The following is a 50,744-nucleotide window of genomic DNA, read 5'->3' as shown; positions in this document are numbered from 1 at the left end:
CGGAAGTTAAGCTCTTCAGCGCCGATGGTAGTTGGGGGTTTCCCCCTGTGAGAGTAGGACGTCGCCGGTCTCAAAGTAAAGTCATTGCCTTCGGGCAATGGCTTTTTTTATGTTTATATTAGATTTTAACCGAAGGTTATATTGAAAGCAGACATAAAAATGTAAATGGCTTGGCGCTGGGGTGTCCATTTTTGAGGGAGTTTGATTTTAGATTGCTTGGCGCTTTGGGGAGGCATCCACACAGCGTCGAAGCGGTATTAACAGGATTTATTGTTACTCTTACCTATCTATAGTCGTATATAATAGAAGGAAGAAAAGGGAGTGGAAATTGTATTGAAAAGTTCTGAACGTCCACTTGTTGAGGCAATAACCAAATTTAAAGATGCAAATCCGATTTCATTTCACGTGCCGGGACACAAGCATGGAATGCTTTCTGGATTACCTTCCGAACTGCAGGGAGCACTCCAATATGACTTCACTGAATTAAAGGGACTTGATGATCTCCATGAACCGAATGGTGTTATTGAAAAGGCGCAGCAGAAGCTTGCTTCGTTGTACGGTTCCGACCGTAGTTTTTTTTTGGTGAATGGCACAACCGTAGGGAATATTGCAATGGTTTATGCAACTTGCCGTGCAGGAGATACTGTTATCGTTCAGCGTAATGCGCATAAGTCGATTTTCCATGCTATTGAGTTGACGGGGGCCCGACCTGTGTTTGTATCTCCAGCTTGGGATGAAGCAACCAAGACAGCTGGCACTGTGACGTCTGCGCAAGTTAACAAGGCGCTCCAGGCGTTTCCAGAGGCAGTAGCTGTTATTCTGACTTACCCCACCTATTACGGCATAACAGGTTTGGAGCTGGAAGAAACAATCAGACTTTGTCATATGAATGGAGTACCTGTATTGGTGGACGAGGCACACGGAGCACACTTTGTCGTAGGTGAACCGTTCCCGCGTTCGGCATTGGAGATGGGAGCGGATATAGTCGTGCAATCAGCACATAAGACGTTACCGGCTATGACGATGGCCTCATTTCTACATATGCGCACTAATTATATATCTTCGGAGAAAGTTGCTTCTTATTTAGGGATGTTACAATCTAGCAGTCCCTCTTATTTATTGATGGCTTCACTTGATGATGCCCGAGCTTTCGCGGAATCCTTTAGTAAAGAAGATAAAGATAGGTTCATGGAACGGCGTGAGATTTTTATCAAACAACTCAATCTCATTCCGCGACTTCTAACGATTAAAACGGATGATCCCTTAAAACTTATTTTACGAATAGAGGGTTGTTCAGGCTTTGATCTGCAGAAGCGGCTGGAAGCGGTAGGGATATTCGGGGAACTGGCAGACCCTTATCAGGTGTTATTTGTTTTACCGCTATTGAAATCAGAAATATTTTATCCCTTTGCTGAAACTTGTAACAGCATCAAGACAGCGGTTGTGGGTCTGCCTGCAACAGAAAATACTGAGGGGATAGAAGATCTAGCCCTGTACGAAGAAGAGTTGACTTGCCTAGCTTATACGTCTGATGAAATGGCTCATATGGAAGTAGAATGGATTCCTTACAAAGAGTCAGTGAATCGTGTTGCGGCGGAGTCGATTACTCCATATCCGCCTGGTATACCCCTCTTGATCCGTGGGGAAACTGTAAGTGAAGCGCATATCCAATCACTGGACAAACTACTTCAAATGGGGGCAAAGTTCCAGGGATCCATTCAAATTGATGAAAAACAGATAATTGTGGTAAAGAATAGAGCGGAGGAATAATATGATACTGGAAGGTCAATTCATTTCGTTTGAAGGTCCTGAAGGGGCCGGTAAGACAACTGTTATTAAAGAGGTATATGAACGCTTGAAGAATGAAGGGAAACAGGTTATTTTGACACGTGAACCTGGCGGAATACGGATTGCGGAAAAAGTCCGTGAGATTATTCTGGATAACGATCATCAGGAAATGGATGCCAAAACGGAAGCGCTTCTTTATGCGGCTGCTAGAAGGCAGCATCTTGTTGAAAAAGTTGTTCCGGCACTCAGGGAAGGAACAATTGTCTTGTGCGATCGTTTTGTCGATAGCTCATTAGCCTATCAGGGGCATGCCCGCGGACTTGGAATCGATGAGGTTCTATCTATTAACGAGTTCGCTATAGGTGACACAATGCCTGACTTGACAGTGTTCTTCGATATCAATCCAGAAGCAGGACTTGCGCGAATTGCAGCAAACGAAATGCGCGAAGAGAATCGATTGGATAAAGAGAGTCTGCATTTCCATGAGCTGGTTTACGAGGGGTATCTAGAACTTATTCGGCGGTATCCCGAACGAATAAAAGTTACAGATGCTTCGCTCTCTCAAGAGCAGGTAACGGAAAATATTTGGAAAATCGTATGCGCCCAACTCATTAAAAAGTCAGATTCATGATATAATGGTTGGAAAGCGGAAAAGGGGAGATTATCGTGAAATTGATTGTAGCAGTTGTACAAGATCAGGATAGTAACCGATTATCTACGGCTTTAACCAAAGGAGACTTCCGGGCAACGAAATTAGCCAGTACGGGAGGATTTCTTAGATCTGGAAATACGACGTTCCTAATCGGGACCGACGAAACCCTTGTTCCGAAGGCACTAGAACTTATTCGGGAAAATTGCCGTTCACGCGATCAAATGGTAGCACCTGTTTCGCCAATGGGCGGAAATGCTGATTCATATATTCCATATCCAGTTGAAGTTGAAGTTGGTGGCGCGACGGTATTTGTCCTTCCAATCGAACATTTCCATCATTTTTGATGGACAGAGGTGAGCCGAAATGAAAGTCAATGGTGATTATAGAGCTGGACTTGATAAGACGCGAAATGATCCCTTGCAGACATCACAAGGCGGAACACGTTTTGGTCAGATGGTTGTTAAACAGGAACAGCGTCTTCAAGGTGAGCAAATTACTAGGCTTCTCGGAGATATTTCATCGGCCGGGGACCGAATTGCCCGTTCACGAAACTTGCGTGATATGGCCAAATTCAAAATGCTCATCAAGCGCTTTTTAAAAGAAGCCGTTGAATCTGGAATGGGGCTTAAACAGTCCCACTCATGGAATCAATTCGGTGAAGGGCGCCGATTAAAACTTGTTGAAACGATTGACGATCGATTAATTGAACTGGCAAATGATTTATTGGACGAAGAAAAAACATCCGTTGATTTATTAGCCAAAATAGGAGAAATCAAAGGGCTTCTTATTAATCTATACATGTAATCCCGTGCTTTCTATCGCTTAGAAACACGGTTTTTTTGAACACGGGGGAGGTGTGGTTAACATGACAGAAGAAGGTACTGACCGGCTGGTGCGGGAACAGAAAATAGTAATTCAACGCTTAAGTTCTTCACATAAAAATGGACGAATTGGACATGCGTACATGTTTGATGGCGAGCGTGGAACTGGGAAAGAAGCTGCAGCCATTTTTTTTGCCAAACTGCTCCTTTGTATTAACCCCGAAAAATCTGTTCCATGTGAAACATGCCATTCCTGCCGTCGTGTTTCATCCAGCAATCATCCCAACGTAACGCTCATCCGACCAGACGGACAAGATATCAAAAAAGATCAGATGTCCGATCTTGTTTTCAGTATGACGAAAAAGGGTTATGAAGCAGGCAAGAAAATATATATAATTAGTAGGGCAGATCGGATGAATGTTGCTGCAGCGAATACGCTTCTTAAGTTTCTTGAAGAACCTGAAGGGGATGTAACGGCAATTTTACTAACCGATTCGTATCAATCGATTTTGTCTACGATCCAATCGCGGTGTCAACGCGTATCTTTTTTACCACCTTCTAGAGAAATAATGATTGGTCAGCTTGTTGAAAAGGGAATTACTCCATCAATGGCGGCGACGGTTTCGATGGTAACAGCCAATCAGGAAGAAGCATTTCGGCTAGCAGGCGATGATCAATTTGCACACATACGAAAAACAGTGGTAAAATTGGTTGAAGCATCGGATCGACATGTCCATGAAGCGTTATTGTTCATCCAATCAGAATGGGTCCCTTTAATCAAAGAGAAGGAAGATACTGAAAGCGGACTCGACTTGCTTCTCTATGTATATAGAGATGTAGTCGCTTCTAAAGCAGGATTGCAGTCAACAGCGGCATTTCCTGATCAGCAAGAACTTATTAAAGGTCTTTCGATGAAGATGACATATAGCCGTTTGTCTGCTAACATGGAGGCAATATTGCGAGCCAAAAAGCAATTACACGGCAATATGAATCGCACGCTTTTAATGGAACAATTGGTGCTCAGCATGCAGGAGGGGTTACTTGTTGTATAAAGTTGTAGGAGTCCGTTTTAAAAAAGCGGGTAAAATATATTATTTCGATCCACTCGATTACGCTTTCGATGAAGGGGACTATGTCATCGTTGAAACCGCGCGAGGAATCGAATACGGTAAAGTTACAGGTAAAGTAAGAGAAGTCGGTGAAAATGATGTGGTCTTGCCACTCAAAAAAATTATTCGTCCCGCACAAACCGAGGACCTCGAAAAAGTGGAGGAAAATCTACTCGAAGCTGAGAGGGCTTTTAGCACAGGTGTAGAAAAAATCGTTGAACATAAGTTGGAAATGAAGTTAGTTGATGTCGAGTATACATTCGATCGAAACAAAATTGTCTTCTATTTTACAGCAGAAGGCCGTGTAGATTTCCGAAACCTTGTTAAAGACCTTGCTTCGATTTTCCGCACGCGTATTGAACTACGTCAGATAGGCGTACGCGATGAAGCGAAGATGCTTGGGGGTATTGGTCCTTGTGGTCGGATGCTGTGTTGTTCGACATTCCTTGGTGATTTTGAGCCGGTTTCTATAAAAATGGCTAAGGATCAGAATTTATCACTTAATCCATCGAAAATTTCAGGCTTATGTGGGCGACTTATGTGTTGCTTGAAATATGAGAATGATGATTACGAAGAGGCAAAAGCACTGATGCCGGACATTGGTACACGTGTCCAAACAGCAGAGGGACCAGGGAAAGTTGTCGGACTGAATTTACTTGAACGCCTTCTTCAAGTAAGTATGACAGACCAGGACTTGGTTCTAGAATATACATTGGAAGAGATAGTAGAGCAACAAAAAAATATAGCTCAATTGATGAAATAATGGGGTGGGATAGTTGAAAGAAAGGAACTTTCTGGATAGGGTTATGGAATTCGAGCAAGAACTCGAATCTATGCAAAAGCAATTCCGCGAATTGATTGGATTCGTCGCGCAGATGACGGAAGAGAACCATTCGCTTCAACTCGAAAACCATCATTTGCGCAAGCGGCTTGAAGAAATGGATAAACAAATGAATGAACAAACAGAAGAAATTATCAATACGCGCAAGCATCGGAAAAAACCGAATACGATAGATGTTGGCGAAGGTGTCGATAATTTGGCACGCCTGTATAACGAAGGGTTCCACGTCTGCAATGTCCATTACGGAGGTAGTCGTAAAGGGGAAGACTGTCTGTTCTGTCTCTCTTTTCTAAATAAACAAAACGTATGAAATGAGCCGATCCTATTATAATGTAGGCGTCGGCTTTTCTTTTATTCTTTGTACGCTAGGCACTTTACGGATTTTTTAAAATGGGGGAAATTATTATGGATGAATTTTTACAAGATGATGAGCGGCTTGATTATTTATTGGCTGAAAATTTACGGATAATCCAAAGCCCGTCCGTATTCTCATTTTCCCTGGACGCAGTATTGCTGGCAAGATTTGCATATGTTCCGATACGTGCTGGAAAAATTGTAGACTTATGTGCCGGTAATGGAGCAATTCCATTGTTTTTAAGTGCAAGAACAAACGCTGATATTATTGCTGTTGAATTGCAGGAGCGTTTGGCGGGAATGGCTCAAAGAAGTGTAAGATACAATGGGTTAGAAAGTAGAATTCGAATCGTTAATGACAACGTTATCGGAATCGCAGCAAAAATAGGTTCTGAAAAGTACGACACAGTGACTTGTAATCCCCCGTATTTCCCTTCAAATGAAGCCAGCGAAAGGAACTTATCCGAGCATCTGGCGATTGCCAGACATGAAATCCATTTGAAACTTGACCAAGCTATCCAATCAGCGAGTGAATTGTTAAAACAGGGGGGAAAAGCAGCATTTGTTCATCGTCCCGGGCGCTTACTCGATATAGTCACTGCAATGCGTGCCAATCGTTTGGAACCTAAGCGGATTCAATTTGTTTATCCCAAAGAGGGCAAAGAAGCGAATACATTATTAATTGAGGGGATAAAAGACGGCAAACCCGACTTGAAAATACTGCCGCCCCTCTATGTATACGGTGCTGACAATGATTACACGGAAGAAGTGAGGCGCCTCCTTTATGGAAAAAACGAGTGAGCATCTTTTCTATGTTTTAGAATGCAACGATGGCTCTTATTACGCCGGTTATACAAATGATTTAGAAAAACGGGTTCGTGTACATAATGAAGGGAAAGGCGCGAAGTATACCCGTGCAAAAAAACCTGTCCGCTGTATTTATCATGAAAGCTTTGAAACAAAACGTGAAGCAATGCAGGCGGAATATCAGTTCAAACAACTGAAAAGAGATGCCAAAGAAAATTATATTGGAAAGAGGCGTAATGTCGATGAAGTCACAAAAAAGTGCTGAGCTGGGCGGCGGAAAACTATTTTTGGTCGGGACACCAATTGGCAATCTGGAAGACATGACATATCGTGCAATTCGTATATTGAATGAAGTCGATACGATTGCAGCAGAAGATACGCGAAATACGATCAGGTTGTGTAATCACTTTGAAATTAAAACGCCTCTTATAAGCTATCATGAACATAATATAGAATTTGGTGGAGAAAAGATTTTGACACTACTGGGAGACGGAAAGTCAGTAGCACTTGTCAGTGATGCCGGTATGCCTTGTATTTCTGATCCGGGCGCGGATATTGTGTCTAAAGCGATTGGTGCAGGCTATGATGTAGTACCTGTACCAGGTGCAAATGCGGCAATCAGCGCGCTGGTGGCATCGGGGTTGGTACCGCAGCCCTTTTTGTTTTACGGTTTTTTATCGCGCCAGAAAAAAGCGCGGACGATTCAATTAGATCATTTAAAACAGCGGGAAGAAACAGTTATTTTGTATGAGGCTCCTCACAGGTTGAAGGAAAGTTTACGTGCGCTGCAAGATAGCTTTGGTGGACAACGTTCAGTTGTTCTGGCAAGGGAACTAACAAAGCGTTTTGAAGAATTTCTTCGCGGTACGCTTGAAGAGGCTGTATTATGGGCAGAATCGAATGAAATACGAGGCGAGTTCTGTATTGTCATTGAAGGCAGCGATGGAGTAATTGTTGAAGAACAACAAGCGTGGTGGCATGACTTGGATATCCATGCACATGTAACTGAATTAATAGAACAAAAAGGACTTCGTTCAAAAGAGGCAATCAGGGAAGTGGCAAATGAACGTGGATTAAGCCGTCGGGATGTTTATAAAGAGTTTCATGTCGAAATTGATTGATGTAAAAGAGTATGAAAAAATAAGAAAAAAGTCCGAAACGGATAACCGTTCTGGACAGTGATGGTTAATGATTATTTTTGTAAGCTTTCTTCAATTTCTTTGATTAGTTGTTTTGCGCCTTCTGGGCTCAAAATCAATTTTCCATCAATCAGACTTAAATTATCGTCAGACACATCGCCCGTAATGGAGCATGTCATATTCGGCATATATTTCTTCAAGATGATTTTATCTTCATCAACGTAAATTTCCAAAGCGTCTTTTTGTGCGATACCAAGTGTACGACGTAGCTCAATCGGAATAACAACTCGTCCGAGTTCATCGACCTTTCTTACAATACCAGTGGATTTCATAGCTAAACTCCTTTCAAAACAATTATTTTCGTCAAAATTCGACATAATTCGCTTGCTGTTTTCCATCATACCAAATCTTCCAATTAACGTCAATACATCTTATTAGAAACTATGAGGAAAATAGTAGTTTCTTGTAAAAAACATATTTTAGACATAAAAATATCAAAGAGATTTGTTGAATTAAAGAAATTCTTTGGATTGCTTTGGAGCGCAGAGATGCCTTCCGTCAGTCTTATGCAGCTTGTTACCTCTGAAAAGAAGCCTTCGCTCGGTTATACACCAATACATGTGCAAATATAATGAAAGCGGCTGTTGCCGGGTTATTTCATTGTGTCGATGGGATCCTTTCGATAGAATAGAGAATATATACTTACACACTGGAGGAATAGTCTTGGCTGATTTGAATAAGACATTTTATATTACAACACCTATTTATTATCCGAGTGGTAAATTCCATATTGGTACCGCTTATACAACTGTGGCTTCTGATGCGATGGCACGTTATAAACGTCTACGCGGATTTGATGTCCATTTCTTGACTGGAATGGATGAGCACGGTCAAAAGATACAGGAAAAAGCTGATGAGGCCGGATTACCGCCCCAGGAATACGTTGATGGTATCGCTGAAATAGCGAAAAAAGTCTGGAGCATTATGGACATTTCCTATGACGATTTCATTCGCACGACGGAAGAACGTCACAAAGAGGGCGTTGAAAAGATTTTTAAGACTTTTCTCGATAATGGTGACATATATAAAGGTGAGTATGAAGGATGGTATTGCCTACCTTGTGAAACGTATTTCACGGAAGGACAGCTTGAAGATGGAAATTGTCCTGACTGTGGACGTCCAGTCCAAAAAGTAAAAGAGGAATCGTACTTCTTTAATATGAAGAAATATGCAGACAGACTATTGAAGTATTACGAAGACAATCCGAAGTTTATCGAACCCGAATCTCGGAAGAATGAAATGATTAATAACTTTATTAAACCTGGCCTTGAAGACCTCTCTGTTTCCCGTATGTCGTTTGACTGGGGTATAAAAGTTCCGAAAGACCCGAAACATGTCATTTATGTGTGGGTCGATGCACTGACAAACTACATTAACGCACTCGGTTATCAGACCAAAGACGATTCATTATTTAATAAATACTGGCCGGCAGACGTCCATGTCGTCGGAAAAGACATTGTCCGTTTCCATACGATTTATTGGCCGATTTTTTGCATGGCACTTGATTTGCCTTTACCAAAAAAAGTTTTTGCACATGGCTTCATCATGATGAAAGATGGAAAAATGTCGAAATCCAAAGGGAACGTCGTCTATCCTGAAATGCTCGTTGAACGTTATGGACTGGATGCGACACGTTATTTCTTACTTCGCGAGCTACCGTTTGGTCAAGACGGTGTATTCTCACCCGAATCTTTTGTTGAACGGACGAATTATGACCTAGCAAATGATCTCGGGAATTTATTGAACCGCTCCATATCGATGATTAATAAGTACTTTGACGGAGAAATTCCAACAGAAGATATTGTCGCGACAGAATTCGATAAGAGTTTGACGGATTTCATGACAATTACAGTCGAGAAATATGAAACTTCAATGGAGAATATGCAATTCAGTACAGTTCTTGGTGATCTGTGGGCGCTCATATCACGGACTAACAAATATATCGATGAGACCTCGCCATGGGTACTAGCGAAAAATGAAGAAGATAAAGGCCAACTGGCATCGGTAATGCTACATCTTGCCACATCGCTTCGCCACATCGCTGTATTATTGCAACCGTTCATGACGGAAGCACCGAAACAGATTATTTCACAACTGGGTCTGGATGAAGAACTGCTTGCATGGGACACACTTGGTAACTTTACTAATATCCCAACAGGAACAAAAGTTGTGGAGAAAGGTGTACCGATTTTCCCACGTCTGGATGCAGATGTTGAGGTCGTTTATATTCGCGATCAGATGGCAATCACGGCTCCCGCTGAAGCCGCCCCTATAGAAGAGGCTGTTAAAGTTGAAATTGAAGAGACAGTAGAAGCTGAGATTACAATCGATGATTTCATGAAAATCGATTTACGAGTTGCGACAGTAACCGCTTGCGAAAAAATCCCAAAAGCGGATAAACTGCTTAAATTACAACTGGACCTTGGCTATGAACAAAGGCAAGTTGTCTCAGGCATCGCGGAACATTACGAACCGGAATCACTTATTGGTGAGAAAGTAATCGTTGTTGCCAATTTGAAACCTGTAAAATTACGTGGGGAACTATCCCAGGGCATGATTTTAGCAGGAAAATCAGAAGGTACTTTAAAACTTGCAACAGTAGATCCTTCATTAGAAAACGGTGCTAAGGTTAACTAAGTTATACTTTCGCAGGTTGTTTATGAGTCAGTTAGTCCAAAGTTTTAGACTAAAAAAGAATGAATAAAAACGGCGTCCCTCTTGGAAACGCCGTTTTTCCTTTCACTGCAATAAAACCGTTTTGTAATCGTTTTGTTAAATGTGTGAGATGAAAAGCATAATTCTTTAAATTACAATAAAACCATTGTGAGGCGAAAATAGATGTATATAGATACACATGTCCATTTAAATGCAGACCAGTATGAAGAAGATGTAGATGAAGTAATTCAACGAGCCCTTGAGGCTGGTGTGGAGAAAATGGTGGTTATTGGATTTGACCGCAAAACCATATTAAGGGCAATGGAACTAACTGAACAGCATGCCTTCATCTACGCCGTCGTTGGCTGGCACCCTGTAGATGCAATCGATTGTACCGATGAGGACTTGGCGTGGATAGAATCATTAACTGCGCACCCTAAAGTGGTGGGTATTGGAGAAACAGGTCTAGATTATCATTGGGATAAATCACCGAAAGACATCCAGCAGGAAGTGTTCAGGAAGCAGATTCGGCTCGCGCAAAAAGTAAATCTTCCCATCATTATCCACAACCGGGATGCAACGGCGGATGTCATTCGTATCTTGAGAGAAGAGGAAGCGGAAAAAACGGGCGGAATCATGCATTGTTTCGGAGGAAGTGTCGAAACGGCAAGAGAATGCATCGACATGAATTTTATGATTTCGCTGGGGGGACCCGTAACTTTTAAAAACGCAAAAACACCGAAAGAAGTTGCTACCGAAATACCGCTTGAGCATTTATTAATAGAAACGGATGCGCCCTATCTCGCACCTCATCCTTACCGTGGAAAGCGGAACGAACCAGCTTGGGTGACCTTGGTTGCAGAAGAAATTGCGAGGCTGAAAAACCTTCCAGTTATAGAAGTTGCAGAAAAGACTACAAAAAATGCTTTGAAAGTATTTAACATTGATTGATTAAACGAACAGGAAGTTTTCCATCCTTTACATATGGAGAACTTCTTAAACTTGCAATGAATTAAGTCCAAATGGGTTGACACTCTGTAGACTTACCTTTATAATTTGCCGAGTACTGAAGGAGGAGTTTTTTTCATGCAAAAAAGCACGATGAAAAACCTGTTCTATAAGTCATTGAGGGGTAAACGTTTAGCTATTACCGCAGTTTCACTTGCGCTATTCGTTACTGTTATTTCACTTGTTCTCTTTGAAGGAACAAAGAAATCGATCACGTTGGACGTGGACGGAGAAGAACTTAACATCAAGACACATGCACATACAGTAGGTAACCTTTTATCCGAGCAGGATATTAAAGTTGCCAAACATGATTTAGTGGCACCCTCAGTGAATACACCAATCGAAGATGGTTTATCGGTCAGGTGGGAACAGTCGCAACAAGTCAAAATAAATGTCGACCAGGAAATCACATCCATATGGACGACTAATCATAAGGTGAAAGACGTACTAGCTGAAGCCGGTATTAAACTGACCGATTATGACGTTGTAAAACCCCAGATTCATGAACAACTTGGGGAAGATAGCAATATTGTCATTCAAAAAGCGTTTGAAGTAACGTTGAATGACGGAGGAAAAGAGAAGAAGGTCCAGTCACCTTCGACTACGGTCGCTGACTTTTTAAAGAGAGAAAACATTCAACTGAATGGAGACGATCGCCTGAACGGAAAGGCTGATGGTTACTTAAAGCCGGGTTCTATAGTGGAAATCGTACGAGTGGAAAAGGTCACCGATGTAGTGGAAGAACCGGCAAACTTTGTAGTTGAAACACGCAGCGATCCAACTTTACTGAAAGGACGGGAGAAAATCGTCCAGGCAGGAAAGAAAGGATTAGTTTCAAAAAAGTTTGAAGTAGTAAAAGAAAATGGAAAAGAAGTTTCCCGTAAGTTAGTAGATGAAAAACCGATTAAAGCATCACAAAAGAAAATTGTTGCAATCGGCTCCAAAGTAATAGTTGCAAGCGCAGCGACACCCTCATCAAAAAAGTCGTCTAACAAAACGGTTTCCCGTAACGACTCATCAGCCGGGAGCAAAGAGTTTTATGTGACGGCCACAGCATATACAGCAGGATGTAATGGTTGTTCAGGCATTACAGCTACAGGCATTAATTTACGTGCTAACCCGAACTTGAAAGTTATTGCAGTCGACCCGAGCGTTATCCCGCTCGGTTCAAAGGTATGGGTTGAAGGTTATGGACACGCGGTTGCAGGAGACACAGGTGGCGCAATCAAGGGCAAAAAGATAGATCTTCATGTTGCGACGAAAAGCGATGCTTATAAATTCGGCAGACGCCAAGTGAAAGTTAAGATTATCGATTGATATAACAATCCGCAGGACTCTAAGTAGTCCTGCGGATTATTGCGTTATGCCGAAGTATGATTGGTCACCTACATATCTGTACATACGCCTGTGTGCAGAGTAGAATTAGGGTAAGAACGCAATGGGAAAGAGGATTTTTGTGAACATTAAAGAAATTGTTGTTGTTGAGGGAAAGTCTGATACAGTTGCCTTAAAACGAGCTACAGGTGCAGATACGATTGAAACAAACGGTTCCGCAATCGATGAATTGACACTTATACGTATTCGCCATGCGCAGGAAACAAGAGGTGTCATCGTATTCACCGATCCCGACTTTCCGGGCAGAAGAATCCGCGCGATCATCGAAGAACGGATTCCGGGCGTTAAACATGCGTTTCTTGAAAAAAAGTTGACCATAGCTAAAAATGGTTCAGGTGTCGGAATTGAGCATGCAGCCGATGAGGACATCCGGTCAGCGCTGCGTTCTGTTTATACAGTGGAGGATAAGCCAATTGTTGATATCCCGTTTGCGGACTTGATGGAAGCGAGACTAATTGGTCATCCAGATGCAAAAAGGCGGCGAGAACGTTTGAGTGAATTGCTACAAATCGGCCCGGTAAATGGGAAAGGCTTAAAAAAGCGGCTTGAGATGTTCCGAATCGGTTATGAACGATTGGGAGAAACGTTGAAAGTTCTAGACAAGGAGGAGAAAGAAAATAATGAATAAAGATATAGCAACTCCGGTCAGGACGAAAGAGATTCTTGCCAAACACGGTTTTGCACTTAAGAAAAGTTTAGGGCAAAATTTCTTGATTGACCCAAATATTTTACGAAATATCATAACTCATGCAGGCCTGACGGAAAAAACAGGCGTTATTGAAATTGGCCCAGGAATAGGTGCACTGACTGAACATATTGCTAGAAGCGCGGGAAAAGTGGTGGCATTTGAAATTGACGGCCGTCTTTTACCGGTTTTGGAAGACACATTGTCACCTTATAACAACGTTACGATTGTTCACCAGGATATTCTGGAGGTCGATCTTCTACAAGTGATGAAAGAACACTTTGCCGATTACGAGGATGTCGTTGTTGTTGCAAACTTGCCTTATTATGTGACAACACCGATTATCATGAAGTTCTTGATTGGTAAAGTTCCTATCTCAGGAATGGTTATCATGATGCAGAAAGAGGTAGCGGATCGAATTACTGCTGTTCCAGGGACGAAAGCTTATGGTTCGCTGTCAATCGCTATTCAGTATTATATGGATGCGGAAGTGGCTATGATTGTGCCTAAGACAGTTTTTATGCCACAACCAAACGTGGAATCTGCCGTTTTACATTTAACAAGAAAAGAATCTGCACCCGCTGAAGTGATTGATGAAGACTTCATGTTCGTTGTATCCAGAGGTTCATTTGTCCAACGGAGAAAAACGATCCTGAATAACTTGCAATCTTCGTTGCCTGAAGGCAAATTAAAAAAAGAGCAGATATTGAAAGCGTTCGAACAAATAGGTATGGATCCAGGCAGACGAGGGGAAACACTGACAATTGCAGAATTTGCAAGTCTTTCCAATGCCTTGTACGAGGATTTCTTCATAAAGCGTAAGAAATAACGAAAAAAGAACATTTTTCACAATAAAATAAGCTTTTTCATAATAAAATGATTGACAAAGTACTTCAGCGATTGTTAAAATGGAGTTTTTAATTGACAGAACCTTTTTAAAGTGTTATGCTTATACTTAGTGAGGTGTAAGCGACGTGCCAAAAACATTAGCGGACATTAAGAAGTCATTGGATTCACATCTGGGTAAACGTTTGCATTTGAAAGCAAACGGCGGTCGGAAGAAGACGATTGAGAGAGCTGGAGTCCTGCGAGAAACATATCGTGCAGTATTCGTAGTTGAGCTTGACCAGGATGAAAATGCGTTTGAAAGAGTATCTTACAGCTATGCAGACATTTTGACCGAAGCGGTTGAAATAACAATTCTCGAGGGTGCAGATCCTACAGCATTCATAGTCAAATGATTACAGCATTTATGATTTAATACATTTTGTAAAGAAACACCTATACAGCCATTCAGAAATGAATGCCCTGTGGAGGTGTTTTTTATTTGATTTAGTCCATACTAAATTTGTCAGCCAAAAGGAGGAAAACCGAATGGCGAAAAAACGTGGTATTATGTCTGAGAGCTTAAAGGTAGAAATTGCCAAAGAGCTTGGATTTTACGATGTTGTTGAGCGGGAAGGTTGGGGTGGCATCAAATCACGTGACGCAGGTAATATGGTGAAACGAGCGATTGAAATGGCCGAAAGAGGAGTAGCACAACAGAAACAGCAGCTATGAATTACCCTTTATCCCACTAATAGGCTGACAAAAGAAGAGTTGGAACCGGGGTCGTCAAGACAACCGGGCCAACTTTTTTTGTCGCTTTTTCCGTCAAGGAGAAATGAATTACCCAATTGTTATCATTTCACAGCGCAATTATTTCACCCTATGGTAAAATAGGGAACAAAGACAAGCTGGAATGGGGGGAAGCCGGATGCTTTATGAAAAAGCACCTGCAAAAATCAACTTAACACTTGATGTATTACATAAACGGCCAGATGGTTTTCATGAAGTCGAAATGATAATGACTACGGTCGATTTAGCAGACAGGGTCTGGCTCCGTCCAATGAATAACGGTGAAATTACAATTAAAGCATCTGAACGGTACGTACCGAATGATCGTAAAAACTTTGCGTATCAGGCCGCAGAACTCTTACAAAACGAATTTGGCATTACCAGAGGCGTTGAGATTACTCTTGAAAAGAGCATTCCTGTAGCTGCTGGGCTTGCAGGCGGAAGTTCAGATGCGGCGGCTACACTGCGTGGTTTGAATAGGTTATGGAACTTGAAATTAAGCGTTGAAGAGCTTGCTTCGCTAGGGGCTCGAATTGGTTCGGATGTTTCTTTCTGTGTTCACGGAGGAACGGCACTTGCTACAGGGCGAGGCGAAATAATTGAAGTTCTGCCCGCTCCACCGAAATGTTGGGTCATTCTAGCCAAACCAGCAATTTCAGTATCAACAGGTGATATATACGGAAATCTGGACTTGACTACAATTGAACATATCAACACAGCTGGTATGGTGGACGCATTAAAAACAGGTGACTACGACAAAATGTGCAAATCAGTTGGGAATGTACTCGAAACCGTTACGATGAATCTTCATCCTCAAGTCGTCGTGTTGAAAGATCAGATGAAAAAGTTCGGTGCAGATGCGGTATTGATGAGTGGCAGTGGCCCGACCGTTTTTGGCCTTGTTAAACATGAATCGAGAGTGCCACGCATTTACAATGGGTTAAAAGGATTTTGTCCGGAAGTCTATGCAGTAAGAATGGTCGGTGGACATACATTTCTTGATTGAACACGTACAATTGTGGTAATGTACATTAAAATATTCGGGTTTAGGAGATGGTACCATGAAGTGGAAAAGAAGCGAGCGACTTGTAGATATGACTCGCCACCTCTTGGAATATCCACATGAACTAATTCCATTAACCTTCTTTTCTGAACGTTACCAAGCGGCAAAATCCTCGATTAGTGAGGATTTGACGATTGTAAAAGAAACGTTTGAAGAAAAAGGAACGGGTAAACTTATAACGGTGTCTGGGGCGGCAGGAGGAGTGAAATTCATTCCGAAAATGTCGGATTCGGCTGTTCGTGAAGTGATATCGACGCTAATGGGTGAAATTGGACATTCTGATCGATTGCTACCTGGTGGTTATTTATTCATGACAGATCTTCTTGGCAATCCACGGATTATGGACCGGGTAGGTAAGGTATTTGCTTCAGCGTTTGCTGACACAGAGATAGATGTTATTATGACGGTGGCGACGAAAGGGATTCCGATTGCCCACGCAATTGCCCGTCACTTGAATGTTCCAGTTGTTATTGTTCGCCGAGACAGCAAAGTAACCGAAGGGTCTACTGTGAGTATTAATTATGTATCGGGTTCAAACAGGCGCATTCAAACGATGGTTTTATCGAAAAGAAGTATGCAAAGCGGTCTAAAGGTCCTTATCACAGATGACTTCATGAAGGCGGGAGGTACGATACTAGGGATGAAGAGTCTGCTAGAAGAGTTCGGCTGTGAGCTGGCAGGCATCGCTGTTTTAGTAGAGTCTGATCATGCAGAAGAAGTGTTGGTCGATAATTATCTCTCCCTAGTTAAACTTCAAGCTGTAAATGAGAAGCGTCGAACAATTGAGTTAGAAGAAGGAAACTATTTTGCGGAAGGTGGAAAATGATATGAATTATGTAGCAACAGAAAAAGCGCCAAAGGCAATTGGCCCTTATGCACAAGCAGTCACAGTAAACGGAATGGTTTACACTTCTGGACAAATCCCTTTAACACCGGAAGGTCTACTCGTTGCGGAAACAATCGAAGACCAGACGCACCAAGTGTTCGCTAACTTGAAAGAAGTATTGAAAGAAGCAGGTTCATCTTTGGATAAAGTGATCAAAGCGACTGTTTTCATCAAAGACATGAATGAATTTGTTGCTGTCAACGACATTTACGCACAGCACTTCGGTACGCATACCCCGGCACGTTCAACTGTTGAGGTTGCAAGATTGCCGAAAGACGTAAAAATTGAAATTGAAGTCATTGCGCTTTTAGCAGAATGACGGAAGCGGCCCCGATTAACCGAAGCCGCTAAAAACGAACATTTCAAACCCTGCAAGTAAATCTAAATTTAATTAGGCGACATTTCGTTTGGTTTTAACGAAATGTCGCCTTTCCTATGCGGAATTTTTGCAAGGGTTCCTCTGTGAGAATCCTAGTCCGATTCTATAATAGTGGTCCCTTTCAATAGTCTGGATAACCGGATTATGTACATTTTGTCAACAGTAAAAAGGAATTCAAAGCAGGCATTCTATTCCTTGTCTTTCAAATTTTTAAAAAATTATGTTTGTAAAGAAGGAAATTGCTTACTTTTGTGGAATATAGTCCTCATGTGCTTTAAAGACAAAAGGAGTGGTAGGGAATGGAAGTAACAGATGTTAGGTTAAGAAAGGTGGAGACTGATGGAAGGATGAGGGCGATTGCATCGATTACGATTGACGATGAATTTGTCGTACATGATATTCGGGTTATCGATGGAAATGAAGGATTGTTCGTAGCTATGCCAAGCAAACGGACACCTGATGGGGAATTCCGCGATGTAGCACACCCGATTAATACGAATGCTCGCACAAAAATCCAAGATGCCGTACTTGCGGCGTACCATCTGTCTGCTGAAGAGCCAGTATTCGAGGGAGCCGGCGCATGACGTGCCCTCTTCAATAATATGCAGAACACCTATATAGTGAAATTGACTGCCCTTTTTTAATGCGGCAGTTTTTTCTTGTTTTTAGTTTTAAAAGGGGACTGAGCATAGAAAAATAATAACGATGAGCTTGTCAAGAGTAGAGAGGTTGAAAAAAACCCTGTTTTCAGCTATAGTTTATAAAGAAAACATTAAGAGAGGGATCGGCCTTCCTCACACATTTTTGGAGGCATTCAAATGACAAATACATATGCCGTCGTCCTTGCAGCAGGACAAGGTACACGGATGAAGTCAGATTTATATAAAGTACTCCACCCAGTCTGCGGAAAACCAATGGTGGAACACGTAATTGATCATATTCGGGGTCTTGGAACCGGTCGCATTGTCACTATTGTTGGGCATGGCGCGGAAATGGTCGAAGAGACACTTGGAGATAAAAGTGAATATGCATTGCAGGATGAGCAGTTGGGCACAGCACACGCTGTTCAGCAGGCGGAGAAGTTAATCGGTCATCTGGATGGCACGACGATTGTCGTGTGTGGAGATACGCCCCTAATCCGTTCTGAAACAATGGAAGCACTAATTGCCCATCACAATGAAACAGGCGCTAAAGCAACCATCTTAACGGCTTATGCAGATAACCCAACTGGCTACGGACGTATAATCCGAGGCGCAGGTGGACAGGTTCTACGGAACGTCGAACAAAAAGATGCAACGATAGAAGAGCAAAAGGTAATGGAAATCAATACAGGTACGTACTGTTTTGATAACCGTACGCTCTTTGAGACATTGAGAAAAGTGAAAAACGACAATACGCAAGGCGAATACTATCTGCCTGATGTTGTCGGAATTTTACAATCTGAGAGTGAACTTGTTTCGGCTTATGTGACGGATGACTTTAGTGAAACGCTCGGCGTCAATGATCGTGTGGTTCTGGCTAAAGCTGAACAAGTAATGCGCCAACGCATTGCTGAAAAGCATATGCGTAATGGAGTAACCATCATCAGCCCAGACAATACGTATATAAGTGCGGCTGCTGAGATTGGTCGAGATACAGTACTTCAACCGGGTACCATGATTGAAGGGAACACTGTTATCGGCAGGAAATGTATAATTGGACCGAATAGCCAGATTATAGATAGTGTAATTGGGGATGAGACTACCATCCATTCGTCAGTGGTACGATCCAGTATAGTCGGTTCAACTACAAATGTGGGGCCTTTTGCGCATATCCGTCCTGATTCTAATCTAGGTGATAATGTAAAAATTGGTAACTTTGTAGAAGTGAAAAAATCATCACTGGGTGAAGGAAGTAAAGTATCTCATTTAAGCTATATCGGGGATGCTAAAGTCGGAGCGCATGTGAATGTGGGCTGTGGTTCAATTACCGTTAATTATGACGGGAAAAACAAATACCAAACAACAATCGAAGATGACGCATTTATCGGATGTAATTCCAATTTAATCGCACCAGTAACAATTGGTAAAGGTGCATATGTAGCCGCTGGGTCGACAATCACTAAAAATGTCCCAGAAAGTTCACTTGCAATTGCGCGCGCGCGCCAGGAGAATAAAGAAGGATATACTAACAAACTAAATCATAAGTAAACAGGGGGAACATGATGGCTAATCACTATCCAAACGATAAACTAAAGATATTCTCTTTGAATTCGAACCAAAGACTTGCGGAGCAAGTTGCGGAAGTAATCGGACGACCACTAGGGAAATGTTCCGTTAAGCAATTTAGTGACGGAGAAGTCCAAATCAATATCGAAGAAAGTATCCGTGGCTGTGATGTGTTCGTCATCCAGTCAACATCGTTCCCTGTCAATGAAAACTTGATGGAACTTCTTATTATGATTGACGCATTGAAACGTGCATCTGCTCGCACAATCAATGTCGTCATGCCTTATTATGGTTATGCACGTCAGGATCGAAAAGCACGTTCACGTGAACCAATCACGGCGAAGCTTGTTGCAAACTTACTTGAAACAGCTGGTGCGCATCGCGTCATTGCAATCGATCTTCATGCGCCCCAAATCCAAGGTTTCTTCGATATTCCAATTGATCACCTTGTTGCAGAACCAATTCTTACTGAATATTTTAAAGGAAAAGGATTCAACAGTGACGAATTAGTTATAGTATCACCGGATCATGGCGGTGTAACGCGTGCGCGTAAAATGGCGGACCGGATGAAAGCTCCTATTGCAATCATCGACAAACGCCGTCCTCGTCCGAATGTAGCTGAAGTGATGAATATCGTTGGGAATGTTGAAGGGAAAACAGCCATCCTGATTGACGATATCATCGATACAGCAGGGACAATTACGATTGCGGCGAGCGCATTAATCGAAAGTGGAGCAAAAGAAGTGTATGCTTGTTGTACACACCCCGTGTTGTCGGGTCCCGCAATTGAACGAATTGACAACTCTCAAATCAAAGAATTGGTCATTACGAATTCAATCGAGCTTCCGGAAACGAAGCAGTCTCCGAAGATAAAACAACTATCTATCGCCTCACTTCTTGCGGAAGCAATTGTCCGTGTATTTGAGGAGAAGTCCGTCAGCACCTTATTTGATTAATTCGAAATGTTTCATGTCGCTTGCCACTGGGTATTTATCAATTAGCACAATTTTTTCAATCAGAAGGGTGATTAAATAAAATGAGTACAAGTATACAATCAGAAGCGAGAGTACCAGCTAAAAAGTCAGCACTAACAGAATTAAGAAAAGAAGGCTATGTTCCTTCAGTTGTCTATGGTTATAAAACTGAAGCTACACCGATTTCAGTAAAAGAACGTGACCTCTTGAAAACATTGAGTGAAGTGGGCCGTAACGGTGTAATTAAACTTAATGTTGACGGTAAGGACATCAACGTTGTTCTAAGTGAATATCAGTCTGGCGCACTAAAAGGTGAAATCCGACATGCAGACTTCCTTGCTATCAATATGACAGAAGAACTAGAAGTGGAAGTACTTGTCCATCTTGTAGGAGAATCTGCGGGCTTGAAAGCGGGCGGCGTACTTCAACAGCCAAACCGCGAAGTGAAAATCAAAGTGAAACCTTCAGATATTCCTGAAACATTCGATATCGACATTTCAGAACTTCAAATTGGTGAATCAATTACAGTCGCAGATATTCGTGCGAAATCGAAATATGAAATTCTAAATGAAGATGATCATGGACTAGTTCTAATTTCTTCTCCACGTACGGAAGCAGAAATGGAAGAGCTTGAAAGTGAAGCTTCTGAAACGGCTGAACCCGAAGTAATCGGCGAGAAAAAAGAAGAGAAGTAATATGAAAACAAGCGTACGGAAACCCGTGCGCTTATTTTCTGTCTAATCATCTATTGTTAAAGGAAGATAAAATCGATGAAAATGATAATAGGACTCGGGAATCCGGGTAAACAATATGAAAAAACGCGCCATAATGTAGGCTTCCATGTCATAGATGAGCTTTTTAGACGTCTGACGGCGCCTGTGATGCAGTCCAAGTTCGGTGGGATGTACACGGTCATACATCGTCCAGAAGGCAAAGTGATGCTCGTGAAGCCGCTTACGTATATGAATCTATCCGGGGAATGTGTTCGGCCGTTAATGGATTACTTTCAAGTCGATGTGAAAGATATCACAGTTTTGTACGATGATCTGGATATTCCGCCTGGAACCATCCGGTTGCGTCAAAAAGGCAGTGCGGGTGGTCACAATGGCATGAAGTCACTCATTGCACATCTCGGAACAGATCAGTTCAACAGAATCCGTATTGGTGTCGGTCGTCCGGTTGGCGGCATGAAGGTACCTGATTACGTACTATCGCCGTTTGGTAAGGATGAAAAACCATTGATTGAAGATATGGTGCAAAAAAGTGCATCTGCTTGTGAAGCCTGGCTGAACAAACCATTTAACGATGTGATGAACAACTTTAATGGTATGTAAGGAATAACAAAGCCCTTTCTCGCCTATACTTTGATAAAAGGGCGGGGGATTAGAATGGCGATCCGTTATACTTGCAGACATTGTGAGACCGAAATTGGCACACTTCCGTTTGAATCCGCGAAGGAGACTATTCTTCTTCTGCAGAAGTTGGACGACGGGGAAGTTGAGCATTTTCTGACGTATGAAGAGGACGGGGCATTAATGGTGCGATGCATATGCGAACAGTGTGAGCAATCGCTTCGGAGTTTCCCGGATTACTATACACTCAAGAAATGGCTTCAATAAGATGTACGCTTTGGCGCGGAATGCGTCCAAAGCTTTTTCTGTTTTCCTATTTATAAAGGGGAATTATCTACTAACTTTTGGCGGCCAAACTCGTTTTGGCCTCCATTTTGAGCGTTTACTATAATTATAGAAAGGGTGTGTAGTATTGGAAACGCTGATGAATTTAATTTCACAAGAGAAAGAGATTAACGAACTAGTGAAAGAGTTGGAGGCGGGAAATGACCGCCAGCTTATCGCTGGTTTCTCAGGCGGAGCGAAGTCGATCCTTTTCAAGGTGCTCCATCAAGCAATGGATGAGCCCGTTCTAATCGTTTCCCCCAACTTGTTGCAAGCGCAACGTACATACGAAGACCTTGTAAAGGTGTTGGGGGATTCACTCGTACACCTTTATCCCGCAGAGGAGCTAATTGCTGCGGATTTTTCTGTTTCCAGTTACGAGCTAAGGGCACAGCGCATCGATACAATCGATCATATGGCTCGTGTCGGAAAAGGAATTTACATCGCCCCCATTGCAGGCATGAAAAAACGATTGCCAGAGAAAGAACGATGGTTGGCTAGCTCCTTATCAGCGAAATTAGGGGAAGAACTTAATATCTCTGAATGGCTTGTTAGACTTGTGTCAATGGGGTATACAAGACAGCCAATGGTTACCGCGCCAGGTGAATTTGCGTTACGGGGGGGGATACTCGATCTCTACCCGTTAACTATGGAAGAGCCAGTTCGAATAGAATTATTCGATACGGACATAGACTCGATCCGTACATTTTCAGCAGAAGACCAACGTTCAACTGGGAAGTTGGAAGCTGTGTCAATCCTCCCAGCCTCTGAATTTGTCTGGATGAAAGAAGATCTTACAGCAATCGCCGATGAACTTGAAAAAGCACTTGGGGTTAGCTTGAAGAAGATGAAAGATGCAGAAGCAAAAGAGCGCTTAATGATTAATATAACAAATGATATTCAATTGATGAGAGAAGGGTCAATGCCTGAAAACATGTTGAAATATGCATCATTTTCGGGTTCCACTACCTCGCTCGAGAGTTATTTCCCGAGTAATGGAATCGTTCTGTTCGACGAGATTGGACGTATTCTTGAAGTTGTAGGGTCACTTGAAACAGAAGAAAAGGAATGGATGGTTGCTCTTCTTGAAGAAGGGAAAATTGTTCATGATGCAACATTGTCAATTTCATTTGAGGAAATGAATGCGTTGCTAAAACAAAGGAAAATGTATTTCTCTTTATTCATCCGTACCGTGCCGGGAATCGTCGTGAAGAGGACTGTTACATTTTCTTGTAAACCCATGCAACAGTTTCATGGTCAAATGAATTTATTGAAAAGTGAAATAGAACGTTGGCATCAAGGAGAGTTTAATGTATTCATTGTTGCAGACGGGGAAGAACGGATGCGAAAAGTCCAATCGATTCTTCAAGATTATGATGTGTCGTCTTCCTTTTCGGGAAAAATATCGAAATCAGGTGGAGTGCAGGTTATAGACGGTGATTTGTCTGCGGGGTTCGAGCTTCCATTCCAACGAGTTGCAGTTGTGACGGATTCTGAATTATTCAAAGGGAAATCTAAACGAAAAGCACGACCACATAAATTGACAAATGCCGAACGCATCAAAAGTTACTCGGAGATCAAACCGGGCGACCACATCGTTCATGTGCATCACGGCATTGGAAAATACTATGGTGTTGTAACGCTTGAAGTAAGTGGAATTCATAAAGATTACCTCGACATCCGATACCGTGGGGAAGATAAGCTGTTTGTTCCGGCAGACCAAATTGATCTGATTCAGAAGTATGTAGCCTCCGGCGAAAAAGAACCGAAGCTCCATAAATTGGGCGGAGCGGACTGGAAGAAAACAAAAAGTAAAGTTACGGCTGCTGTTCAAGATATCGCTGACGACTTGATAAAGCTCTATGCAAAACGGGAATCTGAAAAGGGACATGCTTTTGCGGAGGACGACGATATGCAAATGGCTTTTGAAAATGCATTCCCGTATGACGAAACGGATGACCAACTCAGATCTATCGCGGAAGTGAAGCTAGACATGGAAAGAGAACGGCCTATGGATCGTCTGCTATGCGGAGATGTAGGATATGGTAAAACGGAAGTTGCAATCCGTGCGGCATTCAAAGCTGTATCCGACGGCAAACAAGTCGCATTTCTCGTTCCCACTACGATTCTGGCACAACAGCATTACGAGACAATGAAAGAGCGCTTTTCTGGTTTCCCAGTTGAAGTTTCCCTTTTAAATCGTTTCAGAACAAAAAAAGAACAAACAGAGACATTAAAAAAATTGAAGGCCGGTACAGTTGATGTGGTTGTAGGTACGCATCGTCTTTTATCCAAAGATATCGTCTACCATGATCTTGGATTACTGGTTGTCGACGAAGAACAGCGCTTTGGTGTAACGCACAAAGAAAAACTAAAACAGTTGAAAACGCACGTCGATGTCCTGACACTAACGGCAACGCCAATTCCGCGGACACTCCATATGTCGATGCTCGGTGTTCGTGACTTGTCGGTCATTGAAACACCTCCTGCAAACCGTTTCCCAGTCCAGACCTATGTCATGGAACAAAACTTTGCACTCGTTCGTGAGGCAATTGAAAGGGAAATGAGCCGCGGTGGTCAAGTATTCTACTTGTACAATCGAGTCGAAGACATGGAACGGAAAGTGGATGAAATAAAACAGTTAGTGCCAGAAGCAAGAGTAGGTTTCGCCAATGGACAGATGGGGGAGTCTGCACTTGAGTCGGTAATATTAAGTTTCCTTGAAGGGGAATACGATGTCCTAGTGACAACTACAATCATTGAAACAGGTATCGATATTCCAAATGTCAACACACTTATCGTCCAGGATGCAGACCGTATGGGCTTGTCTCAACTTTATCAACTCCGGGGACGGGTGGGGCGGTCAAATCGTGTAGCTTACGGTTATTTCCTTTATCAGCGTGACAAGGTGCTTACAGAGGTTGCGGAAAATCGTTTACAAGCGATTAAGGAGTTTACAGAACTCGGATCTGGCTTCAAAATCGCTATGCGCGATTTATCCATTCGCGGTGCAGGCAATCTGCTAGGTTCCCAACAACACGGGTTCATCGACTCGGTCGGGTTCGATCTTTACTCTCAATTGCTTCAAGAAGCTGTCGAGGAGAAGCAGACAGGTATTATAAAAGCGGATATTCCTGATTTGGAAATAGCATTGCCGCTAAATGCATATATTCCTGACGATTATGTGCGCGATGGATTCCAGAAAATTCAAATGTATAAAATGGTAAAAGCAATCGAAAGTGAAGCTGACTATATTGAACTTGTCGACGAAATGACAGACCGGTTTGGCGATATACCACTGGAAGCTGACTTATTGCTTCGTGTAGGCCGTTTAAAAGCCTGGGGCCGTATTGCAGGTGTCGAATCAATTAAAAAGCAACAATCCCTTATTGAAGTTCGTATTTCATCGGAAGGAACCGCGAAGGCAGACGGCGCAAAACTTGTATCCGATTCTATGCCTTTTGGGCGCGCTGTTGGATTTACGATGGAAAATGGACAACTCATCATGACGGTAGATGAGCGTCATACGGGAAAACAGACTGGATTCGACGTTCTGGAAGCGATGATGAGGATACTTGAGTCATCTAAAAAGGAAACGATTGTTGCTGATTCCTTCTAAAGGACATGTTGCATATTTTGTCCATTGTTGATGCATACTACAAATGAAATGAAGTCTTTGTTCAATTTGTAGAAAGTGAGGCATCATACATGAAGGCAACAGGAATCGTTCGCAGAATTGATGATCTTGGAAGGGTAGTTATCCCTAAAGAGATCCGCAGAACATTGAGGATACGTGAAGGGGATCCACTTGAGATTTTTACCGACCGTGATGGTGAAGTGATTTTAAAGAAATATTCACCGATATCGGAACTCGGGCAATTTGCAAAAGAGTATGCGGAAACCCTTTACGAAACACTTGGAACTCCAGCACTGATTAGTGACCGTGATGAAATGATTGCCGTCTCCGGGTTATCTAAAAAAGATTATTTGAATCGCCAATTGTCCCCTGATATCGACGAAATCATGAATGGTCGTAAAGTCGTCACGGAAAAACTTGAAAAAGCCATCGAATGGGTTCCGGGACAAGTCGAACAAGTTAAATCTTATTGTATCGCACCAATTGTAGCTGCTGGGGATACAATCGGAGCTGTCTATTTACTGTCGAAGGTGCATTTTATAGGAGAAACCGAACTGAAAGCAGCGGAAACAGCTGCTCATTTTTTAGCAAAACAGATGGAACCGTAAAAACAGCCCACCAAAACCGGATTAAATCGGTTTTAGTGGGCTGTTTATATTTCCGTGGTGGGCAATAAGGACATGGCGGAGTTGAAAGTTAACGAAAGAATATCTTCTATCTGCTGTTTTTTTAGTTATTTACAAAAAGAAGCTACAAACCATGGCGGTTTGTAGCTCCTTGATGAATTAATTGATAAAAAACATCAGTTTCTTTGGTCGTTATATATGTCGGATTCCTTGATATCTATTCAGTAATATATCCAGCTCTTGACTGTGTTCGACGACAATTGGATGACTCAAACCAAAGTCTTTTGCTTTCATATACATAATTTCCCTTTTCAATTTTATTAGAACCAATAGAATCCGTTTTTTAGGAATTGTTTTTATCATTTTTAGCCCCTCCGATTTACTCATATCATCATTTCCTATTTTAAAATACAATTTTAAGTAATATCTTCATATCTTCATACCTATTTCTTTCCCATATCGTTGAACGATTAAACCTATTCTGAAAAATAAATTTGGACATTAGGAATATTTATTGAAAATCTTTACATTATTCATTCATGATATAATGTATCTATTATGAACGACAGAAAGAGGCACGAAAATGGCGCAACAATGGGATATGAAAACGTTCATGAAAGGCGCGTCGATTCTGACGATTTCTGCGATTATTGTGAAATTACTTGGTGCGGTCTACCGAATTCCGTTCCAAAATCTTGTCGGCGACAAAGGGTTCTATATTTATCAACAAGTATATCCTTTTATCGGTATTTTTATCGTTTGGACGTCTTATGGCTTTGCGGTAGCTGTATCGAAGCTGCTTGCGGGAAGTACAAGCCGCGGTGAAGCAAAAGCGTTGATGCGTGTGGCATTTACATATCTACTTTTATTATCAATAACCTTTTTTGTTCTATTAACTGTTTTCGCACCATTTTTCGCGCACTCCATGGGAGATCCCGCACTTGCTCCACTTCTGCGGGCAGGCGCGTATATCGTTCTGCTTATGCCGGCGTTAGCGGTGTTGAAGGGGTCATTTCAATCGGAGGGACAGATGGTGCCAGTTGCCGTTTCTGGTGTTGGTGAGCAGGCTTTCCGTGTAACGGTTATCCTCATTGGGACATGGATTGCGATGCGGACAGGTGCATCGCTGTATACAGCGGGTGAAGTGGCGATGTGGGGTGCAGTTATCGGAGAAAGTGCGGGCGTTGTAATTCTCGCACTCTATTTTCGTAATTCATTCAAAGGCCCGCTGGAAAGAGTCGATACATGGCGAGTGGTAAAAGAATTAACGGTTGTCAGTTTGGGGGTCAGCGCAAGTTCACTCATTCTCCTGATGTTTCAACTGGTCGATTCATTTACGATCTATAATATTCTCATGTCTAATGGTCTTGCAGAAGATACGGCGATGGTAATGAAAGGTGTCTACGACCGGGGACAACCGCTTGTGCAAATGGGGATTCTAATCGCTTCGACATTAGCGCTTGCGATTGTTCCACTAATCGCTCATCATTCGGCAAAAAAAGCGGGACAAGGGGCATTGCCATTTATCCGATTAACGTTCCGAACAGCATTCCTATTCGGATGGGCCGCCGCCGCGGGGCTTGCGCTAGTTTTACCCTATGTGAATGAAATGCTGTTTGAAACACGTGATGGTACCGCAGCACTCGTGATTTTTTCGTTTCAAATTTTTTGGCTATCTCTTATTTTACCGCTAACGGCGATGCTACAAGGTGCAGGGAAAGTGAAAGTACCGACGCTTCTACTTATTGGTGGACTGGTTATAAAAGTTTTTGCAAATCAACTGCTTGTCCCCGGATGGAATGTCATTGGCGCGGCAATTGCAGGAAATATTGGTTTCGCGGCGATTACGTTTGGGCTCTTACTTTATTTCAAAAAGGTTTGGCCGATCCGCCTTGCACAAATCCGTTTTTACGGATGGGTGATAGCGGCGACTGTCCTTATGATTGCAGTTGTCCTGCCATGGATGCTTATTGCAGACGGATTTATATTCGACAAGTTTCCAAGTAGGATAGGTGCGACAATTATCGCGCTAACTTCTGTCGCTGCAGGTGCAAGTGTTTTCCTTTTCGTTGTTATGAAATCACGTATAATGGCAGAGAAGGAATGGTTTCTGCTGCCATTTGGCAAGCGTTTTTCTACATTGCAATTACGACTTAATAAAAGAAAAGGTGAATAACATGCATCGGTTAACAATTATTGGTCTCGGTGCGGGTGACCTTGATCAATTGGCGCTCGGGACATACCGAAAGTTAAAAGAAGCAAACCGCATCGTAGCGCGTACGGATCAGCATCCTGCTGTCGCAGAATTAAGGGCAGAAGGGCTTGTTCTGACAAGCTTCGATGAAATTTATGAAAAACACGACTCGTTCGAGCAAGTATATGATGAAATCGTAGATCAGCTGCTTGCAATGTGTGAGGAACAGCCAGTTACCTATGTTGTTCCGGGACATCCGCTCGTGGCCGAACGAACAGTTCAGCTATTAGTCGAGAAAGAGCGCGAAGGTATCGTTCAGCTTGAAATTGCGGGCGGCAACAGTTTTCTTGACCCGATTTTCGCAGCGCTGCGCATTGATCCAATTGAAGGATTTCAATTGATTGATGGTACGGATATGAAACGCGATGATGTCCATATGACGCAGCATGTGCTGATTGGACAAGTGTACGATGCATTCGTGGCGTCTGAAGTGAAATTATCGTTGATGGAGAAATACGCTTATGATCACCCGGTGACGATTGTGACGGCGGCCGGTTCGACAGGCGAGAAAATTAGCACAGTCCCTCTATTTGAACTGGACCGAGTGACTGAAATTGATAATTTAACGACCATATATGTACCGCCTGTCTTCGAACGGGAAGCGCGGTTGAAAGACTGGACGACGTTTAGAGAAATCATTGCTGCACTGCGCGCTCCTGATGGTTGCCCATGGGACCGTCAACAGACGCATGCATCATTGAAACGGTACTTAATCGAAGAAGCACATGAACTGCTTGAAGCAATCGATAACGAAGATGACGAAGCAATCATTGAAGAACTTGGTGATGTATTACTTCAAGTGTTCCTTCATGCTCAAGTTGGGGAAGATGACGGTTACTTTGCGATGGAGGATATACTTCAAGCGGTCGGTTCAAAAATGATCCGTCGACACCCGCATGTTTTTGGTGATAAGAGTGTGAAGGATTCTGAAGAGGTCCTGCAAAATTGGCAGGAAATTAAGCAACAAGAAAAACCGCAGTCGGCATCTCTTTTGGCAGGGCAGAGCCGACCTTCATCTTCACTACTGACGTCTTTAAATTACCAGAAAGAAGCGGCAAGGGTCGGGTTTGATTGGCCAACAATTGATGGCGCTTTTGAAAAGTTTGAAGAGGAATGGATGGAATTCCGTAAAGAATTGGAGAGCGGAACAAAATACAGTCAAATGGATGAACTGGGTGATGTCCTGTTTACGATCGTCAACATTTCGCGCTTCCTCAAATTGTCTCCTGAAGAAGCGATGGTTCACGCGAATCAAAAGTTCAATAGACGGTTTTCATTCGTCGAAAAAGGTGTGAAAGATGGACGTGGTGAATTTGCGGACTATACACTTGACGAACTCGAAGCATTTTGGCAATTAGCAAAAGGAGGGGAAGATAATCATGAGACTCGATAAGTTTTTAAAAGTATCCCGCCTTATCAAGAGAAGGACGCTCGCGAAGCAAGTAGCTGATCAAGGTCGTATAACGATTAATGAAAAGGTTGCGAAGGCATCGTCCGTCGTGAAAGAAAGCGACGAACTGGCAATCCGTTTTGGTCAGAAAGTAGTAACGGTTAAAATCAATTTGCTGAAAGATACGACTAAAAAAGATGATGCAGCTTCAATGTACACGATTTTGAAAGAGGAGAAACTTGAAAAAGTGGAACCTGAATTCATGGATGACGAAGATTGAACGGCATGACAGGGAATATTCCTGTCATGTTTTTTTATGGTCCGGCATAAGATGGCAATGAACGTACAAGCAAAGGGGGAAGCATATAATGCAATTTCAAACTGATAGTCCTACGTACGCAATTCCATCAGGAGACCATGTCGTTACGATGCGCAACAGAAAGCGGATGGATCTCACATCGGTAAAATCAATTGACCGCTTCGATCAGGAAGAATTTCTCGTTCGTACATCTCAAGGATTGTTACAAATCCGCGGAGAGGAACTGCGCATCGTCCACCTAGATGTCGATAAAGGACTTCTTACATTGGAGGGAACGGTCAGCACGATTCAATATGATGAAGAAGAATCAGGCTCAAAAGGTTTCCTCCATAAATTGTTTGGATGAGTTTATCCGTTCAATTTCTTAGCCTGCTCGCTATGATTGGGACGGGCATTGTCGCCGGGGCATTCATGGACATGATTGGAACAGGCACCACACACGCCGGCAAGAAATCAATTATTCGAAAGCGCGCGGCCTGGATTGAAGTGTTTGGATGGATACTTGTCGGATGCGGAACGTTTTATATTCTTTATCTTGTCAGGGATGGAGCATGGCGGATGTATGACCCCTTTGCTCAGATAAGCGGACTGCTTCTTTATGCAAGTATCTTCTATAAGCCATTCCGGTTTCTTGGTAGATTAATACTGGCATTACTAATAAAGCCGCTTTGGTTTCTTGCGCGTCTGATTATTACGGTTATTCGACAAATCATCCGTTTCATTATAAAAGTCTTTGTAATACTTTTCACACCAATTGTTAAACTATACCACTTCATTTCTGGAAAACTCTTTAAAGTGAGAGTGAAATGATGTATAATTTATGGACTAACAACTTGTAAGGTGTGAAGAGAGGAAGTGTGGGACATGCAACAAAAGCAGCCGAAGAAATCGTCCGAAAGGATTGCATCGATTCAAACTGAATATGTCCGCTCCCTAAAAAAGAAAGTAGATAGGAAGAATGCGCGAAAAGTTCGTCTATACAGGAGACTAGCGGTTTTTGCTATCATTTCAGCAATTATCCTTGGCGGTCTAACGAATATGTTTTTCACTCAGAAGAAAGCTTTGGCAGAGAAAGAACTACAAAAAGAAGAAATGCTGACGCAGCTTGAAGAGGTAAATGAAGAGCAGGACATGCTGAAAAGACAACTAGTGAAATTGAATGATGATGACTATATTGCTAAGCTTGCGCGCAAAGAATACTTCTTGTCCGAAAAGAATGAGATTATTTTCGCAATACCGGAAAATGAGAAAAAAAAGGAAAAAAAAGATGAAGGAAAAGAGTAGTCTTATTGACACTCTTTTTTTATTGGCTATAATGGAAGTACGGTTCTTGCATTTGCAGGACTGATTAATATGGTTGCAAGGCTTCCAGCGTGGGGCCCGCTTAAATTTTAAGGAGGAGCATTTTTTTTATGTCAATTGAAGTAGGCAGCAAGCTAGAGGGTAAAGTAACAGGGATCACAAACTTCGGGGCATTTGTCGAGCTACCGAATGGCTCTACAGGCCTGGTCCATATAAGTGAAGTAGCGGACAATTATGTCAAGGACATCAATGATCATTTTAAAGTCGGTGACATGGTTGAAGTAAAAGTGATGAATGTCGGTGCAGATGGTAAAATCGGGTTGTCGATTAGAAAAGCGAAGCCTGAATCTGAGCAGCGTCCAGAACGTCCTCAGCGTCCGCAACGTCCGCGTCAAGGTGGTCGACCTGCTCCTGATCGTCCGGAGAACTTTGAACAAAAGATGGCAAAGTTCATGAAAGATAGCGAGGAGCGCCTCTCAACACTTAAGAGAGCGACAGAGTCGAAACGCGGTGGCCGTGGCGCAAGCAGAGGGTAACTTGCTAGCTGTTTCAATTCATGAAAAAATGTACGATAGTATAAAGAAAAACGGTGGCCAAGGGTTATTACTCTTGACCGCCGTTTTTTTTTGGATTTTAAAATGTAGTGTCTAAGAGACTGTCATAATTCTACCTAGGATAATTGCGGTAGTCTGACAAATTGTCATGGCTCGTCAATAATAGCTCCTCTTCTTGTTTGACCTAAAAATATAAGAGCAGTCCCAGCGTCGTTAGCAAACGACACTGGGACTGCTCTTTTACAACCTATCGTCTAGCAAGTTTAAATCATTTGCAGTGTGACACGATATAGCGAACTTAGACTGTTTTTTTAATCGTATGATGATTTTCGCATATAAACGACCATCTTTTGTAACTCATTTATGGCGGCAGAGGGGATCGAACCCCCGACCTCACGGGTATGAACCGTACGCTCTAGCCAGCTGAGCTACGCCGCCTTAACCTTATTTGCAAAAGAACTTGTTTCTGCTCATAAGAACAACAATATTTATAATACAATCGAACCGCGCCAGTGTCAACCTACTTCGAAGGAAAAAAGAAAAAACAGTTCGGAATGAGTCGAAACATTTTATTTTCTTCTTGTCATGAACAGACAATTTCCTGGCAAACGCCTATGTATACTCAAGGCATAGTAGACATAGGGGGAATGGGAAATGAAACTAATCGATAGCGTAATGCGTCCTGTGGGCCATCCGATTGGCATGTATCTCGAAATGATTGGGAAACGAAAAATGCATATTTTAGTTGCAAGCCTATTCTTATTTGGATCCTTTTTCTTGGCACAAGCTGTTTTGTTCGACGCGGCTGTTCCTTTTTTCTTGCCGGTTTGGGCATTGGCACGGGCGCGCTTTAGGAAGCATCTGATATGGGTATTTATCGGTGGAATGCTAGGGAGTGCTTTTCTAGGTCTTGGACAAGCTGTCATTCATCTACTGATGCTTGCTTTGTTCAACGCAGTCATTAAGTATCCATTGTTACGAAAATCGGTACCTTTCACGGTAGCCGGATGCATCATCATCGTACAGGTGATATGGCAGTTTGTTATGCATGCCGGACAACCCCCAGTCAATGTTCAACTATATATAGGTTTTGAAGCAGTTCTTGCTTTATTTATGACGTTTTTCCTTTTTGTTGCTTTCCCGCCTGCTGATCGAATCTTTTTTGGAAAGTGGACACCTGAGCGGCTTGGGGCGGCTTGCCTTATCGGAGCGATGGCTACAACTGGTATGAGTGGGATTATGTTGGGATCTGTATCGGTTTCAGGAACACTTATCCATCTTGCAATCTTACTAGCAGCACTAGTGGGGGGACTTCCATTTTCAACAACAGTCGCGATGATAATCGCTGCAATCGTTGGGATAGCAGAATTATCGTTTACCGGAATGATGGCGGTCTATGGGATGACGGGCTTTTTTGCAGGTGCATTACGACGCTTTAAAAAAATGGGTATTGCAGTGGGGGGGATTGCGGTATCACTATTCTTCCTTATGTATGATCTGACGTTGCCTCTTGATAGATCTCATTTTGTGACAATCGGCGTAGCTACTGTTCTTTTTTTGTTTTTCCCAACAAAAAAACTTGAGACAATTCGGCGTGTATTTCATCCGGAAAACACGGATGTGACTGAAAAGCGACAGAAATGGCTAGCGGAAAGACTAGATGAACAGTTATCTGACTTCCAACAGTTCTCCGAATTCATGTCGGCACTCGTTAGCGACCGGTTTTCTCCGCAGAGTAATTCGAATATGGTGCCTCAACAAGTCATACCGAAAATCTGTCAGTCTTGTTTTAGGTACTCAAAGTGTTGGGATAGTGGAGACAATGATATGGGAGGACTGATTAATGAATGGGAAATGACCTATTCCATGACGAAAAAAGCGAAGCGGCACCGCGTGGAAGAAAAAATAAAATACAAGTGTATTCGTTTTAACGGACTTGTGGCAGAACTTGAAGAAACAGCAGCTTCAAGTTTATTGACAGGGCAACTTCAACACGGACGGAAAATGCTGGCTCTCCAGTTACGGGATATGAGTACTCATCTCGATAAAATAATGAATGAAGTTAAAGAGGATTTATCTGTTTATAAACCAGCTGAAGAAGAGTTAGCAAAACGTCTGCTAGAAAAAGACATCGAATTCTTTCAGATTGATATGTTGTCAGGAGAAAGGGGAGCACGTCGCATCATCTGTTGTATCCCGGAGAAAAGATCCGACTTCGAAACAGATACTACGGTGGCAGAAAGGTTAATCCTACCTGTTCTAGAAGAAATGTATGACGAGCCTTTCCGGGTCGCAAAATCTCTCGTACTGCAAGAACCATTTCCGCATATTCAACTGACGTTCGGCTCTGCAGTTCGCTTTTCACTGGACTATGGCGTTGTCGCGACGGCGGGTGGTGAAACATTCCGAGCAGGAGATGCCTATGAAGTGTTCCCGATACATGAAGGACTAACTGCAGTCCTGTTGTCGGATGGGATGGGACAGGATTTGAATGCCTATCATGAGAGTCGAAAAGTAATCCGTCTGATGCGGGAGTGTCTTGATAGGAAAATGGATCCTGAAACGGCCATGCATACGCTTCACTATATGATGTCCCTGAACGGACTTGATGATATGTATGCAACACTAGATCTTGCTCTTATTGATTTACAGGACGGTCGTATTTGGTCTTGGAAAGCCGGGTCGATGAGTACGTATATTAAACGGGGGGAGGACTTTTTAAGGTTGGACAGCAAATCTGTGCCCGTTGGTTTTCTCCCATCCTTTTCTATTGAGGCGAAGAATGAAGAGTTAAAGTCGGGTGATATTATACTAATGTTAACGGACGGCATTTTTAACGGTGATATTCCAATTGAAAAACAAGAGGAGTCGCTGTATAACAGCCTTGAAAAATACGGAGGTTACGAATGCGACAAAATCGCCGATCGAGTTATGCATGAGATGGAGCGGAAGTTTGGTGTAATGGGTGACGACCGTACAGTGTTAGTTATGAAAATCGATCATGTATTGCCGAAGTGGTCAAGTTTTACACCGTACTCGCAAATTATTTCCCGGGAAAAGGCGATTTGAAGAATCTTTAAGGGAGTGAGGGGACCCTAAATTGAAGCCCCTTTAGAAGTTTTATGATAAAATTTGATTAAGAGTAAGTCACTATAGGAGGAAGTCGGGAAATGGATACATTGGGACAGAAAATTTTTCGTTTCGTCAAGGATTGGTTGCTAATTTCCCCGAATGACCGTATTCTTGTCGCTTGTTCAGGGGGGGTCGATTCAGTGGCGCTACTACACTTCATGGTCTCCAATCAGGAACGAATGGGTATTGAAATCGCCGCAATTCACGTAGATCATAAATTGCGTGGAGAAGAATCGGAGGCAGACGGTACCTTTGTGAAAGAATTATGTGAATCATACGGAGTACCGTTTTTTGGTGGAAGTGTTCCGGTGCCTGAAATTATAGAGAGAGACGGCGGGAATGTGCAAGCTGTCTGCCGTGATGGAAGATATGCTTTTTTTGCAGATATCATGCAAAAACATGGTTATCCTGTCTTGGCAACAGCGCACCATGCAGAAGACCAGTTGGAAACGGTATTGATGCAAGTGACAAAAGGCAGTATGCCTTCAGGTATCCCCGTTAAACGTGCAGTTGATGGGGGTCAACTTATTCGACCATTCCTTCCTGTCATGAAAGTGGATCTCTATTCATACGCTGCTGAAAACAACTTACAGTTCCGTGAAGACCCGAGTAATGAAAGTGACGCCTACCAGCGTAACCGTTTCCGTCACCGAATCATCCCCTTCCTTCAAGATGAAAACCCGGCAGTTGCGGAAAATGCAGTGAGAATGTCAGGTTGGCTTCAGCAAGATGAAGAGTTGCTTGAAATAATGGCGAAAGACCGTTTGGATGGAATTATTAAATTCACAGAAGCGGGCTTGCCTAGCGTTGATGGAAATGCTTTCTCTAACATGCATCAAGCTTTACAAAGACGGATGATTACACTACTATTGAAGTATGTTTACAATGGGGAATTTGTGCCCGTAAAATATAATTTCGCGCTCATTAACCAACTACTGCATCATCTGGCTTCACAGAATGGGAATGTCTCCATTGACCTTCCGCGCGGTTACCGATTCATTCGGGAGTATGGGGTGTTGACGTTCGTTCGAGACACAGCAAACGAGGAAATCTCTGGGCAAAAACGATTGCCGAAAGATAGTTGGATCAGTTGGGGAAATGACGTACAGCTTTATTGGACTGATGTGGATAATCCCGCAGCACAATTATTCACGGATGCAGATGATATCATGTATTTTGATCTGCCTCATTCTGCATTGCCTCTGGGAATTAGGAACAGAGAAGATGGGGATCGTATTTTGTTACCCGGAATGTCACATCCGAAACGCTTATCCAGGTTGTTTATCGATTCGAAGGTTGCTATGACTTCGCGCAACCAATTGCCGGTACTCATTACAGCACAAGGTGAAGTGTGTGCGGTTCCGGGCTTAAGATATGGAGTGGCATTTTCGAGAAAACAAACAGATCGTAGTAAATACATAGTTAGTACAAGGAAGTTATAATTGATATGTATGAAAGAGGGGGAATTCCGATGTTGGCAAAAGATATCGAGGAAATACTGATTACAGAAGATGAAATCCAAGGGAAAATCCGTGAGCTTGGTGAAGTACTTACTGAAGAGTACCAAGATAAGTTCGTTCTTGCAATTGGCGTTCTAAAAGGCGGCTTGCCTTTCATGAGTGATCTTATTAAGCGTATTGATGCTTATATTGAACTCGATTTTATGGATGTCTCCAGTTACGGCAATGCAACAGTTTCGTCCGGTGAAGTTAAAATTGTTAAGGATTTGAATACAAGTGTCGAAGGGCGCGATGTACTTATCATTGAAGACATTATCGACAGTGGGAAGACGTTAAGCTACCTCGTAGAATTGATGAAATACCGCAAAGCAAATTCTATTAAAATTGTCACACTTCTTGATAAACCGACTGGCCGGAAAGTAGATTTAAAAGCGGATTACGTTGGTTTCATCGTACCGGATGCGTTTGTAGTCGGGTATGGACTTGATTATATGGAGAAATACAGAAACTTACCTTACATTGGTGTGCTGAAAAAGGAAATTTACTCATTTTAAGAGAGTGGTAAGTATTTCTTAAATGAGTTTGCGAAAAATTCATTTAGCTAAGGCATTTCCTTTGTAGGTGAATCATACCTATGATAAGATTTACACTAGTTTTCTGTCTAATGAAATGAGGAGGCTTGGGATGAATCGAATACTTCGATACTTTCTATTATACGGACTGATATTTCTTGCGATAATGGGGATATTCAGTTCACTAAACAACACAAACCCAAAACAGAAAGAGATTCGTTACGATGAATTTATAACTGCTTTGGAAGAGGGTAAAGTGGAAACAGTAAGTTTACAGCCAGTCCAGCTCGTCCTTGAAGTGAGGGGTAAAATGGATGGGTATGAAGAAGGTGAAGAATTCGTAACAAATGTTCTGAACGATGCTGCTATACAAGATGACATCCGTTCACTTGCTACGAAAACCAATACTGAAATTGATATCTTGCCTACTCCTGTAGCAAGCGCATGGGTTTCTTTCTTTACCGGTCTTTTACCGTTCATCATCATCTTCATTCTATTCTTCTTCCTGTTAAACCAGGCGCAAGGTGGAGGTGGCGGCGGTGGCCGTGTTATGAACTTCGGCAAGAGTAAAGCGAAGCTTCATACAGACGATCGCAAAAAAGTTCGCTTCACTGATGTTGCAGGAGCGGACGAAGAGAAAGCGGAGCTTGTGGAAGTTGTAGACTTCCTGAAAGATTCGACTAAATTCGTCGAAGTCGGAGCACGCATACCTAGAGGAATCCTGTTAGTTGGACCTCCTGGTACAGGTAAAACGCTATTGGCACGTGCGGTTGCAGGCGAAGCGGGAGTTCCGTTCTTCTCAATCTCAGGTTCTGATTTTGTGGAAATGTTCGTTGGGGTCGGGGCATCACGTGTACGTGACCTTTTCGAAAATGCTAAAAAGAATGCACCATGTATTATTTTCATCGATGAAATCGATGCGGTCGGCCGTCAACGTGGCGCAGGCCTCGGCGGTGGACACGATGAACGTGAACAAACACTGAATCAGCTTCTTGTTGAAATGGATGGGTTCGGTGAGAACGAAGGGGTTATCATAGTTGCGGCGACAAACCGACCGGATATCCTTGACCCTGCACTTCTTCGTCCAGGACGTTTCGACCGTCAAATCACAGTTGGTCGCCCGGATGTAAAAGGAAGAGAAGCAGTTCTAAAAGTCCATGCGCGCAATAAGCCACTTGATGACACTGTCAACTTGAAGGCACTTGCACAACGTACACCTGGTTTCTCGGGAGCAGACCTTGAAAACCTATTGAACGAAGCAGCGCTTGTGGCTGCAAGACGTGACAAAACGAAAATCGATATGTCTGACATCGACGAAGCAACTGACCGAGTTATTGCGGGTCCTGCGAAGACGAGCCGCGTCATATCGAAAAAAGAACGTGATATTGTAGCATTCCATGAAGCGGGTCACGTTGTTGTTGGGCTAATGCTCGATGACGCTGAAATCGTTCATAAAGTAACAATTGTTCCTCGTGGTCAGGCAGGCGGCTACGCCGTTATGCTTCCAAAAGAAGACCGTTACTTCATGACGAAGCCCGAACTTCTCGATAAAATATCAGGGCTTCTGGGTGGTCGAGTTGCAGAGGAAATTGTCCTCGGTGAAGTTTCAACTGGGGCTCACAATGACTTCCAGCGTGCAACTGGCATCGCGCGTTCGATGGTAACTGAGTACGGAATGAGCGATAAGCTCGGACCGATGCAGTTTGGTCAGTCTCAAGGGCAAGTATTCCTTGGTCGTGACTTCAACTCTGAACAAAACTATTCCGAATCGATTGCATATGAAATCGACCAAGAAATGCAACGTATTATCAAAGAACAATACGCTCGTACACATGAAATTCTATCTGGACAACGCGACTTGCTTGATTTAATTGCAACGACGCTTCTAGAAGTCGAAACACTTGATGCAGAGCAAATTAATCATCTAAAAGATCATGGCACACTGCCAGATCGTCCATATGGCCGTTATGGCTTGGATAATTTAGATGATAAACCGAAAAGTATCGATGCAGTAGAAAGTGGAGATGACGTAGTCATTTCTGAATCGACTGGAGCACCTACGGATCCGTCAATCGTTGATTTACGAAAAGAATCCGATGGCGAACAACCTCTTAGGCCAATCGACGAAGAACGCAGAGATTAAAAATTATGAAAGCTGACTGTTTCTTTTGAAACAGTCAGCTTTTTTGTTGCAAACTAATGTCTTCATGTCCGAATTCTAACCGTATGCGAAGGATTAAACTTGCACCCATCCTCTATGTGGCCCTGTTCAACGTGTCGCCATTCAAGCCACTTCTGCTTTTGTTCATAGCTTGGTATGTGGTATGATATGTTGGAAAATGACGAAGTTAGCGGGGGAACCAATATGATTCTAGTGCTGGATACAGGAAATACAAATATTGTCCTTGGTGTCTATGAACAAGGAGAACTTAAACATCATTGGCGTATGGAAACTTATCGACATAAGACGGAAGATGAATATGCGATGCAAGTAAAGTCGATGTTTTCACATGTCGGACTAACTTTTGACGATGTACGTGGCATTATCATTTCATCGGTCGTCCCGCCTGTTATGTTTCCATTGGAGCAAATGTGTAGAAAATACTTCAATCAAAAACCACTAATTGTTGGACCAGGTCTCAAAACTGGATTGAATATCAAGTACGAAAATCCTCGTGAGGTTGGTGCAGACCGGATTGTCAATGCGGTTGCAGCAATACATGAATATGGAACTCCGCTGATTATTGTTGATTTTGGGACGGCAACGACCTATTGTTATGTAAATGAAAAAGGCGAGTATATGGGTGGGGCAATTGCGCCAGGTATCGGAATTTCATTGGAAGCATTGTTCGACCGGGCATCTAAATTGCCTCGTATCGAGCTCACGAAGCCAGAGCATGTTGTAGGGAAAAACACTGTAGCTGCTATGCAGGCTGGAATTGTTTATGGATATGTTGGACAAGTTGATGGTATTGTTGCCCGTATGAAAGCACAGAGTAAGGATGAACCTACCGTCATTGCTACGGGAGGGCTTGCAGATCTTATTGCAAGTGAGACGACAGTTATTGATATTGTTGACAACTTTCTAACGCTAAAGGGGCTTCATCTAATATACGAAAGAAACATGTAGAAGGAGTAGATATAGTAAATGAAAGATTACTTAGTAAAAGCACTTGCATTTGATGGGACAATCCGCGCATATGCGGTACGCTCAACGGAAACGGTGTCTGAAGTACAACGCCGCCACAGCATGTGGCCGACAGCAACGGCAGCTCTTGGGCGTTCAATGACGGCGACTGTTATGATGGGTGCCATGTCAAAAGGCGAAGATAAACTGACGATTAAAATTGATGGCAAAGGTCCAATTGGTTCAATGGTTATCGATGCAAATGCACATGGTGAAGTTCGAGGGTATGCATCGAACCCACAAACACATTTTGACTTGAATGAGATAGGTAAACTCGACGTAAAACGTGCGGTTGGAACAGAAGGGATGCTTTCGGTCGTAAAAGATTTAGGTCTTCGCGATTTCTTTACAGGACAGGTTCCGATTGTATCTGGCGAGATTGCTGAAGACTTTACGGAGTACTTTGTCGTTTCGGAGCAGGTGCCTTCTGCAGTCGGACTAGGTGTTCTCGTAAATCCTGACAATACAGTTAAAGCCTCGGGCGGTTTCATAATCCAGGTTATGCCTGGTGCATCGGAGGAAACGATTGTACAACTTGAAGAGCGTATTGCTAATGTCGAACCAATTTCATCATTAATCAACCGTGGTCTTACACCTGAGGAAATACTTTATGAAGTACTCGGTTCTGAAAATGTGGAAATTCTAGATCAGATGGATGTTTCATTCGAATGTAATTGTTCAAAAGACAGATTTGGTAATGCAATCATCGGCCTTGGAGAGCAGGAAATCAGAGAAATGATCGACGAGGATGGAAAAGCTGAAGCGCATTGCCATTTCTGTATGGAAACGTATGTGTATCCAAAAGAAGAGCTGGAAGGCTTTATCGATGAAATACAATCGAGGGCCTGAGTCTGGGACGGAAAGTTCACTGAAACGTAAACTAAAGACGAAACCACTTGTTCTCCTAATTGCAATTCTATTACTGTTTAATATCTTTTGGTTTGTAGGTTGGCTTATGCCGAACAAATCAAAGCAAACAGATGAAGTAGTGGCATCGGTTTCCGGTAAGCCAATTACAAGAGAACAGTGGATGACTGCGATGGAAAAAGAAGTGGGTCGCGAAACGCTCCTAGATCTAGTAAATGACTTGGTGATGGAAGTGGCTGCAGATCAGTATGAAATTGAAGTGTCCGATAAGGAGATTAACCTTGAAATGGCGCTTATCCGTTCCGTTGACGGCCGTTCCATTTCAGGTCAAGATGAAGAAAAGATGCGTCGAAAAATCCATTCCAATCTCATCCTTGAAAAAGTGTTAACGAAAGACATTGTGGTGAAAGACGATGCGATTAAGAAGCATTACGATGAAAATAGTTCACTTTATAATATCCAAACTTCCTATCGAACCTCTATTATTATTGTTCCGACGAAAGACGAAGCAAAACAGACAATTGATGAACTGTCAAAAGGCTCAAGCTTCGACGTACTTGCAAAAGAGCGGTCGACGGATCTTGCATCGGCAAGCCTTGGTGGGGATATCGGCTATATCAACGATTCGACAGATTCAATTGACTTGGCTATCGTTGAAGCAGTGTCCGGAGTGAAAGAAGGAACGATAAGTGATGTAATAGCTTTGAGTGACGGTACTTACTCGGTTTTGCGTGTGAATGAGGTAGTGAAGGGGCAATCTTTTAAATTTAAAGAAGTAAAAGATCATATTAGGCGTGAGCTTGCAATTGAACAACTTCCACAAGCGGTTAACCCGGAGGCGTTCTGGGAAGAGTTTGATGCGGAATGGTTTTACGGTAAATGATAGATAGCTGTCCGGAAGTCGACTTTAATCGGCATATCCGGACAGCTTTTCTTGTCTTCGGGAATAGGATAACTTCTAGATAGGAATTTCGACTTGGTTACGGCATTATGCACTATTGGTCTGTCAGAGGGTTAATCTTTAAGAGGAGTAAAAGAATATATATTGTGCGCATTCAATTGTTGACAATGTTCACATAATGGTAGTAAAATTAGTATTATAAAACATATCAAATTAGTAGGGATTGGGAGAGGGTAAAAATGACGTTAGTTGGAAACTCTATTGCAGACTTAGTTGGGAAAACACCTCTTGTTAAAATGAACAGAATGACAGGTGCAGAAGATGCGGATATTTATTTGAAACTTGAATATATGAATCCGGGATCGAGTGTCAAAGACCGTATTGCGCTTGCAATGATTGAGGCTGCTGAAAAGTCGGGTGATTTGAAAGAAGGAAGTACGATAATCGAACCGACAAGCGGAAACACAGGAATTGGGCTTGCAATGATCGCTGCGGCAAAAGGCTATAAAGCGGTTCTCGTTATGCCAGATACGATGAGTTCTGAACGACGCAATTTGCTTCGGGCTTATGGTGCAGATCTTGTACTTACGCCGGGTGCTGAAGGAATGAAGGGCGCCATTGGAAAAGCTGAAACACTAGCAAAGGAAAATGGTTGGTTTATGCCACAACAATTTAACAATGAGGCAAACCCTGAAATACATCGCTTAACAACAGGTCCTGAAATTGCCGACGCACTAGACCGTGTGGACGCATTCATTTCTGGAATTGGAACGGGCGGTACGATTACAGGAGTGGGTCTCGTCTTGAAAGAGCGTTTTTCGGAAGTGAGCATTATCGCAGTTGAACCGACAGACTCTCCCGTACTTTCAGGCGGTAAGCCGGGACCACATAAAATTCAAGGTATTGGTGCAGGATTCGTTCCAAAAGTTCTCGACACGGAAGTCTACAACGAAATTATCCAAGTGACGAACGACGAAGCGTATGAAACGGCAAGACGTGCAGCTCGAGAAGAGGGTATTCTGGGTGGCGTTTCATCAGGAGCGGCAATCTTTGCAGCTTTACAAGTTGCGAAGAAACTTGGTAAAGGGAAGGTAGTCGTTGCGATTCTTCCTTCTAATGGAGAACGTTACTTAAGTACACCACTTTATCAATTTGACGAAGAATAATTAAATGCAGCTAGAAGGTGCTAAAATGCACCTTCTTTTTTATTTCAATTTTATTGGTTTTAGATGTTCTTCGAATAAAAAAGGAATTCACGCTAATTATTATAGCGTAAAAAGGCTTTTTCCCTGTAAGATGAAGTTACTAAAGTTATCGGGAGGAAACTGGGATGCACAAACAAAAGATCGATTATACAACATTGTCGATGACGAAAGAACAATTTTTCTATGGCTATAAAGAATTGGCTCATATGCATGACACTCATGTCCTTCTTGAAAGTGGACGGGGCGGGGCATTATGTATGGCGGGAATTGACCCTCTTGTTACATTGCGGACATTGAACGAGAAAAAGTTACAACTAATTTGGCGTGATGGCACAGAGGAAGTAAGAGAAGGAGATCCCCTCGAACTACTAAATGAGTTTGTTCAGTCATATGAAATTGAATCTATTCCTGGACTGCCGGATTTTCAAGGCGGTGCAATAGGTTTCATAAGCTACGATTATGTCCGAACTTATGAAAATATTCCAGACGATACAATGGACGACTTGGATACACCCGACTTATTCTTCTGTCTGTTCGACCGCTGGGCGGTTCTTGATTGTAAGAATGAAATGGCTTATTTCATGACACTCCCAGATAGTGATTTAGAACCCTCGGAGCTAGAATTCGACTGGGTAGCCGCTGCGTTAGCGGGAATAAGCAAGCAAGTTTTCGCGCCAGGGGATGCTAAAGAGGTCTCTATTAGTGAAAAAAATCTAGCTGTTTCTGTTACGGGGCCGCAATTTGCGCAGATGGTTCGTGACGTGCAGAATTATATTTCAAGCGGGGATGTTGTTCAAGTCAATCTCTCGGTAAGGCAATCACAATTGCTGACAGCAAATCCGCTTGATATGTATGAAGCGCTACGCTCATTTAATCCATCTCCTTATATGGCTTCAATCGGGTCCTCGGAATTCTCCGTTGTCTCGGGTTCACCCGAGCTACTGCTGAAAAAGCGTGGAGATGAAATGAGTACGCGTCCAATTGGTGGTACGCGCCCTAGGGGGAAAGACGAAACTGAGGATGCTGCGCTTCATGCTGAATTATTGTCGAACAAAAAAGAGACGGGCGAACATATTATGCTTGTAGATCTGGAACGAGAAGACTTTGAACGTGTTTGTAAAACTGGAACGGTTGAAACAGATGAATTCATGGTCGTGGAAAAATATTCACACGTGATGCATCTCGTGTCGAACGTCCGAGGAAAAGCTGCAGAAGGCATATCTAATGCTGATATTGTCAAAGGTGTATTCCCAGGGGGTTCCATCACAGGTTCTCCGAAACTCCGGACAATGGAAATTATTGAAGAACTAGAACCCACGCGAAGAGGATTGTATACGGGTTCAATCGGTTGGTTTGGCTTTAATGGTGATTTTGAACTTAATATTGTCATCCGTACTGTCTATATTAAGGACGGCATTGCACATATCCAGGCAGGCGCAGGTCTTGTCGCCGATTCAGTGCCGGAAGCAGAATATGTAGAATCGTTAAATAAGGCAAAAGCGCTTTGGCAGGCAAAAGCGATGGTGGAGAAGTAAGATAGGAGGTTCGTTATGTGGTGTTGGATGAATGGTGAATTCCTGCGAGCGGACGAGTTAAAGATTTCACCCTTCGATCACGGTTTTCTGTATGGAGCTGGCTTTTTCGAAACGTTCCGAACGTATAAGGGTAATGTATTCTTGTATGATAAACATATGGATAGACTACATGCTGCACTCACAGAGTATCGGATTTCGATGCCTTACGATGAAATGGAAATTCTCGCTGCTGTAAGTAGACTGGATGAACTGAATGGCGGCAGTGATGGCTATTTCAGGCTAAATGTCTCGGCGGGAGTCCATGATATCGGTCTTGCACCTTCTTCCTATGCAGTGCCGAACGTTATTTTGTTTAGAAAAGAATTGGTTCCGACTGTTCGGGGTACGGAGAAGAGGGCAGTCTGGCTTGAGACGCCGCGTAATAATCCAGAAAGTACGGTACGTCATAAGTCGCACAACTTCCTTAACAATATAAAGGGGAGACTGGAGCTATCTTCGTTGAAAGAGATGGAAGGTCTTTTTGTAACTGCTGAAGGTTATGTTGCTGAAGGAGTTACGTCAAATGTATTCTGGTTGAAGGATGGCGTATTATTTACGCCGACTATCGAAACGGGGATTCTCCCGGGGACGACACGTGCGTTTATCATAGAAAGTGCTAAGTCTGCCGAAATCACTGTGAATGAAGGGTTTTATGGTAAAGAAGATGTGGAATCTGCTGACGAGGTATTTGTAACGAACGCTGTGCAGGAAATCGTGCCCCTATCCATGATTGAAGAAATACAGCTTCCGGGAGCGGCGGGTGGTTTTTATAAAAGGCTCCATGAATACTACTTGCGGGCGATAGATGATATGAAAGAAGGTTATCGGTAATGAAATTGATTCATGCACGTGATACATACCAGTTTGGAAATGTAAAAATGGATTTTAAAAAAGAAACGGTTATCATGGGTATTTTGAATGTGACACCCGATTCGTTTTCAGATGGCGGAAAATATGGCCGCATTGACGCTGCGCTTAAGCGTGCGGGAGAAATGCTTCGAGATGGAGCAAAAATCATTGATGTCGGTGGTGAATCAACTCGTCCAGGATATATTCCGATTTCATTGGAAGAAGAGATTGAACGAACGGTTCCGATTATCAAGGCTTTGACGAAAGAATTTGGATGCACTGTGTCGATTGATACATATAAAGCTGGCGTCGCAGAGGAAGCAATCTTGGCGGGCGCAGGGATAATCAATGACATTTGGGGAGCAAAACGCGAACCGTATATTGCAGACGTTGCAGCAAAACATAATGTGCCCATTATTCTAATGCACAATCGTGAGAAGGCGGAGTACGAAGGTAACTTTATGGATGAAGTTATCGCTGATTTGGAAGAAAGTGTAGGGATTGCAGTTGCGGCAGGTGTAACGCATGATAATATCTGGCTCGATCCGGGTATCGGGTTTGTTCGGAATGCAATTCAAAATATATGGACAATGCAAGGGCTCGAACGGATAGCTGAGATGGGGTACCCAGTACTTCTCGGAACATCGCGAAAATCGCTGATTGGAAGCGTTCTTGGCTTGCCTGTTGAGGAACGGCTTGAAGGAACAGGGGCGACTGTTTGCTACGGAATCGAACATGGCTGCCATATTGTGCGCGTGCATGACGTGAAAGAAATTGCCCGTATGGCAAAAATGATGGATGTGCTAACTGGGAAAACGGATTTCGAACAATAGGAGGAGTCCATTTTAAATGATGAAGTATGAGTGGCGAAAAGAGGATAAAGAAATCTATTTGCCAAAACAGACACCCACTATTTACGATGACATCGAAAAGTTGTATATCAAAGTACAGGGTGAAGGACATCCAGATAGTGATTTGTTCCGGTCAAACGTGGAACTTTTATATGCATTGTCTTACAGTATTCGAATGATGCCAAAGAGTCGCTACACACCAAAAGACTACTATGAATATACAGTATTTCCGCTTGAGGGAATTTGGGATTTAGATGAAGAGGGAAGAAAGTTGGACTACCTCGATAAAAATCATTTTGTTTATCAATTAATGATCAGACAGCCTGACTTTGTGACGAGCGAAGTTTTTCAAAGGGCTGTTGAAAACGTGCGGGCCAAAAAGAAACATATACCAGTCGATGCGGCAACACTTGAGCCGTTTTCTGATGGATTATCTGTTCAGATGATGCACCATGGTAGTTACGATAAAGAACCAGCAACGTTTTCTATAATGGAAAAGTATTGCGAGGAACAAGGTTTAATCCGAATTGAAAAAAGTCATAGAGAAATCTATATCACAGACGCTAGAAGAACAGCACCAGAGAAATTAAAGACTGTGCTTAGATTTAAAGTTTCAAAATAAGAAATGTAATTTAATTGAGGAAGTAAATAAGTTGTGTACGTACGCTAACTTAAAGGCGGGTCACCCTATTGCTTTATCAGTCATACGAGGAGGATGCGGTATGGATTATATTCATCTGAACGAATTGGAGTTTTACGGTTATCACGGTGCACTACCGGAAGAGACAAGGCTTGGTCAGCGTTTCCGTGCGACGGTTTCGCTTGCGACAGATTTGTCGGAAGCGGGAAAGACAGATAATCTGGATAAAACGGTTAATTATGCTGAAGTATATAGCTTGTGTCGGACAATTATAGAAGGCGAGCCTGTAAAATTGATCGAAACAGTTGCTGAGAATATTGCGACAAGGGTATTGGTAATGTTTGCAGATAAAGTGACTGGGGTTCGTGTGATACTTGTAAAACCGGATCCACCGATTCCGGGCCATTATACATCTGTATCGGTTGACATTACGAGGGGGCACTTTCAATGAATGTAGCGTACCTCTCTTTGGGTTCGAACATCGGTGATAGGCTGCATCATTTGAAAGAATCGGTTCGAGCGCTTCATGTAAGTAATGGCACAACGGTTACATCGATATCGTCAATTTATGAAACAGTGCCTGTTGGCTATACAAATCAGGCAGACTTTCTAAACCTGGTTATCCGTGTTGAAACAGATTTAACAGCACATGAACTGTTGGTAGTGTGTCAAAGTATAGAACAAGAGCTTGGCCGAGTTCGTGAAGTCAAGTGGGGTCCTCGGACTGTAGACCTTGATATTCTGTTGTATAATAACGACAATATTGAAACGGAGAATTTGGTTGTACCGCACCCGAGAATGCATGAGCGGGCATTTGTTCTAATTCCTCTTCTAGAAATAGCTCCTTTAATTGCCGATTCGATGGTAGACACAGGCGTTATACTTTGGAAGAAGCTTAACGAAGTTGATGAATTCCTACAAGAAGGGGAATGACACATACCATATACCATAACTGTTCTGTCGGCGAGATAGGTAATAGAAAATCCGTAACATGGTCAATACAATGAAAACGGCTGATGAGTTAACGAACCTTATGAACGGCTTTGGTGATGAAATGATGAAACGTGATCAAGTAGCAGTGAGTATAAGTTCTGTTTGCGCTGGATAAGTCGGGCTGTCACGCGTTGTGGCAGCCTTTTTCGATACGGATAAGTTAAAAGTTGGAGATTTTTCGTCAAGACACCAGTTATTCTTGGTGTTATTAGATGATGTGAATAAGTAAAACGTGTTTGGGTGGCGCAAATTGTGTACAATAGATGCATGCTATCTTATGCAGCGGATAATGATGAAGGAGTGAAAGAAATGTCACATTTGGATGAAATGAACGATCAGCTTTTGGTGAGACGCCAGAAGATGGAAGATATACGGGAAAGTGGATTAGACCCATTCGGCTCAAGATTCGGGCGGACACATCTATCGAATGAAATCCGGGAGCGTTTTGAAGAGATTTCAAAAGAAGACCTCGATGAAACGCTTCATACAGTAACAATTGCAGGTCGTATCATGACGAAGCGCGGTAAAGGAAAAGCTGGATTTGCGAATCTGCAAGATCTTGGCGGCCAGGTTCAAATCTACGTAAGACAAGATGCGATTGGTGAAGATGCTTACAAACTCTACAATAGTACAGATCTTGGGGACATTATCGGGATTACAGGGACAATCTTCAAGACGAAAGTTGGAGAACTCTCTATTAAAGCGACAGAATTCACATTCCTTACAAAAGCGCTGCGTCCATTACCTGAGAAATTCCACGGGTTGAAAGATATAGAACAACGTTACCGTCAGCGTTATTTGGATTTGATTGCGACGGAAGGTAGTAAAGAGACATTCATTCTAAGAAGTCGTATCATCCAGTCGATGCGCCGTTACTTGGATGGACAAGGTTTTCTTGAAGTGGAGACACCGATGCTACATGCGATTGCAGGAGGAGCATCTGCACGCCCATTCGTCACACATCATAATACGCTCGACATGACACTATACATGCGGATTGCAATCGAGCTTCATTTGAAGCGCCTTATTGTCGGTGGACTTGAGAAGGTATATGAAATAGGACGCGTATTCCGTAATGAAGGCATTTCAACGCGCCATAATCCAGAATTTACAATGATAGAATTATATGAAGCGTACGCGGATTATAACGACATCATGGAATTGACCGAAAACTTAGTAGCTCATATTGCCCAGGACGTGCTCGGCACGATGCAAGTGCAGTATGGAGAAGATGTGATTGATTTAGCACCAGGATGGAAACGACTGCATATGGCTGATGCGATAAAAGAGTATACGGGTGTTGATTTCTGGAAAGAGATGACTAAAGAAGAAGCTCATTCATTAGCTAAAGAACACGGGGTAGAAGTTAAACCATTGATGGAAGTGGGACATGTGTTGAATGAGTTCTTCGAACAGAAGGTAGAAGAGCAACTTGTGCAACCGACATTTATCTATGGACATCCTATTGAAATTTCTCCACTTGCGAAAAAGAATGCACAAGATAGCCGCTTTACGGATCGTTTTGAGTTGTTCATTGTACGACGTGAACATGCGAATGCATTTACAGAATTGAATGACCCAATTGATCAACGTGAACGTTTTGAATCACAACTTGTAGAAAAGGAACAAGGGAATGATGAAGCGCACGACATGGATGAGGATTTCATCGAGGCACTTGAGTATGGTTTACCGCCAACTGGAGGACTTGGAATCGGTGTGGATCGCCTTGTCATGCTGTTGACAAATGCACAATCAATTCGTGACATCTTACTGTTCCCGCAAATGCGCCCGAAAGAATAAATGGAGTTAACCGCTGTGTAATGCCTATTAAAGGGCTATTACACAGCGTTTTTTATAGATTTGGATAAAAAGATGAAACTAATTCAAAATTAGTGTTGCATTAAAAGTAGCCAGGTGATATATTAGATAACGTTGCCAGTCCGACACATAGTGTTTAGTCAAAACTTGAAAAAATAAATTGAAATTAGTTGTTGACACGGACGACATAGCTTGGTATGATATAAGAGTTGCCACTGAAACAAGCGGCAAACAAATAAAGAGGAAAGTAAATCAGTTCCTCGCCAAATGAACCTTGAAAACTGAACAGCAAAACATCAATGAGATATCGCGAGAGTGTGAACGCACTTGAGCAAAACGTTTCGAAGTAAGTCGATTTCGGTCGAGCGAAAAGAAACACACACAAGAATCTTCGGATTCTAGTCAGCAAGAAATGAGCTATTCATTTTCTTCTATTATGGAGAGTTTGATCCTGGCTCAGGACGAACGCTGGCGGCATGCCTAATACATGCAAGTCG

At 42.7% G+C, this 50,744-nt stretch carries 52 protein-coding genes, 1 tRNA gene and 2 rRNA genes; 52 read left to right on the top strand and 3 right to left on the bottom strand.

Features of this window, described 5'->3' with window-relative positions:
• From rrf to rsmI, 11 genes are all read left to right on the top strand, one after another.
• Positions 1-70, top strand: a 5S ribosomal RNA gene (gene rrf / locus AC1TO4_RS17520); the annotation flags it as partial.
• Between the two features lie 251 nt (positions 71-321).
• Entirely contained in the window at positions 322-1,770 is a 1,449-nt protein-coding gene (locus tag AC1TO4_RS17515) for an aminotransferase class I/II-fold pyridoxal phosphate-dependent enzyme (protein ID WP_482106335.1), read from the top strand.
• A 7-nt stretch (positions 1,771-1,777) separates the two neighbouring features.
• Complete coding sequence (gene tmk, locus AC1TO4_RS17510) at positions 1,778-2,419, top strand: dTMP kinase (RefSeq protein ID WP_482106338.1); 642 nt, start codon at positions 1,778-1,780, stop codon at positions 2,417-2,419.
• 35 nt (positions 2,420-2,454) lie between these two features.
• Positions 2,455-2,784, top strand: a complete 330-nt coding sequence (locus AC1TO4_RS17505) for a cyclic-di-AMP receptor (protein ID WP_482103239.1) — start codon at positions 2,455-2,457, stop codon at positions 2,782-2,784.
• A gap of 19 nt (positions 2,785-2,803) precedes the next feature.
• On the top strand, positions 2,804-3,244 hold the full coding sequence (locus AC1TO4_RS17500) for a YaaR family protein (RefSeq protein WP_482106334.1): 441 nt from the start codon (positions 2,804-2,806) through the stop codon (positions 3,242-3,244).
• A 61-nt stretch (positions 3,245-3,305) separates the two neighbouring features.
• Positions 3,306-4,313 carry a DNA polymerase III subunit delta' gene (gene holB / locus AC1TO4_RS17495; protein ID WP_482106333.1) on the top strand — a complete coding sequence of 336 codons (1,008 nt, stop codon included), beginning with the start codon at positions 3,306-3,308 and terminating at the stop codon, positions 4,311-4,313.
• Positions 4,306-5,133, top strand: coding sequence for a PSP1 domain-containing protein (locus AC1TO4_RS17490; RefSeq protein WP_482106332.1), 828 nt, complete (start codon positions 4,306-4,308; stop codon positions 5,131-5,133). Before holB ends, AC1TO4_RS17490 begins: the two co-directional genes overlap by 8 nt.
• Positions 5,134-5,146: 13 nt before the next feature.
• Positions 5,147-5,521, top strand: a complete 375-nt coding sequence (yabA, locus tag AC1TO4_RS17485; RefSeq protein ID WP_482103235.1) for a DNA replication initiation control protein YabA — start codon at positions 5,147-5,149, stop codon at positions 5,519-5,521.
• Positions 5,522-5,616: 95 nt separating this feature from the next.
• Positions 5,617-6,366: a tRNA1(Val) (adenine(37)-N6)-methyltransferase gene (locus AC1TO4_RS17480; RefSeq protein ID WP_482106331.1), complete on the top strand. Its 750-nt coding sequence runs from the start codon at positions 5,617-5,619 to the stop codon at positions 6,364-6,366.
• Positions 6,350-6,637, top strand: coding sequence for a GIY-YIG nuclease family protein (locus AC1TO4_RS17475; RefSeq protein WP_482103233.1), 288 nt, complete (start codon positions 6,350-6,352; stop codon positions 6,635-6,637). Before AC1TO4_RS17480 ends, AC1TO4_RS17475 begins: the two co-directional genes overlap by 17 nt.
• A complete protein-coding gene (gene rsmI, locus AC1TO4_RS17470) occupies positions 6,615-7,493 on the top strand; it encodes a 16S rRNA (cytidine(1402)-2'-O)-methyltransferase (RefSeq protein ID WP_482106330.1) in 879 nt (292 codons plus the stop codon). The genes AC1TO4_RS17475 and rsmI overlap by 23 nt, the downstream gene beginning before the upstream one ends.
• Positions 7,494-7,564: 71 nt before the next feature.
• Here rsmI and AC1TO4_RS17465 read toward each other — a convergent pair whose 3' ends face one another.
• Entirely contained in the window at positions 7,565-7,843 is a 279-nt protein-coding gene (locus tag AC1TO4_RS17465; protein WP_149582631.1) for an AbrB/MazE/SpoVT family DNA-binding domain-containing protein, read from the bottom strand.
• A gap of 391 nt (positions 7,844-8,234) precedes the next feature.
• On the opposite strand from AC1TO4_RS17465, the gene metG reads away from it, so the two are divergent.
• The 18 genes from metG (at position 8,235) to spoVT (ending at position 26,361) form a co-directional block, all read left to right on the top strand.
• Positions 8,235-10,208, top strand: coding sequence for a methionine--tRNA ligase (metG, locus tag AC1TO4_RS17460; RefSeq protein WP_482106329.1), 1,974 nt, complete (start codon positions 8,235-8,237; stop codon positions 10,206-10,208).
• Positions 10,209-10,409: 201 nt separating this feature from the next.
• Complete coding sequence (locus AC1TO4_RS17455) at positions 10,410-11,177, top strand: TatD family hydrolase (protein WP_482106328.1); 768 nt, start codon at positions 10,410-10,412, stop codon at positions 11,175-11,177.
• A 135-nt stretch (positions 11,178-11,312) separates the two neighbouring features.
• Complete coding sequence (locus AC1TO4_RS17450) at positions 11,313-12,551, top strand: ubiquitin-like domain-containing protein (RefSeq protein ID WP_482106327.1); 1,239 nt, start codon at positions 11,313-11,315, stop codon at positions 12,549-12,551.
• A 139-nt stretch (positions 12,552-12,690) separates the two neighbouring features.
• Positions 12,691-13,257: a ribonuclease M5 gene (rnmV, locus tag AC1TO4_RS17445; RefSeq protein WP_482106326.1), complete on the top strand. Its 567-nt coding sequence runs from the start codon at positions 12,691-12,693 to the stop codon at positions 13,255-13,257.
• Complete coding sequence (rsmA, locus tag AC1TO4_RS17440) at positions 13,250-14,143, top strand: 16S rRNA (adenine(1518)-N(6)/adenine(1519)-N(6))-dimethyltransferase RsmA (protein WP_482103227.1); 894 nt, start codon at positions 13,250-13,252, stop codon at positions 14,141-14,143. The genes rnmV and rsmA overlap by 8 nt, the downstream gene beginning before the upstream one ends.
• Before the next feature lie 145 nt (positions 14,144-14,288).
• Positions 14,289-14,555, top strand: a complete 267-nt coding sequence (gene veg, locus AC1TO4_RS17435) for a biofilm formation stimulator Veg (RefSeq protein ID WP_482103226.1) — start codon at positions 14,289-14,291, stop codon at positions 14,553-14,555.
• Between the two features lie 133 nt (positions 14,556-14,688).
• Positions 14,689-14,874, top strand: a complete 186-nt coding sequence (locus AC1TO4_RS17430; protein ID WP_482103225.1) for a small, acid-soluble spore protein, alpha/beta type — start codon at positions 14,689-14,691, stop codon at positions 14,872-14,874.
• Positions 14,875-15,070: 196 nt separating this feature from the next.
• Positions 15,071-15,937: a 4-(cytidine 5'-diphospho)-2-C-methyl-D-erythritol kinase gene (ispE, locus tag AC1TO4_RS17425; protein ID WP_482103224.1), complete on the top strand. Its 867-nt coding sequence runs from the start codon at positions 15,071-15,073 to the stop codon at positions 15,935-15,937.
• Between the two features lie 55 nt (positions 15,938-15,992).
• Positions 15,993-16,820 carry a pur operon repressor gene (gene purR / locus AC1TO4_RS17420; protein ID WP_482103223.1) on the top strand — a complete coding sequence of 276 codons (828 nt, stop codon included), beginning with the start codon at positions 15,993-15,995 and terminating at the stop codon, positions 16,818-16,820.
• Between the two features lies 1 nt (position 16,821).
• On the top strand, positions 16,822-17,199 hold the full coding sequence (locus tag AC1TO4_RS17415) for a RidA family protein (RefSeq protein ID WP_482103222.1): 378 nt from the start codon (positions 16,822-16,824) through the stop codon (positions 17,197-17,199).
• Positions 17,200-17,558: 359 nt separating this feature from the next.
• Positions 17,559-17,843, top strand: a complete 285-nt coding sequence (spoVG, locus tag AC1TO4_RS17410) for a septation regulator SpoVG (protein ID WP_482103221.1) — start codon at positions 17,559-17,561, stop codon at positions 17,841-17,843.
• A 234-nt stretch (positions 17,844-18,077) separates the two neighbouring features.
• Positions 18,078-19,448 carry a bifunctional UDP-N-acetylglucosamine diphosphorylase/glucosamine-1-phosphate N-acetyltransferase GlmU gene (gene glmU / locus AC1TO4_RS17405; RefSeq protein WP_482106325.1) on the top strand — a complete coding sequence of 457 codons (1,371 nt, stop codon included), beginning with the start codon at positions 18,078-18,080 and terminating at the stop codon, positions 19,446-19,448.
• 14 nt (positions 19,449-19,462) lie between these two features.
• The gene (locus AC1TO4_RS17400) at positions 19,463-20,422 is read left to right on the top strand and encodes a ribose-phosphate diphosphokinase (protein ID WP_482106324.1); all 960 of its coding nucleotides are present in this window, start codon (positions 19,463-19,465) and stop codon (positions 20,420-20,422) included.
• Positions 20,423-20,502: 80 nt separating this feature from the next.
• Positions 20,503-21,135: a 50S ribosomal protein L25/general stress protein Ctc gene (locus AC1TO4_RS17395; RefSeq protein ID WP_482103218.1), complete on the top strand. Its 633-nt coding sequence runs from the start codon at positions 20,503-20,505 to the stop codon at positions 21,133-21,135.
• 75 nt (positions 21,136-21,210) lie between these two features.
• Positions 21,211-21,774: an aminoacyl-tRNA hydrolase gene (gene pth, locus AC1TO4_RS17390; RefSeq protein WP_482106323.1), complete on the top strand. Its 564-nt coding sequence runs from the start codon at positions 21,211-21,213 to the stop codon at positions 21,772-21,774.
• Between the two features lie 54 nt (positions 21,775-21,828).
• Positions 21,829-22,059: an anti-sigma-F factor Fin gene (locus AC1TO4_RS17385; protein ID WP_482103216.1), complete on the top strand. Its 231-nt coding sequence runs from the start codon at positions 21,829-21,831 to the stop codon at positions 22,057-22,059.
• A gap of 145 nt (positions 22,060-22,204) precedes the next feature.
• The gene (gene mfd, locus AC1TO4_RS17380) at positions 22,205-25,735 is read left to right on the top strand and encodes a transcription-repair coupling factor (protein ID WP_482106322.1); all 3,531 of its coding nucleotides are present in this window, start codon (positions 22,205-22,207) and stop codon (positions 25,733-25,735) included.
• Between the two features lie 89 nt (positions 25,736-25,824).
• A complete protein-coding gene (gene spoVT, locus AC1TO4_RS17375) occupies positions 25,825-26,361 on the top strand; it encodes a stage V sporulation protein T (RefSeq protein ID WP_482103214.1) in 537 nt (178 codons plus the stop codon).
• A 210-nt stretch (positions 26,362-26,571) separates the two neighbouring features.
• On the opposite strand, the gene AC1TO4_RS17370 is transcribed toward spoVT, so the two are convergent.
• Positions 26,572-26,742 (bottom strand): Spo0E family sporulation regulatory protein-aspartic acid phosphatase, encoded by a 171-nt coding sequence (locus tag AC1TO4_RS17370; RefSeq protein WP_482106321.1) that lies wholly within the window; start codon positions 26,740-26,742, stop codon positions 26,572-26,574.
• A 220-nt stretch (positions 26,743-26,962) separates the two neighbouring features.
• On the opposite strand from AC1TO4_RS17370, the gene AC1TO4_RS17365 reads away from it, so the two are divergent.
• The 7 genes from AC1TO4_RS17365 (at position 26,963) to AC1TO4_RS17335 (ending at position 32,180) form a co-directional block, all read left to right on the top strand.
• The gene (locus tag AC1TO4_RS17365; RefSeq protein WP_482106320.1) at positions 26,963-28,555 is read left to right on the top strand and encodes a putative polysaccharide biosynthesis protein; all 1,593 of its coding nucleotides are present in this window, start codon (positions 26,963-26,965) and stop codon (positions 28,553-28,555) included.
• 1 nt (position 28,556) lies between these two features.
• Complete coding sequence (yabN, locus tag AC1TO4_RS17360) at positions 28,557-30,026, top strand: bifunctional methyltransferase/pyrophosphohydrolase YabN (protein ID WP_482106319.1); 1,470 nt, start codon at positions 28,557-28,559, stop codon at positions 30,024-30,026.
• Positions 30,013-30,303: an RNA-binding S4 domain-containing protein gene (locus tag AC1TO4_RS17355; RefSeq protein ID WP_482106318.1), complete on the top strand. Its 291-nt coding sequence runs from the start codon at positions 30,013-30,015 to the stop codon at positions 30,301-30,303. The genes yabN and AC1TO4_RS17355 overlap by 14 nt, the downstream gene beginning before the upstream one ends.
• A gap of 88 nt (positions 30,304-30,391) precedes the next feature.
• Entirely contained in the window at positions 30,392-30,688 is a 297-nt protein-coding gene (yabP, locus tag AC1TO4_RS17350) for a sporulation protein YabP (protein ID WP_149582686.1), read from the top strand.
• Positions 30,685-31,152 carry a spore cortex biosynthesis protein YabQ gene (gene yabQ / locus AC1TO4_RS17345; RefSeq protein WP_482103205.1) on the top strand — a complete coding sequence of 156 codons (468 nt, stop codon included), beginning with the start codon at positions 30,685-30,687 and terminating at the stop codon, positions 31,150-31,152. The genes yabP and yabQ overlap by 4 nt, the downstream gene beginning before the upstream one ends.
• 54 nt (positions 31,153-31,206) lie before the next feature.
• On the top strand, positions 31,207-31,626 hold the full coding sequence (locus tag AC1TO4_RS17340; RefSeq protein ID WP_482103204.1) for an FtsB family cell division protein: 420 nt from the start codon (positions 31,207-31,209) through the stop codon (positions 31,624-31,626).
• Between the two features lie 128 nt (positions 31,627-31,754).
• Positions 31,755-32,180, top strand: a complete 426-nt coding sequence (locus AC1TO4_RS17335; RefSeq protein ID WP_179393599.1) for a S1 domain-containing RNA-binding protein — start codon at positions 31,755-31,757, stop codon at positions 32,178-32,180.
• Between the two features lie 382 nt (positions 32,181-32,562).
• Here the strand turns inward: AC1TO4_RS17335 and AC1TO4_RS17330 are convergent.
• Positions 32,563-32,636: transfer RNA gene (locus tag AC1TO4_RS17330), tRNA-Met, on the bottom strand.
• Positions 32,637-32,852: 216 nt separating this feature from the next.
• On the opposite strand from AC1TO4_RS17330, the gene AC1TO4_RS17325 reads away from it, so the two are divergent.
• From AC1TO4_RS17325 to AC1TO4_RS17250, 16 genes are all read left to right on the top strand, one after another.
• Positions 32,853-35,267, top strand: a complete 2,415-nt coding sequence (locus tag AC1TO4_RS17325; RefSeq protein ID WP_482106317.1) for a SpoIIE family protein phosphatase — start codon at positions 32,853-32,855, stop codon at positions 35,265-35,267.
• 101 nt (positions 35,268-35,368) lie between these two features.
• On the top strand, positions 35,369-36,772 hold the full coding sequence (gene tilS, locus AC1TO4_RS17320; RefSeq protein ID WP_482106316.1) for a tRNA lysidine(34) synthetase TilS: 1,404 nt from the start codon (positions 35,369-35,371) through the stop codon (positions 36,770-36,772).
• A gap of 29 nt (positions 36,773-36,801) precedes the next feature.
• Positions 36,802-37,344 carry a hypoxanthine phosphoribosyltransferase gene (gene hpt, locus AC1TO4_RS17315; RefSeq protein WP_482103201.1) on the top strand — a complete coding sequence of 181 codons (543 nt, stop codon included), beginning with the start codon at positions 36,802-36,804 and terminating at the stop codon, positions 37,342-37,344.
• Between the two features lie 130 nt (positions 37,345-37,474).
• Positions 37,475-39,505 carry an ATP-dependent zinc metalloprotease FtsH gene (gene ftsH, locus AC1TO4_RS17310; protein ID WP_482106315.1) on the top strand — a complete coding sequence of 677 codons (2,031 nt, stop codon included), beginning with the start codon at positions 37,475-37,477 and terminating at the stop codon, positions 39,503-39,505.
• Positions 39,506-39,727: 222 nt separating this feature from the next.
• Complete coding sequence (locus tag AC1TO4_RS17305) at positions 39,728-40,492, top strand: type III pantothenate kinase (protein WP_482106337.1); 765 nt, start codon at positions 39,728-39,730, stop codon at positions 40,490-40,492.
• A gap of 18 nt (positions 40,493-40,510) precedes the next feature.
• Positions 40,511-41,398: an Hsp33 family molecular chaperone HslO gene (gene hslO / locus AC1TO4_RS17300; RefSeq protein WP_482106314.1), complete on the top strand. Its 888-nt coding sequence runs from the start codon at positions 40,511-40,513 to the stop codon at positions 41,396-41,398.
• Positions 41,376-42,299 (top strand): peptidyl-prolyl cis-trans isomerase, encoded by a 924-nt coding sequence (locus AC1TO4_RS17295; RefSeq protein WP_482106313.1) that lies wholly within the window; start codon positions 41,376-41,378, stop codon positions 42,297-42,299. The genes hslO and AC1TO4_RS17295 overlap by 23 nt, the downstream gene beginning before the upstream one ends.
• A 257-nt stretch (positions 42,300-42,556) precedes the next feature.
• The gene (gene cysK / locus AC1TO4_RS17290) at positions 42,557-43,483 is read left to right on the top strand and encodes a cysteine synthase A (protein WP_482106312.1); all 927 of its coding nucleotides are present in this window, start codon (positions 42,557-42,559) and stop codon (positions 43,481-43,483) included.
• A 164-nt stretch (positions 43,484-43,647) separates the two neighbouring features.
• A complete protein-coding gene (locus tag AC1TO4_RS17285) occupies positions 43,648-45,057 on the top strand; it encodes an anthranilate synthase component I family protein (protein ID WP_482106311.1) in 1,410 nt (469 codons plus the stop codon).
• 15 nt (positions 45,058-45,072) lie between these two features.
• Positions 45,073-45,927 (top strand): aminodeoxychorismate lyase, encoded by an 855-nt coding sequence (gene pabC / locus AC1TO4_RS17280; protein ID WP_482106310.1) that lies wholly within the window; start codon positions 45,073-45,075, stop codon positions 45,925-45,927.
• Positions 45,927-46,778, top strand: coding sequence for a dihydropteroate synthase (folP, locus tag AC1TO4_RS17275; protein WP_482106309.1), 852 nt, complete (start codon positions 45,927-45,929; stop codon positions 46,776-46,778). The genes pabC and folP overlap by 1 nt, the downstream gene beginning before the upstream one ends.
• Before the next feature lie 16 nt (positions 46,779-46,794).
• Positions 46,795-47,418 (top strand): GyrI-like domain-containing protein, encoded by a 624-nt coding sequence (locus AC1TO4_RS17270; RefSeq protein ID WP_482106308.1) that lies wholly within the window; start codon positions 46,795-46,797, stop codon positions 47,416-47,418.
• Between the two features lie 100 nt (positions 47,419-47,518).
• Positions 47,519-47,887 (top strand): dihydroneopterin aldolase, encoded by a 369-nt coding sequence (gene folB, locus AC1TO4_RS17265; protein ID WP_482106307.1) that lies wholly within the window; start codon positions 47,519-47,521, stop codon positions 47,885-47,887.
• On the top strand, positions 47,884-48,369 hold the full coding sequence (folK, locus tag AC1TO4_RS17260; RefSeq protein WP_482103190.1) for a 2-amino-4-hydroxy-6-hydroxymethyldihydropteridine diphosphokinase: 486 nt from the start codon (positions 47,884-47,886) through the stop codon (positions 48,367-48,369). Before folB ends, folK begins: the two co-directional genes overlap by 4 nt.
• 369 nt (positions 48,370-48,738) lie before the next feature.
• The gene (lysS, locus tag AC1TO4_RS17255; protein ID WP_482106336.1) at positions 48,739-50,229 is read left to right on the top strand and encodes a lysine--tRNA ligase; all 1,491 of its coding nucleotides are present in this window, start codon (positions 48,739-48,741) and stop codon (positions 50,227-50,229) included.
• Between the two features lie 451 nt (positions 50,230-50,680).
• Positions 50,681-50,744, top strand: a 16S ribosomal RNA gene (locus AC1TO4_RS17250); the annotation flags it as partial.

It is taken from the genome of Sporosarcina sp. Y838 (assembly GCF_056786515.1).
This window is presented reverse-complemented; position numbering and strand designations above follow the sequence as displayed.

Bases quoted from the DNA above. Each gene is read 5' to 3' on its own strand.
- folP (WP_482106309.1), top strand. From the start codon at position 45,927: ATGAAATTGATTCATGCACGTGATACATACCAGTTTGGAAATGTAAAA.
- AC1TO4_RS17430 (WP_482103225.1), top strand. From the start codon at position 14,689: ATGGCGAAAAAACGTGGTATTATGTCTGAGAGCTTAAAGGTAGAAATT.
- hslO (WP_482106314.1), top strand. From the start codon at position 40,511: ATGAAAGATTACTTAGTAAAAGCACTTGCATTTGATGGGACAATCCGC.
- rsmA (WP_482103227.1), top strand. From the start codon at position 13,250: ATGAATAAAGATATAGCAACTCCGGTCAGGACGAAAGAGATTCTTGCC.
- spoVT (WP_482103214.1), top strand. From the start codon at position 25,825: ATGAAGGCAACAGGAATCGTTCGCAGAATTGATGATCTTGGAAGGGTA.
- glmU (WP_482106325.1), top strand. From the start codon at position 18,078: ATGACAAATACATATGCCGTCGTCCTTGCAGCAGGACAAGGTACACGG.
- AC1TO4_RS17370 (WP_482106321.1), bottom strand. From the start codon at position 26,742: ATGATAAAAACAATTCCTAAAAAACGGATTCTATTGGTTCTAATAAAA.
- yabP (WP_149582686.1), top strand. From the start codon at position 30,392: ATGCAATTTCAAACTGATAGTCCTACGTACGCAATTCCATCAGGAGAC.
- AC1TO4_RS17450 (WP_482106327.1), top strand. From the start codon at position 11,313: ATGCAAAAAAGCACGATGAAAAACCTGTTCTATAAGTCATTGAGGGGT.
- rsmI (WP_482106330.1), top strand. From the start codon at position 6,615: ATGAAGTCACAAAAAAGTGCTGAGCTGGGCGGCGGAAAACTATTTTTG.
- folK (WP_482103190.1), top strand. From the start codon at position 47,884: ATGAATGTAGCGTACCTCTCTTTGGGTTCGAACATCGGTGATAGGCTG.
- AC1TO4_RS17305 (WP_482106337.1), top strand. From the start codon at position 39,728: ATGATTCTAGTGCTGGATACAGGAAATACAAATATTGTCCTTGGTGTC.
- AC1TO4_RS17365 (WP_482106320.1), top strand. From the start codon at position 26,963: ATGGCGCAACAATGGGATATGAAAACGTTCATGAAAGGCGCGTCGATT.
- tilS (WP_482106316.1), top strand. From the start codon at position 35,369: ATGGATACATTGGGACAGAAAATTTTTCGTTTCGTCAAGGATTGGTTG.
- yabN (WP_482106319.1), top strand. From the start codon at position 28,557: ATGCATCGGTTAACAATTATTGGTCTCGGTGCGGGTGACCTTGATCAA.
- AC1TO4_RS17475 (WP_482103233.1), top strand. From the start codon at position 6,350: ATGGAAAAAACGAGTGAGCATCTTTTCTATGTTTTAGAATGCAACGAT.
- yabQ (WP_482103205.1), top strand. From the start codon at position 30,685: ATGAGTTTATCCGTTCAATTTCTTAGCCTGCTCGCTATGATTGGGACG.
- AC1TO4_RS17455 (WP_482106328.1), top strand. From the start codon at position 10,410: ATGTATATAGATACACATGTCCATTTAAATGCAGACCAGTATGAAGAA.
- AC1TO4_RS17395 (WP_482103218.1), top strand. From the start codon at position 20,503: ATGAGTACAAGTATACAATCAGAAGCGAGAGTACCAGCTAAAAAGTCA.
- AC1TO4_RS17415 (WP_482103222.1), top strand. From the start codon at position 16,822: ATGAATTATGTAGCAACAGAAAAAGCGCCAAAGGCAATTGGCCCTTAT.
- AC1TO4_RS17335 (WP_179393599.1), top strand. From the start codon at position 31,755: ATGTCAATTGAAGTAGGCAGCAAGCTAGAGGGTAAAGTAACAGGGATC.
- AC1TO4_RS17400 (WP_482106324.1), top strand. From the start codon at position 19,463: ATGGCTAATCACTATCCAAACGATAAACTAAAGATATTCTCTTTGAAT.
- folB (WP_482106307.1), top strand. From the start codon at position 47,519: ATGGATTATATTCATCTGAACGAATTGGAGTTTTACGGTTATCACGGT.
- AC1TO4_RS17355 (WP_482106318.1), top strand. From the start codon at position 30,013: ATGAGACTCGATAAGTTTTTAAAAGTATCCCGCCTTATCAAGAGAAGG.
- AC1TO4_RS17270 (WP_482106308.1), top strand. From the start codon at position 46,795: ATGATGAAGTATGAGTGGCGAAAAGAGGATAAAGAAATCTATTTGCCA.
- ispE (WP_482103224.1), top strand. From the start codon at position 15,071: ATGCTTTATGAAAAAGCACCTGCAAAAATCAACTTAACACTTGATGTA.
- AC1TO4_RS17385 (WP_482103216.1), top strand. From the start codon at position 21,829: ATGGCGATCCGTTATACTTGCAGACATTGTGAGACCGAAATTGGCACA.
- lysS (WP_482106336.1), top strand. From the start codon at position 48,739: ATGTCACATTTGGATGAAATGAACGATCAGCTTTTGGTGAGACGCCAG.
- pth (WP_482106323.1), top strand. From the start codon at position 21,211: ATGAAAATGATAATAGGACTCGGGAATCCGGGTAAACAATATGAAAAA.
- AC1TO4_RS17480 (WP_482106331.1), top strand. From the start codon at position 5,617: ATGGATGAATTTTTACAAGATGATGAGCGGCTTGATTATTTATTGGCT.
- holB (WP_482106333.1), top strand. From the start codon at position 3,306: ATGACAGAAGAAGGTACTGACCGGCTGGTGCGGGAACAGAAAATAGTA.
- purR (WP_482103223.1), top strand. From the start codon at position 15,993: ATGAAGTGGAAAAGAAGCGAGCGACTTGTAGATATGACTCGCCACCTC.
- AC1TO4_RS17465 (WP_149582631.1), bottom strand. From the start codon at position 7,843: ATGAAATCCACTGGTATTGTAAGAAAGGTCGATGAACTCGGACGAGTT.
- AC1TO4_RS17285 (WP_482106311.1), top strand. From the start codon at position 43,648: ATGCACAAACAAAAGATCGATTATACAACATTGTCGATGACGAAAGAA.
- AC1TO4_RS17325 (WP_482106317.1), top strand. From the start codon at position 32,853: ATGAAACTAATCGATAGCGTAATGCGTCCTGTGGGCCATCCGATTGGC.
- ftsH (WP_482106315.1), top strand. From the start codon at position 37,475: ATGAATCGAATACTTCGATACTTTCTATTATACGGACTGATATTTCTT.
- AC1TO4_RS17340 (WP_482103204.1), top strand. From the start codon at position 31,207: ATGCAACAAAAGCAGCCGAAGAAATCGTCCGAAAGGATTGCATCGATT.
- spoVG (WP_482103221.1), top strand. From the start codon at position 17,559: ATGGAAGTAACAGATGTTAGGTTAAGAAAGGTGGAGACTGATGGAAGG.
- AC1TO4_RS17295 (WP_482106313.1), top strand. From the start codon at position 41,376: ATGAAATACAATCGAGGGCCTGAGTCTGGGACGGAAAGTTCACTGAAA.
- AC1TO4_RS17500 (WP_482106334.1), top strand. From the start codon at position 2,804: ATGAAAGTCAATGGTGATTATAGAGCTGGACTTGATAAGACGCGAAAT.
- pabC (WP_482106310.1), top strand. From the start codon at position 45,073: ATGTGGTGTTGGATGAATGGTGAATTCCTGCGAGCGGACGAGTTAAAG.
- hpt (WP_482103201.1), top strand. From the start codon at position 36,802: ATGTTGGCAAAAGATATCGAGGAAATACTGATTACAGAAGATGAAATC.
- cysK (WP_482106312.1), top strand. From the start codon at position 42,557: ATGACGTTAGTTGGAAACTCTATTGCAGACTTAGTTGGGAAAACACCT.